General features: G+C 70.3%; 40 protein-coding genes, 2 pseudogenes and 1 riboswitch (1 of these 43 running past the window's edge). Of the genes and pseudogenes, 18 read left to right on the top strand and 24 right to left on the bottom strand.

Going from position 1 to position 57,671, the window contains the following annotated elements:
* Nucleotides 1-82 precede the first annotated feature (82 nt).
* The 6 genes from MAA44156_RS06235 (at nucleotide 83) to MAA44156_RS06210 (ending at nucleotide 7,608) form a co-directional block, all read left to right on the top strand.
* Nucleotides 83-274 (top strand): hypothetical protein, encoded by a 192-nt coding sequence (locus MAA44156_RS06235; RefSeq protein ID WP_009977403.1) that lies wholly within the window; start codon nucleotides 83-85, stop codon nucleotides 272-274.
* A 112-nt stretch (nucleotides 275-386) separates the two neighbouring features.
* Nucleotides 387-2,219 carry a hypothetical protein gene (locus MAA44156_RS06230; protein ID WP_029248511.1) on the top strand — a complete coding sequence of 611 codons (1,833 nt, stop codon included), beginning with the start codon at nucleotides 387-389 and terminating at the stop codon, nucleotides 2,217-2,219.
* Between the two features lie 3 nt (nucleotides 2,220-2,222).
* Nucleotides 2,223-2,585, top strand: a complete 363-nt coding sequence (locus MAA44156_RS06225; RefSeq protein WP_003876192.1) for a hypothetical protein — start codon at nucleotides 2,223-2,225, stop codon at nucleotides 2,583-2,585.
* A complete protein-coding gene (locus tag MAA44156_RS06220; RefSeq protein WP_009977407.1) occupies nucleotides 2,582-3,946 on the top strand; it encodes a hypothetical protein in 1,365 nt (454 codons plus the stop codon). Before MAA44156_RS06225 ends, MAA44156_RS06220 begins: the two co-directional genes overlap by 4 nt.
* 51 nt (nucleotides 3,947-3,997) lie before the next feature.
* Complete coding sequence (locus MAA44156_RS06215) at nucleotides 3,998-6,190, top strand: adenylate/guanylate cyclase domain-containing protein (protein WP_009977409.1); 2,193 nt, start codon at nucleotides 3,998-4,000, stop codon at nucleotides 6,188-6,190.
* On the top strand, nucleotides 6,187-7,608 hold the full coding sequence (locus MAA44156_RS06210; protein WP_009977410.1) for a mechanosensitive ion channel domain-containing protein: 1,422 nt from the start codon (nucleotides 6,187-6,189) through the stop codon (nucleotides 7,606-7,608). Before MAA44156_RS06215 ends, MAA44156_RS06210 begins: the two co-directional genes overlap by 4 nt.
* A 77-nt stretch (nucleotides 7,609-7,685) precedes the next feature.
* Here MAA44156_RS06210 and MAA44156_RS06205 read toward each other — a convergent pair whose 3' ends face one another.
* Genes MAA44156_RS06205 through MAA44156_RS06190 form a run of 4 tightly spaced genes read right to left on the bottom strand, consistent with a single transcriptional unit; the run spans nucleotide 7,686 to nucleotide 11,346 of the window.
* Nucleotides 7,686-8,195, bottom strand: coding sequence for a 2'-5' RNA ligase family protein (locus MAA44156_RS06205; RefSeq protein ID WP_009977411.1), 510 nt, complete (start codon nucleotides 8,193-8,195; stop codon nucleotides 7,686-7,688).
* Entirely contained in the window at nucleotides 8,195-8,875 is a 681-nt protein-coding gene (gene bioD / locus MAA44156_RS06200) for a dethiobiotin synthase (RefSeq protein ID WP_009977412.1), read from the bottom strand. Before bioD ends, MAA44156_RS06205 begins: the two co-directional genes overlap by 1 nt.
* A 4-nt stretch (nucleotides 8,876-8,879) precedes the next feature.
* Nucleotides 8,880-10,025, bottom strand: coding sequence for an 8-amino-7-oxononanoate synthase (locus tag MAA44156_RS06195; protein WP_065371078.1), 1,146 nt, complete (start codon nucleotides 10,023-10,025; stop codon nucleotides 8,880-8,882).
* A 4-nt stretch (nucleotides 10,026-10,029) separates the two neighbouring features.
* Nucleotides 10,030-11,346 (bottom strand): adenosylmethionine--8-amino-7-oxononanoate transaminase, encoded by a 1,317-nt coding sequence (locus MAA44156_RS06190; RefSeq protein WP_009977417.1) that lies wholly within the window; start codon nucleotides 11,344-11,346, stop codon nucleotides 10,030-10,032.
* 62 nt (nucleotides 11,347-11,408) lie between these two features.
* Here MAA44156_RS06190 and MAA44156_RS06185 point away from each other — a divergent pair, with 62 nt between their 5' ends.
* From MAA44156_RS06185 to MAA44156_RS23255, 7 genes and pseudogenes are all read left to right on the top strand, one after another.
* On the top strand, nucleotides 11,409-11,876 hold the full coding sequence (locus tag MAA44156_RS06185; protein WP_009977418.1) for a hypothetical protein: 468 nt from the start codon (nucleotides 11,409-11,411) through the stop codon (nucleotides 11,874-11,876).
* Between the two features lie 331 nt (nucleotides 11,877-12,207).
* Nucleotides 12,208-12,882: pseudogene (gene ripD / locus MAA44156_RS06180) on the top strand (NlpC/P60 family peptidoglycan-binding protein RipD); the annotation flags it as partial.
* A gap of 263 nt (nucleotides 12,883-13,145) precedes the next feature.
* Complete coding sequence (locus MAA44156_RS06175; protein ID WP_065371077.1) at nucleotides 13,146-15,311, top strand: acetyltransferase SucT; 2,166 nt, start codon at nucleotides 13,146-13,148, stop codon at nucleotides 15,309-15,311.
* A gap of 127 nt (nucleotides 15,312-15,438) precedes the next feature.
* Nucleotides 15,439-17,637 (top strand): glycogen debranching protein GlgX, encoded by a 2,199-nt coding sequence (glgX, locus tag MAA44156_RS06170; protein WP_011725328.1) that lies wholly within the window; start codon nucleotides 15,439-15,441, stop codon nucleotides 17,635-17,637.
* A gap of 3 nt (nucleotides 17,638-17,640) precedes the next feature.
* On the top strand, nucleotides 17,641-19,941 hold the full coding sequence (gene treY / locus MAA44156_RS06165; RefSeq protein WP_009977427.1) for a malto-oligosyltrehalose synthase: 2,301 nt from the start codon (nucleotides 17,641-17,643) through the stop codon (nucleotides 19,939-19,941).
* Nucleotides 19,934-21,706: a malto-oligosyltrehalose trehalohydrolase gene (treZ, locus tag MAA44156_RS06160; protein WP_009977429.1), complete on the top strand. Its 1,773-nt coding sequence runs from the start codon at nucleotides 19,934-19,936 to the stop codon at nucleotides 21,704-21,706. Before treY ends, treZ begins: the two co-directional genes overlap by 8 nt.
* Before the next feature lie 36 nt (nucleotides 21,707-21,742).
* The gene (locus MAA44156_RS23255) at nucleotides 21,743-21,904 is read left to right on the top strand and encodes a hypothetical protein (RefSeq protein ID WP_009977430.1); all 162 of its coding nucleotides are present in this window, start codon (nucleotides 21,743-21,745) and stop codon (nucleotides 21,902-21,904) included.
* Nucleotides 21,905-21,911: 7 nt separating this feature from the next.
* On the opposite strand, the gene MAA44156_RS06155 is transcribed toward MAA44156_RS23255, so the two are convergent.
* A complete protein-coding gene (locus MAA44156_RS06155) occupies nucleotides 21,912-23,240 on the bottom strand; it encodes an aminotransferase class I/II-fold pyridoxal phosphate-dependent enzyme (RefSeq protein ID WP_121035603.1) in 1,329 nt (442 codons plus the stop codon).
* A gap of 29 nt (nucleotides 23,241-23,269) precedes the next feature.
* Between MAA44156_RS06155 and MAA44156_RS06150 the strand changes: the two genes are divergently transcribed.
* Nucleotides 23,270-23,935 (top strand): pyridoxamine 5'-phosphate oxidase family protein, encoded by a 666-nt coding sequence (locus MAA44156_RS06150; RefSeq protein WP_009977434.1) that lies wholly within the window; start codon nucleotides 23,270-23,272, stop codon nucleotides 23,933-23,935.
* 7 nt (nucleotides 23,936-23,942) lie between these two features.
* On the opposite strand, the gene MAA44156_RS06145 is transcribed toward MAA44156_RS06150, so the two are convergent.
* The 7 genes and pseudogenes from MAA44156_RS06145 to MAA44156_RS06115 all read right to left on the bottom strand — a co-directional run bounded on the left by MAA44156_RS06145 (nucleotide 23,943) and on the right by MAA44156_RS06115 (nucleotide 31,724).
* A complete protein-coding gene (locus MAA44156_RS06145; protein WP_009977435.1) occupies nucleotides 23,943-24,848 on the bottom strand; it encodes a phosphatase PAP2 family protein in 906 nt (301 codons plus the stop codon).
* A gap of 9 nt (nucleotides 24,849-24,857) precedes the next feature.
* Nucleotides 24,858-26,141, bottom strand: coding sequence for a threonine ammonia-lyase (ilvA, locus tag MAA44156_RS06140; RefSeq protein WP_003876174.1), 1,284 nt, complete (start codon nucleotides 26,139-26,141; stop codon nucleotides 24,858-24,860).
* Nucleotides 26,142-26,179: 38 nt separating this feature from the next.
* Nucleotides 26,180-26,617 (bottom strand): nitroreductase family deazaflavin-dependent oxidoreductase, encoded by a 438-nt coding sequence (locus tag MAA44156_RS06135; RefSeq protein WP_009977437.1) that lies wholly within the window; start codon nucleotides 26,615-26,617, stop codon nucleotides 26,180-26,182.
* A 9-nt stretch (nucleotides 26,618-26,626) separates the two neighbouring features.
* Nucleotides 26,627-27,415: a DUF6065 family protein gene (locus MAA44156_RS06130; protein WP_009977439.1), complete on the bottom strand. Its 789-nt coding sequence runs from the start codon at nucleotides 27,413-27,415 to the stop codon at nucleotides 26,627-26,629.
* 152 nt (nucleotides 27,416-27,567) lie between these two features.
* A pseudogene (locus MAA44156_RS06125) lies at nucleotides 27,568-29,469 on the bottom strand (lysophospholipid acyltransferase).
* On the bottom strand, nucleotides 29,466-31,286 hold the full coding sequence (gene fadD11 / locus MAA44156_RS06120; protein WP_009977440.1) for a fatty acid--CoA ligase FadD11: 1,821 nt from the start codon (nucleotides 31,284-31,286) through the stop codon (nucleotides 29,466-29,468). The pseudogene MAA44156_RS06125 and the gene fadD11 overlap by 4 nt, the downstream one beginning before the upstream one ends.
* Nucleotides 31,287-31,307: 21 nt before the next feature.
* Nucleotides 31,308-31,724: a helix-turn-helix domain-containing protein gene (locus MAA44156_RS06115; RefSeq protein ID WP_009977441.1), complete on the bottom strand. Its 417-nt coding sequence runs from the start codon at nucleotides 31,722-31,724 to the stop codon at nucleotides 31,308-31,310.
* Between the two features lie 58 nt (nucleotides 31,725-31,782).
* Between MAA44156_RS06115 and MAA44156_RS06110 the strand changes: the two genes are divergently transcribed.
* Nucleotides 31,783-32,229 (top strand): PPOX class F420-dependent oxidoreductase, encoded by a 447-nt coding sequence (locus MAA44156_RS06110; RefSeq protein ID WP_023885629.1) that lies wholly within the window; start codon nucleotides 31,783-31,785, stop codon nucleotides 32,227-32,229.
* Nucleotides 32,230-32,387: 158 nt separating this feature from the next.
* On the opposite strand, the gene dnaE is transcribed toward MAA44156_RS06110, so the two are convergent.
* The 4 genes from dnaE to MAA44156_RS06090 all read right to left on the bottom strand — a co-directional run bounded on the left by dnaE (nucleotide 32,388) and on the right by MAA44156_RS06090 (nucleotide 38,330).
* On the bottom strand, nucleotides 32,388-35,921 hold the full coding sequence (dnaE, locus tag MAA44156_RS06105) for a DNA polymerase III subunit alpha (RefSeq protein WP_023885630.1): 3,534 nt from the start codon (nucleotides 35,919-35,921) through the stop codon (nucleotides 32,388-32,390).
* Nucleotides 35,922-35,985: 64 nt separating this feature from the next.
* Nucleotides 35,986-36,417: a type II toxin-antitoxin system Rv0910 family toxin gene (locus MAA44156_RS06100; protein ID WP_009977444.1), complete on the bottom strand. Its 432-nt coding sequence runs from the start codon at nucleotides 36,415-36,417 to the stop codon at nucleotides 35,986-35,988.
* A gap of 88 nt (nucleotides 36,418-36,505) precedes the next feature.
* Nucleotides 36,506-37,309, bottom strand: coding sequence for an SDR family NAD(P)-dependent oxidoreductase (locus MAA44156_RS06095; protein WP_009977445.1), 804 nt, complete (start codon nucleotides 37,307-37,309; stop codon nucleotides 36,506-36,508).
* Between the two features lie 4 nt (nucleotides 37,310-37,313).
* On the bottom strand, nucleotides 37,314-38,330 hold the full coding sequence (locus MAA44156_RS06090; protein ID WP_009977446.1) for an SDR family NAD(P)-dependent oxidoreductase: 1,017 nt from the start codon (nucleotides 38,328-38,330) through the stop codon (nucleotides 37,314-37,316).
* 230 nt (nucleotides 38,331-38,560) lie between these two features.
* Between MAA44156_RS06090 and MAA44156_RS06085 the strand changes: the two genes are divergently transcribed.
* Both MAA44156_RS06085 and MAA44156_RS06080 read left to right on the top strand, forming a co-directional pair.
* Nucleotides 38,561-38,968, top strand: coding sequence for a group I truncated hemoglobin (locus MAA44156_RS06085; protein WP_009977448.1), 408 nt, complete (start codon nucleotides 38,561-38,563; stop codon nucleotides 38,966-38,968).
* A 23-nt stretch (nucleotides 38,969-38,991) separates the two neighbouring features.
* Nucleotides 38,992-39,750 carry a methyltransferase domain-containing protein gene (locus MAA44156_RS06080; protein ID WP_009977450.1) on the top strand — a complete coding sequence of 253 codons (759 nt, stop codon included), beginning with the start codon at nucleotides 38,992-38,994 and terminating at the stop codon, nucleotides 39,748-39,750.
* Here the strand turns inward: MAA44156_RS06080 and MAA44156_RS06075 are convergent, their stop codons facing one another.
* Both MAA44156_RS06075 and lspA read right to left on the bottom strand, forming a co-directional pair.
* On the bottom strand, nucleotides 39,751-40,677 hold the full coding sequence (locus tag MAA44156_RS06075; protein ID WP_003877698.1) for an RluA family pseudouridine synthase: 927 nt from the start codon (nucleotides 40,675-40,677) through the stop codon (nucleotides 39,751-39,753). It lies immediately after the preceding gene.
* A complete protein-coding gene (gene lspA, locus MAA44156_RS06070; RefSeq protein ID WP_370445535.1) occupies nucleotides 40,670-41,218 on the bottom strand; it encodes a signal peptidase II in 549 nt (182 codons plus the stop codon). The genes MAA44156_RS06075 and lspA overlap by 8 nt, the downstream gene beginning before the upstream one ends.
* Before the next feature lie 53 nt (nucleotides 41,219-41,271).
* On the opposite strand from lspA, the gene MAA44156_RS06065 reads away from it, so the two are divergent.
* Complete coding sequence (locus MAA44156_RS06065; protein WP_029248515.1) at nucleotides 41,272-42,228, top strand: asparaginase; 957 nt, start codon at nucleotides 41,272-41,274, stop codon at nucleotides 42,226-42,228.
* Here the strand turns inward: MAA44156_RS06065 and MAA44156_RS23505 are convergent.
* The 6 genes from MAA44156_RS23505 to MAA44156_RS06035 all read right to left on the bottom strand — a co-directional run.
* Nucleotides 42,193-43,584, bottom strand: coding sequence for a DNA polymerase IV (locus tag MAA44156_RS23505; protein ID WP_009977452.1), 1,392 nt, complete (start codon nucleotides 43,582-43,584; stop codon nucleotides 42,193-42,195). The genes MAA44156_RS06065 and MAA44156_RS23505 overlap by 36 nt on opposite strands.
* 1,051 nt (nucleotides 43,585-44,635) lie before the next feature.
* Complete coding sequence (ileS, locus tag MAA44156_RS06055) at nucleotides 44,636-47,797, bottom strand: isoleucine--tRNA ligase (RefSeq protein WP_050427680.1); 3,162 nt, start codon at nucleotides 47,795-47,797, stop codon at nucleotides 44,636-44,638.
* Between the two features lie 323 nt (nucleotides 47,798-48,120).
* Nucleotides 48,121-48,357, bottom strand: coding sequence for an Rv1535 family protein (locus tag MAA44156_RS06050; protein WP_009977455.1), 237 nt, complete (start codon nucleotides 48,355-48,357; stop codon nucleotides 48,121-48,123).
* Nucleotides 48,358-48,649: 292 nt separating this feature from the next.
* Nucleotides 48,650-48,834: riboswitch (M-box (ykoK) riboswitch) on the bottom strand.
* 138 nt (nucleotides 48,835-48,972) lie between these two features.
* Complete coding sequence (locus MAA44156_RS06045) at nucleotides 48,973-50,091, bottom strand: NAD(P)H-dependent flavin oxidoreductase (protein WP_009977456.1); 1,119 nt, start codon at nucleotides 50,089-50,091, stop codon at nucleotides 48,973-48,975.
* 62 nt (nucleotides 50,092-50,153) lie between these two features.
* Nucleotides 50,154-50,723: a carboxymuconolactone decarboxylase family protein gene (locus MAA44156_RS06040; protein WP_009977457.1), complete on the bottom strand. Its 570-nt coding sequence runs from the start codon at nucleotides 50,721-50,723 to the stop codon at nucleotides 50,154-50,156.
* A 120-nt stretch (nucleotides 50,724-50,843) separates the two neighbouring features.
* On the bottom strand, nucleotides 50,844-57,671 hold the 3' end of the coding sequence (locus MAA44156_RS06035; RefSeq protein ID WP_156649242.1) for a non-ribosomal peptide synthetase. 11,490 nt of this gene lie beyond the right edge of the window; only the last 6,828 of its 18,318 coding nucleotides appear in the window; its start codon lies beyond the right edge, outside the window — the gene reads right to left on this strand; it ends in the stop codon at nucleotides 50,844-50,846.

Genomic DNA, 57,671 nt, shown 5'->3' with positions numbered 1-57,671 from the left:
GCCATCGATGGCAGCCTGAACGAAAAGGTGTTCAAAGTAGGGTAACGGCCGAGCAACTCCAACCACCCCTGGGTATACGACCATGGTGACCGCGCACGCCCATTTCCTGGCGCACCACTATCTGCTGCTGGCGGTGCCGGCGTTCCTGCCTGCGGTGATCGTGGTGGCCGTGGTGCTGTACGTGGCGCTGCGCGACCGGCGGGCCGACCGGACCAGCACGTCGGCAGGAGCGGAGCCGGCCGGCCCCGACACACCGGACGAAAACCGTGATTGACGCGCCGTGGATCTGGGCATTAAACAATCAATCACGAACCTACTTGGCAGTAATGAGCGGTTGACTTAATCGGATCCTCCGGGGTGGCCCGGCGCGGTTGGGAGGCACGACGATGCGGTCGGACGAATTGACGATTGTTGCTGAGGCACCGGCGCGCGGTGCGGGGTTGAACCAGGTGATCGGGCTCTCGCTCGCCGCGGTGGTGATCACGCTGCTGATGCTGTGGGTCGGCCACGCGCACCGCACCCACCGCATCCAATGGCTGACCCGCATCGCCGACAAGATGGGCGAGAAGTTCCACCGGCCCAACTGGGTCGCCCTGCCGGTGCTGATCTTCACCACGTCGATCATCTGCGCGCTGTTCGGCTTCATCTGGGACGTCAGCTGGCACATCGGCAACGGCCGCGACCCCGGCCCGCTGGCCAACCCGGCGCACTACTTCATCATCATCGGCCTGTTCGGAGTGTTTTTGGGCGGCATGGTGTCGGTGGTGCTGCCGTTCGACAAGCCCGGCCCGGCGGCGGTGCGCATCACCCGCAACTGGTACGCACCGGTCGGGGGTGTGCTGATGGCCGGCTGCGGGCTGTACGCGATGATCGGCTTCCCCCTCGACGACATCTGGCACCGCATCTTCGGGCAAGACGTAACACTGTGGGGCCCAACGCATTTGATGATGATCGGCGGCGCCGGCTTTTCGCTGTTCGCGGTGTTGATGCTGGAGCGCGAAGGCGAGGCCGCCGAGGGTGAGGACGTCTACCACAGCGTCTTCATCAGGTTCTTGCGCTACCTGTCCTTCGGCGGCATGTTCATCGGCCTGTCGGTCTTTCAGATCGAATACGACTTCGGCGTCGAGCAATTCCGGCTGGTGCTGCAGCCGATGATGATCGCCGGCGCGGCGGCGCTGGCCGCGGTCGCCGCCCGCATCACGATGGGCCGCGGCGCGGCGCTGATCGCGGCCGTCTTCGCCATCGCGCTGCGCGGCGCCGTCGCGGTGCTGGTCGGGCCGGTGCTGGGCGCCCCGCTCAACTGGTTCCCGTTGTATCTCGGGCCCGCGCTGGCCGTCGAGTTGGTCGCATTGACGCCAATCTTCAAGCGCCCCATCGTCTTCGGCGCGGTGTCCGGCCTGGGGGTGGGCACCCTCGGGCTGTGGCTGGAGTCGCTGTGGATCTCGGCGGTGTACCACTACCCGTGGCCGGTCAGCATGTGGGCCGAGGCGCTGGCCATGGCGGTGCCGGTCGCCGTGCTGATGGGCATGTGCGGCGCCATGTTCGGCATGGTGCTGACCGGGCAGCGGCTGCCGGGCCGGGCCATCGGCATCTCGGTGGTGGTGGCCACGGTGTTGGTGATCGGCGGCGCGGTGGCCAACGGCCTGCACATCGTGGTGCCGCGGCAGAACAACGCCACCATCCTGCTGACCGACCTGCCCAGCCCACCCGGGCAGCGGATGGTCTCCGCCGACATCCAGCTGATGCCGGCCGACATGGTCAGCCCGGATCCGGAGTGGGTGACGGTGCTGTCCTGGCAGGGCCGGATGCAGAACCACCGCGGCCTGCAGATCGACCACCTGGCCAGGGTCGGCCCCGGCCACTACCGGTCGACGCAGCCGCTGCCGGTGTGGGGCACCTGGAAGACGCTGCTGCGAGTGCAGGACGGTTACACCATGACCGCGGTGCCGATCTACGAGCCGGCCGACGACGCGATTCCGGCGGCCGAGGTTCCGGCGCTGTCGGCGATGAACCGCCCGTTCGTCCAGGAGATCACCATCCTGCAGCGGGAACGCGACCAGAACGCGCCGGTGTGGTTGTTCACCGCCGGCTCGATCGTGGTGCTGTGTTTGACCCTGATGGTGATCACCAGCCTCACCTGGGGCGCCGGCCGGCTCAACAACGCCGTCGGCGAGCCGGAACCCGTCGAGGACAAGCAGCCGATCCCCCGGGCGGCGTAACCGATGACGCTTCGAGGCACCCTCATCGCGGCGTGGGTGGCGGCGCTGACGTGCGGCCTGGTCGGCTGCGGCGGCTCCCCCGATAAGACCGCGGCCGCGCCGCTGGTCATCGACGTGACCATCGCCCAGGGACAGGTGACGCCGACCAACGCCACCCTGCAGGCCAAGGTGCACCAGCAGATCACCCTGCACGTCACCAGCGACGCCACCGACGAACTGCACGTGCATTCGACGCCGGATCACAAGTTCGCCGTCGCCGCGGCGCCCCACCAGACCTTCCAGTTCGCCGTCGACGTGCCCGGCAACGTCGCCGTGGAGCTGCACCACCTGGACCGCACGATCGCGACCATCCAAATACAGCCGTGAGCCCCGCCCCCGCGGCGGTGGTGCTCGCGCACGGGCTGGGCGGGTCCGGCGACCTGCCGGTGCCCTACGCCTATGCGATGGTCGGCGCGGCGTGGGCGCTGACCTTCACCTTCGCCCTGGTGGCCTTCGCCTGGCGGCGGCCGCGGTTCGATCCGCTCAAGCCGGGCCGGGCACTGCCGGCGGCGCTGACCGCGTTCGTCGACGCCCGGGCCACCCGATACACCGCGGCCGGGCTGGCCCTGGCCGTGGCGGCGTGGGCGGTGGCCGCCGGTGTCTGGGGGCCCGAGTCCGACGCCAACGCGCTGCTCGGTGCCTTCTACGTGCTGCTGTGGGTGGGGCTGGTGGCGGTGTCGCTGGCGATCGGGCCGGTGTGGCGGGTGATCTCGCCGATCCGCACGCTGTATCTGCTGGCGCGCCGGGTCGTCCCGGAGCGGCTCGCCCGGCCGCGGCTGTCCTACCCAAAGCGCTGGGGGTACCGGCCCGCCGCGCTGGGCCTGTTCGCGTTCGTGTGGATGGAGCTGGCCAGCCCGAACCCGGCGGCCCCGTCCTGGGTGACGGGCTGGCTGCTGGTCTACGCCGTGCTGATGGCCGCCGGGGCGTGGCTGTGCGGGCAGCGCTGGCTGGCCCGGGCCGACCCGTTCGGGGTGTACAGCATGGCCGTCTCCCGGCTGTCGCCGTTTCGCCGCAATCCGCGGACCGGCCGGATCGTCGTCGGCAACCCGCTCGACCACCTGCCGTCGCTGCCGGTGCGGCCCGGCGTCGTGGTGCTGCTGGCGGTGCTGCTCGGCTCCACCGCGTTCGACAGCTTCTCGTCGTCGCCGACCTGGCGGGGCTTCTCCGATCGGCTGACCCGCGAATTCGCGGCCCCGCCCGCGCTGGCGTCGTCGGTGCTGCGCACCCTCGGCCTGATCGTGTTCATTTGCGTTGTGGCCCTGACCTTTTCACTGGCGGCACGGGCCACCGGCGGGGTCGACGCGCAGCAGCGCCGGGCGTTGCCCGGCCAGATGGCGCATTCGCTGATCCCGATCGTGGTGGGCTACATCTTCGCGCACTACCTGTCCTATCTGGTGGAGCGGGGACAGCAGGCGGTGTTCGCGCTGGCGGACCCGTTCGGCCGGGGCTGGAACCCGCTCGGCCTGGCGCATCTGCAGGTCGCCTACGTGCTGTCCATGCATCCGCCGGTGCTGGCCGCGATCAAGGTGACCTGCGTGGTCACCGGCCACATCGTCGCGGTGATCGCCGCGCACGACAAAGCGCTGCGGCTGCTGCCGGCCGGTCACCAGCTCACCGGGCAGCTGGCGATGATGCTGGTGATGGTCGGCTACACGTTCACCGGTTTGTATCTGCTCTTCGGGGGGTAGGCGTTGCGGCGTGCGCCGCTATCCCCCACCCGACCCGGCCCCCAGCGATTGATGGCGCGGCGCTCGAGGGAGCAGCCCGCACCGGACCCGCAGCAGCCGGCTCGGCAGGCCGGACGCCGACGGCCGGGGCTGTCGTGGATCAGCATCCAGTCCAAGGTGATGGTGATGCTGTTGGTGTCCAGCCTGGCGTCGCTCGGGGTGATCGGGACGGTCGAGTACGTCGCGGCGCGCAATGCGCTGCAGCCGGCCGCGTCCGAGCGGATGGTGCAGCTTCGCGAGGCACAGAAGCGGGCCATCGAGACGCTGTTCTCGGACCTGTCGGACTCGCTGGTGGTCTACAGCCGCGGATCCACCGCGCTGGAGGCGGTGCAGGCGTTCACCGCCGGCTTCGACCAGTTGGCCAACGCGCCCGTGGATCCCGCGCAGCAACGGGCGCTGGTGGACTTCTACACCGAGCGGCTGATCAAACCGTTCGAGCGTGATACCGGCAAGAAGTTGGCCTTGGACGCGGTGCTGCCCGCCGACAATGCGCAGCGGTACCTGCAGGCGCACTACACCGTGGCGGCGGGCGGACCCTTCGAGGGAACGGGGTCCGCGCCCGACGACGCCGGCGACGGCAGCGCCTGGTCGGCCGCCAACGCCCGCTTCAACGATTACTTCCGCGAGATCGCGACCCGCTTCGAGTACCGCGACGCGTTGCTCCTGGACACCCGCGGCAACGTCGTCTACAGCGTGCGCAAGAGCGCCTCGCTGGGGACCAACATCCTCACCGGCCCCTACCGGCAGTCCAACCTGCGCGGCGCCTACGAGAAGGCGATGGCCGCCAACTCGGTGAACTTCGTGTGGATCACCGACTTTCAGCCCTACCAGCCGCAGCTCGGCCAGCCCACCGCGTGGTTGGTCGCGCCGATCGGCGCGCCGGGCAGGGCGGCGGGCGTGCTGGCGCTACCGCTGCCGATCGCGAAGGTGAACCGAATCATGACCGCCGACAAGCAGTGGAGAGCCGCCGGCATGGGCCGCACCGCCGAAACCTACCTGGCCGGACCGGACAACCTGATGCGGTCGGATTCACGGTTGATCCTCGAAGACCCCGAGCGCTACGCGCGCGACGCGGTCGCCGCCGGCACGCCGCGCAACACCGTCGACACCGCGATCCGCTGGGGCGGCACCACCCTGGTCCAGCCCGTCGCCACCGCGGCCGTGCGCGCCGCGCAACGCGGCGAGACCGGAACCGTCACCGACACCGGCTACCTGGGCCGGCGCGAACTGGCGGCGTATGCCCCGCTGTCCCTGCCGAATTCCGACCTGCACTGGTCGATCCTGGCTACCCGGGAAACCGCCGAGGCCAACGCCCGTGTGGTGTCCCTGACCCAGACCCTGGTATTGACCACTACCGCAATGGTTTTCGTCATCTGCGTGGCCGCCCTGCTGGTCGCCCAGATGTTCGTGCGGCCCATCCGCAGGTTGCAGGCCGGCGCCCGGGAGATCAGCGCGGGCAACTACGACGTCACCATCCCGGTCACCTCGCGCGACGAGATCGGTGAGCTCACCGCCGCTTTCAACGACATGAGCCGCAACCTGCAGATCAAACAGGAGCTGCTGGGCGAGCAATGCAAGGAGAACGACCGGCTGCTGGCCTCGTTGATGCCCGAGCCGGTCGCGCGCCGCTACCGCGAGGGCGAACAGACCATCGCCCAGGAACACCAGGACGTCACCGTGATCTTCGCCGACATCGTCGGGCTGGACGAGATCTCCGCCAAGCTCTCCGGCCGCGAGCTGGTGGGCGTCGTCGACGAGCTGGTCCGCGAGATCGACTCCGCGGCGGAAACCCTTGGCGTGGAACCGATTCGCACGCTACACAACGGATACCTGGCCAGCTGCGGCCTGAACGTTCCCCGCCTGGACAGCGTGCAGCGCACCGTCGAGTTCGCGGTCGAGGTGCAGGGCATCATCGCCCGGTTCAACGGCAGGACCGGCTACCACCTGGGACTGCGGGCCGGGATCAACACCGGCAACGTGGTCAGCGGGCTGGTCGGGCGCTCCAGCCTGGTCTACGACATGTGGGGCGCGGCGGTCAACCTTGCGCACCAAACACGAAGCAGCACAACGCAAACCGGGATCTACGTCACCTCGAAGGTGTATGAGGTGATGCGCGACATCCGCCACTTCACGCCGGCCGGCACGGTCACCGTCGGCGGGGTCGAGCAGCAGATCTGGCAGTTGTCGGAAAGGACCGGGCCGTGAGCACCTTTGACTCGTCGTCGCTGTACTGGGCGGCCGCGGTGGTCTTCGGCCTGCCGCTGCTGCTGATCGTCCTCACCGAATGGCACCAGAGCCTGGTCCGCAAGCACAGCCCGCTGGCCCGGCCCGTCTTCCTGCTGCGCAGCTACCTGATCCCGCTGGGCGCGCTGCTGGTGCTGCTGGTGAATGTGGCCAGGATGCCCGCCCAGTTCACCTCGGTGCGGGTGCTGGCAACGGCGTTCGGCTTCGTGGTGGTGGTGCTGCTGCTGTCCGGGCTCAACGCCACCATCTTCGAGGGCGCACCGGAAGGCTCCTGGCGTCAGCGGGTTCCGGGCATCTTCCTGGACGTGACCCGCTTCGTGCTGATCGGTGTCGGGCTGGCGGTCATCTTCTCCTACGTGTGGGGCGTTCGGGTGGGTGGCCTCTTCACCGCGCTGGGCGTGACATCGGTGGTGATCGGCCTGATGCTGCAGAACTCCGTCGGCCAGATCGTGTCCGGGCTGTTCATGTTGTTCGAGCAGCCGTTCCGTATCGGCGACTGGCTGGACACCCCGGCGGCGCGCGGCCGCATCGTGGAGGCCAACTGGCGGTCGGTGCACATCCAGACCGGGCACGGGCTGCAGATCACGCCCAACTCGGTGCTGGCCACCACCTCGTTCACCAACCTCAGCCGCCCGCCCGGTGGGCACCAATTGACGCTCACCGCAACGTTTTCCGAGACGGATCCGCCCGACCGGGTGTGCGCGCTGCTGCGCCGCGTCGCCGACGCGCTGCCGCAACGCCGGCCCGACGCGGTCGCGGCGGCGGTGCCCGCCGGAGGGGCCGAGTATCACGTCACGATCGGATTGACCTCGCCCGCCGACGATTCCGCCGCGCAGGCGACGCTGCTGCGCTGGCTCTGGTACGGCGCGCGCCGCGAGGGTCTGCGCCTCGACGGCGCCGAGGACGACATCTCCACCCCCGAGCGCATCGAGCGGGCGCTGCGCATGGTGGTCGCCCCGGCGCTGCGGCTGGGCCCGCCGGATCAGCAGGCGTTGGTGTCGCACGCGCGAATCGTCCGGTACGGGGCCGACGAGATCGTCGAGCACGCCGGCCGCGTCCCGGAGAAGATGACGTTCCTGCTCGCGGGCGGGGTGCGGTTGACCGCCGCCGCCCCGGACGGATCGGTGGTCGCGGTCGGCGGCCTGGACGAGGGCTCGTTTCTGGGAGTGACCGCGCTGACCCGCCAGCCCAACCTGGCCGACGCGCAGGCCGTCGCGGAGGTGACCGCGCTGGAGATCGACCGCGAACACCTCGTCGAGTTGGTGACCGGCAAGCCGTTGCTGCTGCAGGACCTGGGTCGCACCATCGACGAGCGGCGCGCCCTGGTGCACCGGGCCGTGACCGCCGAGCCGATGCCGTCCCGGGAGCCGGTGTCGTAAGCCATCGCTGTCGTCCCGGGCGACAAGGAACGGGTCAACGCCGATCTGCTCGACTTCCTGCGCCGCTGAATCCCCGCCTAACCGATCGGGTGCTCGACCTTCTTGTTGCCGTCCCAGCGGCGCAAACCCACGAAGCTGCACTCGATCTGGGTGGGCCGGCCGGCGATGCGCAGCGCCCGGCCGAGTTGGGCGCCGCCGACCCGGCGGGCCATGGTGACGTGCCCGGTCCACTGGCCGGGCAGGCTGTTGGGCATCGGTGCGGGCCGCAGGTGCGGGGCACACAGCCGGTGCACCTGGGCGTGCAGGTCCAGCAGTTCGCCGGTGGGCACCACCAGTCGGGCGAAGACCACGCTGCCCCGGCCGAACAGCACCGGCGCGCCGATCAGGCACGGCAGCGGTAGCCGGGCACGCAGCGGGGCCAGCAGAGCGTCCACGTCGGCGGCGATCGCCTCGGCGACCGCCAGCGTCACGTGCGGCCGGCTCGCCGGCGCCTGGCTGGGAATTCCGGCCGCCGCCAACGCTTTCCAGGTCTGCCGGATGGCCGCCTCGGTGTCCGGGTCGAAGACCAGCTCGATCGAGTGGACCATCAGACGGCCAGCGCGGTGACCCAGTCGCGGTCGAATGCGCCGGCGCTCACGGCCTCGAACTCGGCGGCGGCCAGCGCCGCCGCCCCCGCGGGCAGCACGGCGCGCACCGGGGCAAGCGCTTCGAGCGCGGGCCGATTCGACGTCTCGACCGGGCCGGGATGTTCGGGCCAGGCGCCGATCACCAGCCCGGCACACGAAAGGCCCTGCGCGGCAAGCGCTTCCAGGGTCAGCGCGGTGTGGTTGAGGGTGCCCAGCGCCGGCCGGACCACCACCAGCACCGCCGCGCCCAGCGCGACGGCGAGATCGCGTGCGGTGACACCGTTTTCGCCGAGCTCGACCAGCAGTCCCCCGGCGCCCTCGACCAGCGTCAGCCGCCCCGGCCGGTCCAGCTCGCCGATGAACCCCAGCAGCTGCTCGCGGCTGGGCAAGGCCATCCCCGCCGCGGCGGCGGCGGCCACCGGCGCCAGCGGCCGCGGGTAGCGGGCCAGCCCGGCCAGCTCGGTCACCCCGGACAGCCGGGCCACCTCGGCGAGGTCGTCGTCGCCGTCGTCGGTGCCGGTCTGCACCGGTTTGCACACCGCCACGTCGATGCCGGCGCGGCGGGCATGACACGCCAGCGCCGCCGTGGCGACCGTCTTTCCGACCCCGGTGTCGGTGCCGGTGACGACCAGAACCGTCACGGCCTCAGCCGAGCCCGGCGAGCACATCGGTGAGCACCCGGCGCGCGACCTCCAGTTCGGCGTCGTCCAGCGACGCGCGGGCGGTCAGCCGCAGCCGCGACGTCCCGGCGGGCACCGTCGGGGGACGAAAGCAGCCCACCCGCACACCAGCGTCCAGGCAGGCGGTCGCGGCGGCCACCGCCACGTCCGGGTCGCCCAGGATCACCGACACCACCGCCGACTGCGGCGCCTCGCGAACCCGGCAGACCTCGGCCAGCACGCCGGCGTGGCGCAGCACCGCGCCGGCCCGCCAGGGTTCGGCGCGCAGCACGCCCAGCGCGGCGCGCGCGGCGCCCACCGCCGCCGGGGCCAGGCCGGTGTCGAAGATGAACGTGCGCGCCGCGTCGATCAGATGGGCCCGCACCGCCGCCGGCCCCAACACCGCGCCGCCCTGGCTGCCCAGCGCCTTGGACAGCGTGGTGGTCATGACCACGTCGGGCGCGCCGGCCAGGCCGGCCTCGAACACCAGCCCGCGCCCGCCGCCGCGCACCCCCAGGCCGTGCGCCTCGTCGACGATCAGCAGGGCCCGGTGCCGGCGGCACACCTCGTGCAGCTCGCGCAGCGGCGCCAGGGCGCCGTCGGTGGAGAACACCGACTCGGTGATGACGACGGCGCGTTCCTCGTCGCGAGCCGCCAACGCCGCCCGCACCGCGTCGACGTCGCGATGCGGCGTCACCACCACCCGCGCCCGCGACAGCCGGCAGGCATCCACCAGCGAGGCGTGCGAGTACGCATCGGAGACCACCAGCGCCCCGCGGCCCGACAGGCCCACGACGGCGCCCAGGTTGGCCGCGTAGCCCGACGAGAACAGCAGCCCGCTGGCGGCGCCGACGTAGCCGGCGAGCTCGGACTCGAACTGCTGGTGCAGCTCGGTATCGCCGGTGACCAGCCGCGACCCGGTCGCCCCGGCGCCCCACATGCGCAGCGCGGCGACCCCGCCGTCGATCACGTCGGGGTGCTGGGACAGCCCGAGGTAGTCGTTGGAGGCCAGGTCCAGCTCGGTGGCCACGGGCGGCCGCGGCCGCAGCGAGCGGCGCAGCCCGGCCGCGCGGCGCTGCTGTTCGACCGCGTCCAGCCAGGCCAGCGGGGAAACCTCGATGGGTGCTTTCATCGACCTAGAGCCTACGAGAGCCGAGGCGCGCGGCGACCTGCACCATCGCCGAGGCGATCCGGGCGATCTCGTCGGGCGGGCAGATGTAGGGCGGCATGGCGTAGATCAGGTTGCGGAACGGGCGCAGCCAGACGCCGTGGTCCAGCGCCGCCGGGGTGGCGACGGCCAGGTCGACAGGCCGGTCGCATTCGATGACGCCGATGGCGCCGCGCACCCGGACGTCGGTCACGCCGGGTAGCTCCCGGGCAGGTTCCAGCCCGGCCGCCAGGCCGGCGGAGATCTCGGCGACCCGCGACCGCCAGTCCTGCCCGAGCAGCACCTCGACGCTGGCCACCGACACGGCGCAGGCCAGCGCGTTGGCCATGAAGGTGGGCCCGTGCATCAGCGCCCCGGCCTCGCCGGCGCTGATGGCCTGCGCGATCTCGGTGCTGCACAGGGTGGCGGCCAGGCTGAGGTATCCGCCGGTCAGCGCCTTGCCGACGCACATGATGTCGGGGCTGACCCGGGCGTGGTCGGCGGCGAAGAGCTCGCCGGTGCGGCCGAACCCGGTGGCGATCTCGTCGAAGATCAACAGCACGTCGTGCCGGGTGCAGGCCTCGCGCAGGTCGCCCAGATACCGCGGGTCGTGGAACCGCATGCCGCCGGCACCCTGCACGACGGGCTCGACGATCACCGCGGCCAGCTCGTCGGCGTGCCGGGCCAGCTGCGCCTCGAACGCCGCGCTGTAGGCCCGGTCGTAGTCACGGGGCACCTGCGGGGCGAACACCTGCCGGGCCAGGATGTCGGTCCACAGCGAATGCATGCCGCCCTCGGGGTCGCAGACACTCATCGGGGTGAAGGTGTCGCCGTGGTAGCCGCCCCGCCAGGTCATCAGCCGGTGCTTGGCCGGCCGGTGGCGGCTGCGCCAGTACTGCAGCGCCATCTTCACCGCCACCTCGACCGACACCGACCCCGAGTCGCTGAAGAACACGGTGTCCAGCCCGGCCGGGGTGATGCTCACCAGCAGCTGGGCCAGCCGCGCCGCGGGTTCGTGGGTGAGCCCGCCGAACATGACGTGGTTCATGGCGGCGAGCTGGTCGGACAGCGCCGCGTCCAGCACCGGGTGGCCGTGGCCGTGGATCGCGGTCCACCAGGAGCTCATGGCGTCGAGCGCCCGGACCTCGGCGCCGTCGCGGATCAGGGTCAGCCAGGCGCCGCGGGCGCCGACCGCCACCACCGGGGCGACGGATTCGGCGCCGATGGTGCTGTAGGGGTGCCACAGGTGCGCGGCGTCGATCGCGCTGATCTGCTCGGGCGTCAGCCCGGCCTTCGCCGCGGGCATAGTGATCGAGGGTAGAGCAGCCGATTCGCGCAAAACCGGGCCGTCGGGAAGCATGGGACAGCATGGCCACCCCGCAGCCGCCCGACGGGTCGGGCCCCGACGCAGGGCCCGCCGGCCCGGGCTGGTCCGGCGACGCCCGCGGCCCGGTGGCCGAATACGACGAGGAAGCGCCCCGAGTGCTGCGCCTGCGGCTGGCGGCGTGGGACGTCGTCTGCACCGTCGCCCTGCTGGTCCTGCTCGCGCTGCTGGCCACGGCGACGTCCTGGCCGGAGCGGCTGTTCGGGTTTCTGGCCAATGTCTGCGAGGACGAGACCTGCGGGCCCGTTCCCTACGGGCTGGATCTGTACATCCATCCGGTGGTGTGGGGCGGCATCGGTGCGGCCCTGACCGCCGCCGTGGTGGGCCCGGTGGTGTCCCTCCTGAAGGGCTGGTACATGTCCTTCTGGCCGGTGCTGTCGCTGGCGCTGGTGATGGCCAGCTCGGTGGCCGGATCGATGCTGACGATGTTCAGTGAACGCTACTGGCTGTGATCGGGCCGCCCGGCGGCGCCGCCGTTCGCTAGCCGACTGAGACCGAAATCACAACTGCGCATACGGGATTCGCCGCGGCAGTCACCGTCGGGTCACGGTACGACAAAAAATCCCCCGCGACCCTGGCGGCTAACACCTTCTGTTGTCAAAGTGGCTCTTGTGACTGGTGTGAATACAGCGGTTCGGCCGGCTGGTTCACGTCGCAAGTGGCATGGACGGCGTGCGATCCCAGCGTGGGGATCCTCGCCCGGTCCATGAACCGGGGCGGACGCGCGAGGTCACCGCGCCGAGGCCCGACGAGTGCCGGAGAGGCCAGGAAAGGCCAGGAAAAATGAAACGCATCTACGCCTTCGCGATCGGTTTGGCCCTGCTCGGGGCGCCGGCGGCGCCGATGGTGGTTCCCGCCGTCGCGACCGCCGACCCGGGCGTCAGGGCGATGGACTATCAGCAGGCCACCGACGTGGTGATCGCGCGCGGTCTGTCGCAGCGCGGTGTGCCGTTCTCCTGGGCCGGCGGCGGCATCAACGGCCCCACCCGCGGCACCGGGACCGGCGCCAACACCGTCGGTTTCGACGCGTCCGGGCTGATGCAGTACGCGTACGCCGGCGCCGGCATCAAGCTGCCGCGCTCGTCCGGCGCGATGTACCGCGTCGGCCAGAAGATCCTGCCGCAGCAGGCCCGCAAGGGTGACCTGATCTTCTACGGCCCCGAGGGCACCCAGAGCGTCGCGATGTACCTGGGCAACAACCAGATGCTCGAGGTCGGCGACGTGGTGCAGGTGTCGCCGGTGCGTACCGCCGGCATGGCGCCCTACATGGTCCGGGTGCTGGGAACCACGGCGCCCACCCAGCAGGTTCCGCAGCAGGCGCCGCTGCAGCAGACCCCGGCGCAGCAGGCGCCCTTGCAACAGACCCCGGGCCAGCAGGCGCCCTTGCAACAGACCCCGGGCCAGCAGGCGCCCACCCAGCAGGCCCCGCTGCAACAGGTTCCGACGCAACAGGTTCCGGGGCAGCAGCTGCCCACCCAGCAAGCGCCCCAGCAGGCACCCCTGCAGCTGGCGCCGACCCAGCAGTCACCGCTGCAACAGCTGCCGACCCAGCAGTCACCGCTGCAGCAGCTGCCGGTCCAGCAGTCGCCGCTGCAGCCGGCGGGCGCCGGGCTCACCCGGTAGTCCCGGACCCTGCGCGCCCGTCCGACACCCGCCACCTGCTCCCCCGCCGCGCGCGGTCAGGAGTCGGTGGCGGGTTTTCGGTAAATTAGCGGTCGATCATGCAGACCCCGTCCCCGTCCCCAGCACCGGTCGCCGCCGCCGATCCGGGCACCTCGGGAGCGCGCACGCCGGGGTCTCGCGGGTTCTACCGCTACGACCTCGACGGCTTGCGCGGCATCGCCATCGCCCTGGTCGCGGTGTTCCACATCTGGTTCGGCCGGGTTTCGGGCGGCGTCGACGTGTTCCTGGCGCTGTCCGGATTCTTCTTCGGCGGCAAGGTCATTCGCGCCGCGCTGAACCCCGCGGTGGCGCTCTCGCCGGTGGCCGAGGTGATCCGGCTGGTCCGTCGTTTGGTTCCGGCTCTGGTGGTGGTGCTGGCCGGCTGCGCGGTGCTGACCATCCTGGTGCAGCCCGAGACGCGCTGGGAGACCTTCGCCGACCAGAGCCTGGCCAGTCTCGGCTACTACCAGAACTGGGAGCTGGCCAACACCGCGTCGGACTACCTGCGGGCCGGTGAGGCCGTCAGCCCGCTGCAGCACATCTGGTCGATGTCGGTGCAGGGCCAGTTCTACGTCAGCTTCCTGGTGCTGATCGCCGGCCTGGCCTACCTGTTCGGCCGCCCCCTGGGCGCCCGGCTGCGCACCCTGGTCCTGGTGGTGCTGGCCGCGCTGACGGTGGCCTCGTTCGGCTACGCGATCGTCGCGCATCAGCAGAACCAGGCGGCCGCCTACTACGACAGCTTCGCGCGGGGCTGGGAATTGCTGCTCGGCGCCCTGGTCGGGGCGCTGGTGCCGCGGATCCGCTGGCCGATGTGGTTGCGCACGCTGTTGGCGACGGTGGCGCTGGGCGCGGTGCTGTCCTGCGGGGCGCTGATCGACGGGGTGCAGGAATTCCCGGGGCCCTGGGCGCTGGTGCCGGTCGGCGCCGCCATGCTGATGATCCTGGTCGGCGCCAACCTGGGCGCCGACGGCCGCCTGCCGCTGCCGAACCGGCTGCTGGCCACCCGCCCGCTGGTCGAGCTGGGCGCCATCGCCTACTCGCTGTACCTGTGGCACTGGCCGCTGCTGATCTTCTGGCTGTCCTACAGCGGCCACAAGCACGCAAACTTCGTCGAGGGCACGGTATTGCTGCTGGTGTCCGGCGTGCTGGCGTACCTGACCAACCGCCTGGTCGAGGACCCGCTGCGGCACCGGGGCTCCGCGCGGCCGGCGCCCCGGCCCGCCGCGCCGACGGTGCCGTGGCTGGCGCGGGTGCCGCGGCCGACGATGGCGCTGGGGTCGGCGATCGTGCTGCTGGGTGTGACGCTGACGGCGACCTCGTTCACCTGGCGCCAGCACGTCACCGTGCTGCGCTCGGCCGGCAAGGAACTCAGCGTCCTCAACCCGCAGGACTATCCCGGCGCCCGGGCCCTCACCGAACACGTGCGGGTGCCCACGCTGCCGATGCGGCCCACCGTCCTGGAGGTCAAGCAGGACCTGCCCGCCTCCACCCGAGACGGCTGCATCAGCGACTTCGTCAACCCGGCCGTGGTCAACTGCACCTACGGCGACGTGACCGCCGACCGGACCATCGCGCTGGCGGGCGGATCGCACGCCGAGCACTGGCTGCCGGCCCTGGACATGCTCGGCAAGCTGCACCACTTCAAGGTGGTGACCTACCTGAAGATGGGCTGCCCGCTGTCGACCGAACAGGTCCCGCTGATCATGGGCAACAACGCCCCCTACCCGCAGTGCCGCGAGTGGGTGCAGCGCACCATGACCAAACTGGTCACCGATCGGCCCGACTACGTCTTCACCACCACCACCCGGCCGTGGAACATCAAGACCGGTGACGTGATGCCGGCGACCTACATCGGGATCTGGCAAACGTTGTCCGACAACAACATTCCCATCCTCGGGATGCGCGACACCCCGTGGCTGGTGAAAAACGGCCAGCCCTTCGACCCGGCGGACTGCCTGGCCAAACGCGGCAGCACCGCCCAATCGTGCGCCATCAAGCGATCCGACGTGCTCTCCGAGCGCAACCAGACCCTCGACTTCGTCGGGCAATTCCCGCAACTCAAGGTGCTCGACATGTCGGATGCGATCTGCCGGGCCGACATGTGCCGGCCGGTGGAGGGAAACGTGCTGATCTACCATGGGGCCCATCACATGTCGCCCACCTATGTGCGGACCATGGCGCCCGAATTGGGCCGGCAGATCGCCGAGAGCACCGGTTGGTGGTAATCGGCCCCGTAATCGGCTCTGCCGCCTCGAAATACCCCGAAATATGTCCACGCGGCCCGCGCGTGCTTCCCACCGCAGCACGGCCGCAACCTTCGTGAGCGCCGCGCGGCGCGGATAAGGTCAAGAGGTGTCAAGCAACGAACCCGCTTCAGCAGCAGGCGGCGGTACTCACCAACCCGAGGTGCCTACCGTCTGGCCGGGCAGCCCCTACCCGCTGGGGGCGTCCTACGACGGCGCCGGGACGAACTTCTCCCTGTTCTCCGAGATCGCCGAGAAGGTCGAGTTGTGTCTGATCGACAGCCGCGGCGCCGAGACCCGGATTCCGTTGGACGAGGTCGACGGCTACGTCTGGCACGCCTATCTGCCCAACATCAACCCCGGTCAGCGCTACGGGTTTCGCGTCTACGGACCGTTCGAACCGTCGGCCGGTCACCGCTGCGACCCCAGCAAGCTGTTGCTCGACCCGTACGGCAAGGCTTTTCACGGCGACTTCACCTACGGCCAGGCGTTGTTCTCCTATGACCTCAAGGCCGTCGCGGCCGGCGGCGACGACGCCGACCCCGGGATCCCGCCCATGGTCGACTCGCTGGGCCACACCATGACCAGCGTGGTGAGCAACCCGTTCTTCGACTGGGGATCGGACCGGGCCCCGCTGACGCCCTACCACGAAACCGTCATCTACGAGGCGCACGTCAAGGGCATGACCCAGACCCACCCCAGCGTCCCCGAGCAGCTGCGGGGCACCTACGCCGGGCTGGCGCACCCGGCGATCATCGACCACCTCAAGTCGCTCAACGTCACCGCGATCGAGCTCATGCCGGTGCACCAATTCATGCACGACTCGCGTCTGCTCGATCTGGGACTTCGAAACTACTGGGGCTACAACACATTCGGCTTCTTCGCCCCGCACAACCAGTACGCCGCCAACCGCAACTCCAGCGTCGCGGAGTTCAAGTCCATGGTGCGCAGCTTCCACGAGGCCGGCATCGAGGTCATCCTCGACGTGGTCTACAACCACACCGCCGAAGGCAACCACCTGGGCCCGACCATCAACTTCCGCGGCATCGACAACGCCGCCTACTACCGGCTGGTCGACACCGACCTGCGGCGCTACAAGGACTACACCGGCACCGGCAACAGCCTCAACCCGCGCCACCCGCACGTGCTGCAGCTGATCATGGACTCGCTGCGCTACTGGGTCACCGAGATGCACGTGGACGGATTCCGCTTCGACCTGGCCGCCACCCTTGCCCGCGAGCTGCACGACGTCGACCGGCTGAGCGCGTTCTTCGATCTGGTGCAGCAGGATCCGATCGTCAGCCAGGTCAAACTGATCGCCGAGCCGTGGGATGTCGGCGAGGGTGGCTACCAGGTCGGGAATTTTCCGGGTTTGTGGACCGAATGGAACGGGAAGTATCGCGATACTGTGCGCGATTACTGGCGGGGTGAGCCCGCAACCCTGGGCGAGTTCGCGTCCCGGCTGACCGGGTCGTCGGACCTCTACGAGGCGACCGGCCGCCGTCCCAGCGCCAGCATCAACTTCGTCACCGCGCACGACGGGTTCACGCTGAACGACCTGGTGTCCTACAACGAGAAGCACAACATGGCCAACGGGGAGGACAACCGGGACGGGGAAAGCCACAACCGATCCTGGAACTGCGGTGTAGAAGGCCCCACCGACGACCCCGACATCACCGAGCTGCGCTACCGCCAGATGCGCAACTTCTGGGCCACCCTGATGGTCAGCCAGGGCACGCCGATGATCGCGCACGGCGACGAGTTCGGCCGCACCCAGAACGGCAACAACAATGTCTACTGCCAGGACTCCGAATTGTCTTGGATGGACTGGTCTTTGGTCGACAAGAATTCCGACCTGCTGGCGTTCGCGCGCCGGGCCACCACGTTGCGCACCAAGCATCCGGTGTTCCGCCGGCGCCGGTTCTTCGAGGGCGAACCGATCCGCAGCGGCGACGAGGTGCGCGACATCGCCTGGCTGACACCCGGCGGCCGGGAGATGACGCACGAGGACTGGGGGCAGAGCTTCCACAAATGCGTGGCGGTCTTCCTCAACGGCGACGCCATCACCGCGCCCAACGCCCGCGGCGAGCGGGTGGTCGACGACTCGTTTCTGTTGTGCTTCAACGCCGGTGAGCAACCGGTGCAGTTCGTGATGCCGGGCGGCGACTACGCGAAAGAGTGGACGGTGGAACTGGACACCAACGAACCGACCGGCCGCAAAGAAGGCGCCGAGCCGCTGGTGGTGCACGCCGAAGAGGAGCTGACGCTGCCCTCGCGTTCGCTGCTGATATTGCGTAAGACGTTGTGACGCATGGGTTTACCCGTTCTATCCAGCTACCGGCTGCAGCTGCGCGGTGAGTCCAGCGGGTTCGCGTTCACCTTTGCCGACGCGGAACACCTGCTGGACTATCTGGACGACCTCGGGGTGACGCATCTGTATCTGTCCCCGATCATGACCGCGACCGCGGGGTCCAGCCATGGCTATGACGTCACCGATCCCACCACGGTGTCGGCCGAGCTCGGCGGCCGCGACGGGCTGGCCCGGCTGTCGGTGGCGGCCCGGGCCCGCGGCATGGGTCTGGTCGTCGACATCGTGCCCAACCACGTCGGGATCGACGCGCCCCGGCAGAACCCGTGGTGGTGGGATGTGCTGCGAAACGGCCATTCTTCGCCGTACGCAACGTTTTTCGACGTCGACTGGGATCTCGACGAGGACGGCCGGATCGTGCTGCCGGTGCTGGGCTCCGACGACGACGCCGCCGACCTCACGGTGGACGGGGAGCTGTTGCGGCTGGGCGATCTGGCGTTCCCGATCGCGCCGGGCACCGCCGGCGGCACCGGGCCCGAGGTGCACGACCGCCAGCACTACCGGCTGGTCGGCTGGCGCAACGGCGTCTGCGGCTACCGCCGGTTCTTCTCGATCACCTCGCTGGCGGGGTTGCGGCAGGAGGACCCCGCGGTGTTCGACGCCACCCACGCCGAGGTCGGGCGCTGGTTCGCCGAGGGGCTCGTCGACGGCGTGCGCATCGACCACCCCGACGGCCTGTCCGATCCGTGCGGCTATCTGGCCCGGTTGCGCGAACTCGTCGGCCCGGACGCCTGGATCGTGATCGAGAAGATCCTGGCCGTCGACGAGGCGCTCGAGCCCACCCTGCCGGTCGCCGGCACCACCGGCTACGACGTGCTGCGCGAAATCGGCGGCGTACTGCTGGATCCCAACGGCGCCCCGGCGCTGACCGCGCTGGTGGACTCCTCCGGCGTCGACTACCAAGCGATGCCAAAGATGCTGGCCGAGCTCAAGATCCATGCCGCCACGGTCACGCTGGCCAGCGAACTGGGCCGGTTGCGCCGCAGCATCGCGGCCGCCGCCGGCGTCGATCACCCGCTGCTGCCCGAGGCGATCGCCGCGCTGCTCACCAACATCGGGGTGTACCGCTGCGACTACCCCGGCCTGGTCGCACTGCTGCCCACCGCCCTGGCCGAAACTCAGTCCGCGGCACCGCACTTGGGCCCGGCGCTGCAGGTGCTGGCCGCCGCGCTGGCCCGCGGCGGTGAGCCGGCCACCCGGCTGCAGCAACTCTGCGGGGCCGTCACCGCCAAGGCCGTCGAGGACTGCCTGTTCTACCGCGACGCCCGGCTGGTGTCGCTGAACGAGGTGGGCGGCGAGCCGCACCGCTTCGGCGTCGGCGCGGCCGAGTTCCATCACAGCGCCGCCACCCGCGCCCGGCTGTGGCCGCACACCATGACGACGCTGACCACCCATGACACCAAACGCGGCGAGGATGTCCGGGCCCGCATCGGGGTGCTGTCCCAGGTGCCGTCGCTGTGGACCGAGTTCGTCGCCCGCTGGGAGGTCGCCGCCCCCTCCCCCGACCCGGCGACCGGACAATTCCTGTGGCAGAACATCTTCGGCGTCTGGCCGGTCACCGGCGAGGTCACCGCCGCGCTGCGCGAGCGGCTGCACGGCTACGCCGAGAAGGCCATCCGGGAAGCGGCCTGGCACACCTCGTGGAACGACCCGGACGCCGCCTTCGAGGAGGCGGTGCACCGGTGGCTGGACACCGTGCTGGACGGTCCGGTCGCCGGGCAGCTGACCGAGCTTGTCGCCCAACTCAATCCCCATGCCTCCAGCGACGCGCTGGCCCAGAAGCTGCTGGCGCTGACGGTCCCCGGGATACCGGACGTGTACCAGGGCACCGAGCTGTGGGACGACAGCCTGGTCGACCCGGACAATCGCCGCCCGGTCGACTACCGGGCGCGGCGCGCCGCGCTGCAGGCGTTGGAGCATCCGAAGATCCGGGTGGTCACCACCGCCCTGCGGGTGCGGCGGGCCCATCCGGATACCTTCCTGCACGGCGACTACGCCCCCCTGCTCGCCGACGGGGACGCCTGCGACCACGTGCTGGCCTTTACCCGCGGCGCCGACATCGTGGTGGCGGTCACCCGCTGGACCGTCCGGCTGGCCGAAAAAGGTTGGGGCAACACGGTGTTGCCGCTGCCCGACGGCACCTGGAAGGACGCCCTCACCGGCAGCGTCGTGGACGGGCCGACGTCGGCCGCGCAGTTGTTCGCCGAACTGCCCGTCGTGCTGCTGGAGCGACACCATGACTGAGCAGAAGACCGAATTCCGGGTCTGGGCACCCAAACCCGCGCGGCTTCGACTGGACGTCGAGGGCCGGCCGCACGCCATGTCACGCACCGACGACGGGTGGTGGCACGCCGCGGTGGCCTGCGCGCCGGATGCCCGCTACGGCTTCCTGCTCGACGACGACCCCACCGTGCTGCCCGACCCGCGTTCGCCGCGCCAACCCAACGGGGTGCACGCCCGCTCGCAGCTGTGGGATCCGGCCGCCGCGACCTGGACGGACTCCGCCTGGCCGGGCCGCTCGACCCACGGCGCGGTGATCTACGAGCTGCACCTGGGCACGTTCACCGCGGCCGGCACCTTCGACTCGGCCATCGAGAAGCTGGACTATCTGGTCGACCTGGGCGTCGACTTCGTCGAACTGATGCCGGTGAACTCGTTCGCCGGTACCCGCGGCTGGGGCTACGACGGGGTGCTGTGGTACAGCGTGCACGAACCCTACGGCGGCCCGGACGGGCTGGTGCGCTTCGTCGATGCCTGCCACGCAAGGGGTTTGGGCGTACTCATCGACGCGGTGTTCAACCACCTCGGCCCGTCCGGCAATTACCTGCCGCGGTTCGGCCCCTACCTGTCGTCGGCGAGCAACCCGTGGGGCGAGGGCATCAACATCGCCGACGCCGACTCCGACGAGGTGCGCCGCTACATCATCGGATGCGCGCTGCGCTGGATGCGCGATTTCCACGCCGACGGTCTTCGATTGGACGCCGTCCACGCGCTGGTGGACACCACCGCCATCCACATCCTCGAGGAGCTCGCCACCGAAACAGACTGGCTGGCAACACAATTAGGGCGTCCGCTGTCGCTGATCGCCGAGAGCGACCTCAATGACCCGCGGCTGATCACCCCGCGCGAACGCGGCGGCTACGGCCTGACCGCGCAATGGGCCGACGACATTCATCACGCCATCCACACCGCGGTGTCCGGCGAACGCCAGGGCTACTACGCCGATTTCGGCAGCATCGCCACGCTGGCGCACACGCTGCGGCACGGCTACTTCCACGCGGCGACGTACTCGTCGTTCCGGCGCCGCCGGCACGGGCGGCCGCTGGACACCTCCGCGCAGACCGGCATCCCGGCCACCCGGCTGCTGGCCTACACCTGCACCCACGACCAGGTCGGCAATCGCGCCCTGGGCGATCGGCCGTCGCAGAACCTGACCGCCGGGCAACTGGCCGTCAAAGCGGTCCTGGCGCTCCTATCGCCGTATACCGCAATGCTTTTCATGGGTGAGGAGTATGGGGCCTCGACCCCGTTCCAGTTTTTCAGCTCGCATCCCGAACCGGAGCTGGCCCGGGCCACCGCCGAGGGACGCAAGACCGAGTTCGCCGAACACGGATGGGACGCCTCAAAGAAGGGGGAGATCCCCGACCCGCAGGACCCGCAGACCTTCGCCCGGTCCAAGCTGAACTGGGACGAGGTCGGCACGGGCGAGCACGCCCGCCTGCACCGGCTGTACCGAGACTTGATCGCGTTGCGGCACAACGATCCCGACCTCGCCGATCCGTGGCTGGAGCACCTCACCGTCGACTACGACGAGGATCAGCGCTGGATCGTGCTGGCCCGGGGCCGGCTGCGCATCGTGTGCAATCTGGGTGCCGAGCCGGTGACGGTCCCGGTCGGCGGCGAGCTGATGCTGGCCTGGGACGAGCCGACGGTCGACGCTGACACCACGGTATTGCAAGGCCATTCGTTCGCGATTCTGTCGACGCCGGGGCAGCCTGTGGATAACTGATGGCGGGCGGGCGGCATCGCGCCGCATGATGCGGCCATGAGTCATTCTGAATTCGGCCACCGACTGCGACGAATCTGCTCGTGCAAACCGGACCGCCGCGGCGCCCGGCGCCCGGTGCGCCACGACGTACCCCCGCACGCCAGCATCGAGATGCTGTGGAAGGGCCCCGGCATCGACATGCCCGGCGACGGCGCCTGATCCGCGGTCAGACGATGGGCCGCCCGCTGGGGCGCACCGCCTGTGCGACGGCGTCGGCGAGCGGTTCGATCTCGTCGGGTGTCAGGTCGGCGATGGTGATGCGGATGCCCGCCGGCGTCTGCATCCGGAACCGGGCACCCGGCGCGGCCGCCCAGCCCGCGCCGAGCAACCGGGATACCGCGACCGCCTCGTCGGGAACGCGAACCCACACGTTGAGCCCGGACCGGCCGTGCGCGTCGACACCCCGCTCGGCCAGCGCGACGCACAGCCGGCGGCGGCGGTCGGCATAGCGCCGCTCGGCCGTCGCGACGAGCTCGGATGCCGCTGTGTCGGACCATAATTCGACGGCCAGCTGCTGCAGGACGTGGCTGACCCAGCCCGGGCCGAGCCGCAACCGGCCGTGCACCCGATCCACGGTGCGCTGGTCGCCGGCCAGCACCGCCACCCGCAGGTCGGGGCCGTAGGCCTTGGACGCCGAGCGGACGAACGCCCAATGCGTGGTGCAGCCGGCCACGGGGTGCAGGGCCGCACCGGAAATGCCCGCGCAGTGGTCGTCTTCGACGAGCAGGACGTCGTCGGCCCGCCCGGACAACAGATCTCGCAGCGCCGCGGCGCGTTCCGCCGACAGCGCGGCACCGGTCGGGTTCTGCGCGCGCGTGGTCAACACCAGCGCCCGCGCACCGCGGCCCAACGCGCGGGCCAGGTCCTCGGGCAGCGGCCCGTCGTCGTCGACCCGCACCGGCTCGGCCGAAAACCCGAGTGCGGCAAGCAGATCGAGGAGATTCGCCCAGCCCGGATCCTCGACGGCGACGCGATCACCGGGACGCAGATGTGCGGTCAGCGCGCGCTCGATGCCGTCCAGCGCGCCGCTGGTCAGCGCCAGGTGATCGGCGGGCACGCCGTCGGCGGACAGCGCGGCCCGGGCGTACTCCCCCAGCGCCGGCGAGATGGCCGGCTCGCCGTAGAGGACCGCGCGGCCGGAGGCCGGGCGGGCCGGCGCGGCGGCGGCGAGGGGTAACAGGGCGGGGTGCGGGTTGCCGGTCGACAGGTCGCGCACGCCGGCGGGGACGTCGAGCCCGAGCAGCGATCGCGGGGTGGTCGCCGGCCGGTGCCGCACCCGGGTGCCGCGCCGGCCCGCGGTCTCGACCGCGCCCCGATGCCGCAGCAGGCGGTAGGCCGCCGCGGCCGTGTTGGCGTTCACGCCGAGCCGCGCAGCCAGCTCGCGGACCGGCGGCAGCGCATCGCCGGGCGCCAGCGAGCCGGCCGAGATGGCCGCTTCGATGCTGGCGGCTATGGATTCCGCGCCCGTCCCGGTTATGCTCTTTTGCACCGCCACACGATAGATTATGTACTAGGACAATATCCATGTCTACCGAAGCCGACTACCAGCCGACGCCGCGCAGCACGCCGACCCGCTACCGGGAACGGGCGCGCTACGACCGCCGCACCGTCCACCGCATCCTGGACGAGGCGCTGATCTGCCATCTGGGCTACCTGAGCGGCGGACGCCCGGTGGTGTTGCCGACGACGCACGCGCGCCGCGGCGAGACGCTGTACCTGCACGGTTCGACGGGCGGCGGGCCGGTGCTGGCGGCCAGGGCGGCCGCGGCCGCGGGGGCGGGACTGCCGATCTGCGTCACCGTCACGCTGGTCGACGCCCTGGTGCTGGCGCGCGCCGCGATGCACCACTCGGTGAACTTCCGCTCGGTCGTGGTGCTGGGGGACGCGCGGGTGGTCGACGATCCGGCGGAGAAGTCGCGGGCGCTGAGCAGCCTGCTCGATCACATCGCGCCCGGGCGCGCCGCCGACTGCCGGGCCCCCGACGCCCGGGAACTGGCCGCCACCGGGGTGCTCGCGCTCGACCTGGCCGAGGTGTCGGCCAAGGTGCGCAGCGGCCCGCCGGTCGACGATCCGCAGGACCTCCTGTTGCCGCACTGGGCCGGGGTGGTGCCGCTGCAGCTGAGCGCCGGCCCGCCGGTGCCGGCGCCGGACCTCGACCCGGCCGTTCCGCTGCCCGGCTACCTCGGGTAGCGGCGACTCACACCTGTCGTTGCCGCTCGCGGGCCGGGCGGGTGTTGTCCCACCAGGTTCCGACGAGCATGACGGCGAACGCCCAGGCCGTGCCCAGCATCCAGCCGGAGAGCACGTCGCTGAGGTAGTGGACGCCGAGGTAGATCCGCGAGAACCCGATCAGCAGGACCGCGCCGATGGCGAGCGCCCACACCAGCACCCGCCCGGTCCACCCGGGAATCAGCCAGCGGGTGAGCAGCCACGCGGAGATGGCCATCATCGCCGCGGTGCCGGTGGCGTGCCCGGAGGGAAACGAGTACCCGTCGGCGTCGACGAGGGCGAACGGCAGCGGGGGGCGATGGCGACCCACCAGCGCCTTGGCGGTGAACAGCATGACCGGGACCCCGGCGCCGGCCACCACCGCGAGCAGCACGGGTCGCCACGACCGGGACCGCCACGCGGCGACCACGGAGATCGGGAGGGCCAGCGCGGCCAGGAACAGCGGGCCGCCCGCGACGGTGATCGCCTGCAGGACGGTGGTCAGCCACAGATCGCGGTGGTCCGCGAGCCATCGGGTCACCGGGTGGTCGATGACGGCGATGCCGTCGCCCTCGAGCACGTCGTCGAGCACTTCGGTGAAGCCGACCGCCAGCAACGCGACCGCCGCGAGCCCGAGAAGCAATGCCACACCGGCGATCTCGCTCACCGGAAAGCGGCGCGTCAGCGCCCGCCCCCGATCGCCGATCCGGTCGCGCAGCCAGGCCAGCGCCTCATCGACCACGGCGTTGTGGGTCGTCCGCTGCCAGAGCCGCTGCAACGGGCCGGCGCGCCGGGCGATCCACACGGCCGCCCACCCCAGCAGCACCAGCGACGCGAGGACGGCGGCGCTGACCAGCCCGAAACCGGCATGACCGGGTCCATACGGTGGGGGCATGTATCGGATTTAGAGCAGCAGGTAGCGGTAGGCCGGCGAGCCCGGCTTCAGGGTCTCGACGTGCAGCTCGGTCGCCCGCATCCGGGCCAGCAGGCCGTCCAGGTCGGCCGAGGACCCCAACTGGATGCCCACCAGCGCCTCGCCGGTCTCCCGGTTGTTGCGCTTGACGTACTCGAACAGCGTGATGTCGTCGTTGGGGCCGAGCACCTCGTCGAGGAACCGGCGCAGCGCGCCCGGCTCCTGCGGGAAGTCGACCAGGAAGTAGTGCTTGAGGCCCAGGTGCACCAGGGACCGCTCCAGCACCTCGCCGTAGCGCGACACGTCGTTGTTGCCGCCGGAGATCAGGCAGACCACCGTCGAACCGGGCTCGATGTCGGCCTCCAGCAACCCGGTGACCGACAGCGCGCCCGCGGGCTCGGCGATGATGCCCTCGTTCTGGTAGAGGTCGAGCATCGCGGTGCACACCGCGCCCTCGTCGACCGTGGTGATCGACACCATGTCGCCGGCGGCCGCCAGCGCGGCATAGGTCAGGTCACCGGCCCGCCGCACCGCGGCACCGTCGACGAACTGGTCGACGTGGTCCAGCGTCACCGGCTCGCCGGCCGCCAGGGCGGCCATCATCGCCGCGGCCCCGGCCGGCTCGACACCGAGCACCGCGGTGGTGTCGGTGCGCTCGGCGAGGTAGGTGGTGATGCCGGCGATGCAGCCGCCGCCGCCCACCGGGACCACCACCAGGTCCGGCTCGGTGTCGAGCTGGTCGAGCAGCTCGACGGCGATGGTGCCCTGGCCGGCGATGGTGCGCAGATCGTCATAGGGCGGGACGAGGGTGGCGCCGGTGCTCGCCACGTCGGCCAGCGCCGCCTCGGCGGCCTGGTCGTAGGTGGTTCCGCCGACGATCAGCTCGATGAACTCCCCGCCGTGGTAGCGGATCCGGTCCCGCTTCTGCAGCGGCGTCTTGGCCGGCACGTAGACGCGGCCGTGCACCTGCAACATCCGGCACGCGTAGGCGAACCCCTGGGCGTGATTGCCCGCCGACGAGCACACCACGCCCGCGGCCAGCTCCGTCTCGGACAGCTGCACCAGCAGGTTGTAGGCGCCGCGCAGCTTGTAGGAGCGCACGATCTGCAGGTCCTCGCGCTTGAGGTAGACCTGTGCGCCGGTGATCGCCGACAGCCGGTCGCTGAACTGCAACGGGGTCGGCGTGACCACCGCGGCGATCCGCTTGGCCGCGTCGTCGATGTCAGCCGCTGAAAGCGGCGCGACGCTCGGGGACTGGCTTAATTCGGCGGACACGGACTAATGGTGCCATGCGGGCTGGTCAACTACGGAATTCAGGCGACCGGGGTCAGCACGAACACCGGGATCTGGCGGTCGGTTTTGGTCTGGTATTCGGCGTAGTCGGGCCAGGCTTCGACGGCCCGCTGCCACCAGACGGCCTTCTCCTCGCCGAACACCTCCCGGGCGTCGTACTCCCGGGTGACCGGGCCGTCCTGCAGTTCGACCCGGGGGTTCTTCTTGATGTTGTGGTACCACACCGGGTTCTTCGGCGCCCCGCCGAGCGAGGCGACGACGGCGTACTGCCCGTCGTGCTCGACCCGCATCAGCGGCGTCCTGCGCAGCTTGCCGGTCTTGGCGCCGACCGTGGTCAGCACGATGATGGGCTTGCCCTTCATGTCGGCGGCCTCGGCCCCGCCCGATGCGACGTACTTGTCGGCTTGCTCGCGGGACCAATCCCACGGGCTGGGTGCGTATTCACCTGAAAGCGGCATGACCCAACCTTAAGCGCGGTCGGGGTGTGGCGGCCCGACGGCCGGGCGTGCGACGAACGAACGCAGACGGCGCCGGGTCTGGTGGTCGGGCGCCCCGGGTTCGCCGTCGCTGTGCCGGCCGCGGGTGTAGTCGCCCTGCCACGGCACGCGCTCGTCGGCCACTTCCTGCTCGCGCCCCAGCGCGCCGCGCGAGCTCAGGAAGAACTCGTGCTTGCGGTGCAGTTCTTCGTCGGACTCGATCGGCCGCAGTTCCGGGGCGAACTCCTCCAGCTCGGCCCGCCGCTGCGGCACGATCATGCAGATCGGCTCGTCCACCTCGAACCGCACCGGCATGAATTCCCGGGTGAATTTCCAGTTCATGCTGAAACTCGAACTGGACCAATCGGTTTCGACGATGCCCTCCAACGGCGATATCCCGTCCTTGGGATGGTTGGCCGGTCCGCGGACCAACAGGTTGTAGCCCGGCGGGGTGCGGAACAGGATCGGCAGATGCCAGGTCAGGATGCCGAAGCCGAAGTGACTGTCCGGCAAAAACTGACCGCTGGCACGGGTGTCGGGCACGATCGTCAGGCTGGTGCGATCATCACCGCCCATCCACGTCGCGGTGAAGGCGCTGCGGTTGCGCACCTCCCAGCCGCTCTGGTTTGCGATCAACATCGGCAGGCATCGGTGCGGCCAGCCCTGGCGCATCTGCGACATCCAGGCGCGCCCGATCGGCGCGGGGGCGATCGGCGGCGCGATGTCATGGGTGATGTACCCGATCAACGGGCGCTGCGGCCCCTCGGACTGCTCCGTCATCAGATCCTCGCTTCACCGGCTCGCTGGTCCCCTACAGGCATAGCGCACGCCGGGCGTCGGCGCGCGCGGCACAGTATCGGGACCGGACGTGAACGTTTCGTGTCGAGTGCTTGCGTGCTATACCCCGGGGCGGCGCGGCGAGCCGAACGGGTTCAGCGCGTCCGCGCCAGCTCCGCGATGGTGTTGACCCGCCGGATGGCGGTGGCGATCTCGTCGGCGAACTGCCGGCGCCGTCGCGCGATATCCGGATCCTCGAACCCGTCGACCAGCTCACGGTGCCGGGCCAGGCGCAGTGCCGTCTTGAACAGTTCCATCGACCGCGACTCGGCATTGGCGATTCGGCGCTGCAGCTCCCACTGCTTGCCGACCTGCAGGCACTCCGCCAGAAACGCCTGCTCGTCGAACGAATCGTCCTCGTAGCAGGCCAGCCGGTCGGCGACGATGTGATAGGCGTCCAGGAACGGGCGCAGCACCAGGTGCGCCAGCAGCAGGTCGGCCTGCTCCAGCAGCCCGCGCACCACGGCGGCATTGGCGGCCTTGCCGGTGTCCACCGGATCCTCGGCGGGCCCGATCAGCCGCACCTCGTCGGCGAGCTCCTTCTCGAACTGGGCGCGGGCGGAGAACAGGAACTCGAACTTGAGCAGCTCGCGCAGTTTCAGCGCCTCGTCGCGCACCGTCGCCGGCAGCACCGATCCGTCCCCGGACGTCTCGGAGACTTCGACGGCGGCCAGCAGCGCCGTCTCGGCGATGGCCCGGTCGACCAGGATGTGGATGGCGGTGTTGCGGTAGAAGGCGGCGACCAGGTGCTGGTCGGTGCCGATCCCCCACACCGCCTCGGTGCCGGCGTCGTAGACGCTGACCACGCCGGAGGCCACCAGTTGGTGCAGGGTCCAGCGGATGGTGGAGCGGTTGGTCAGATCGGCCGCCCCGGCCACCACCCAGTTGCGGGCGGCGATGTAGCTGGCCAACGGTCGCACGGTGGCCAGCACCTCGCTGAGGGTCAGCGACCGGTCGGCGCCCAGCAGCGCCAGGCTGACCACCGCGGTCGGGGTGACCGGCGTGGCGCGGTTGATGCGGTGCTCGACGTCCAGGGCGATGCGTTCGATCTCGGTTTGGCTGCCCGACTCCTCGGCCCGCAGCTCCTCGAGCCGCTTGCGCAGCGGCAGCGGCTCGCCGAAGTCCAGATACGCCCGGCCCAACCGGGTGCCCTGCTGGCGGGCGAGCCGGATCAGGAAGCGGAAATCCTCGGGCCGTTTCGCCGCGCCGTAGGCCTCGGTGGTCATGGCCTCCACCTCGTGCAGCTGGTCGTACACGATCGAGGTCGGCACCAAATACACTTCCGGGCCGTCGATTTCGTCGACCGCGTCGGCGAGGTAGCGCAGGATCCCGAACACCGGGGGCCGCAGCTTGCCGGTCCTGGTGCGGCCGCCTTCGATGGACCAGCTCAGGTTGGCGTGGTTTTGCACCAGCTGGGCGGCGTAGGCGCGCAACACGAAGCGGTAGACGGGAAGGTCCTTGGTTTGGCGCCGGATGAAGATCGCCCCGGTGCGCTTGGCCTAGGCGCCCATCGGGAAGAAGTTCAGGTTCGACCCGCCGAAGGTGAGCGCGGGGAACAGCCGGTTGGCCAGGATCACCTCGGGCAGCAGCATGCCGTCCAGGTACGAGCGATGCGAAAAGGCAAATGCCAGTGTGGCTTTGCGATCCAGCTTGCGCAGCGCCGCGATCTGGTCCTCGTCGATCAGCACGTCGTAGGCCCGCATCAGCCAGCGACTGAACCCGCGCCAGGCCGCCACCGCCGACTCGTCGAGCGAGGCCGCCATCTCGCGCAGGTAGCCCGCGGCCTCGGCGCGCACATCGGCCGGGTCGCGGCCGAGCTCGCCGGCCAGGCTGCGCAGCCGCTCGTCGTACCAGGGCGCGCCCAGCAACTGCACGACCTCGGCCGGGTCGGTGGCCAGCGGCGACGTCGCTTCGTCCAGAATGCCGGTGCGCTGCAACAGCTTTCGCATTCCGACGCGACCGATCTCGCGGGCGCTGCCGGCCGGCCCGCCGGTCATACGGGCTGCACCGCGGCGGCGGCGGGCTCGTGCACCTCGGGCGGAGGTGGATCGGCGTAGAGCTGCTCGATCTCCTCGGCGTATTTCGCCATGATCGGCTTGCGCTTGAGCTTCATCGTCAGCGTGATCTCGTCGCCGCCGGGCTCCCACAGCGTGGGCAGGATGCGGAACCGTTTGATCTGTTCCACCCGCGACAGTTTGGCGTTGCCCGCCGCCACCCCGGCGGCGATCTGGGCGATGACGTCCGGGTCGGCGGCCAGCGCGGCCGGCGACGCGTCGGACAACCCGTGCCGGGCGGCGTACGGGCCCACCGAGTCGGCGTCGAAAACCAGCAGCGCGGTGTTGTACGGACGCCCGTCGCCGATGGTGATCATCACGCCGATCATCGGGCAGGCGGCCAGGATGGCGTTCTCGATGTTGGCCGGCGACATGTTCTTTCCGGCCGCGTTGATGATCAGCTCCTTCTTGCGGTCCACCACTCGCAGGTAGCCCTGCGCGTCGGCCTCCAGGATGTCGCCGGTGTGCAACCAGCCGTCGGCGTCGATGGCCTCGGCCGTCTTCGCCGGTTCCTTGCGGTAGCCCTTCATCACCAGCGGGCCGCGCACCAGGAACTCGCCGTCGTCGGCGATCTTGCCCTCCAGCCCGGGCAGCAACTTGCCGACCGAGCCCAGGCGCGCGTCGCGGGGATGGCTGACGGCCGCCACACAGCTCAGCTCCGACATCCCCCACACCTCGGCGATCGGGATGCCGATGCCGGCGAAGAACGCCAGCGTCTCCTTGGGAATCGGGGCCGCCCCCGACACCGCCCAGCGCAGTTCGCCGAAGCCCAGCCGCTCACGCAGTTTCGAGAGCACCAACTTGTCGGCCCGCGCCCATTCGGTGGCCAGCTCGTCGGGTATCTGCTCGCCGGCGACCAAGGCCGCGGCGCGTTGGGCGGCCACCGACATCGCCCACTGCAGCGCCGCCCGGGTGGCCTCGTCCTGCTCGTTGGCGACGGTGAATTCGATTCCCGCCTTGAGCTTTTCCCATATCCGCGGCACCGCCGCCCACACCGTGGGTCGCACGTCGGGCAGCGCCGCGGCGATGGCGCGCGGGTCGTCGACCACGGTCACCTGCGCGCCGAAAACCTCCAGGCCGTAGAGCCCCATCGCGCGGTCGGCGATGTGCGCCGACGGCAGATACGACGTGACCCGGTCGCCGAATTTCGACGGCAGCACCGCGTTGAGCGCGTGGCACTCGAACAGCAGGTTGGCGTGGGTCATCTCCACGCCCTTGGGGTTTCCGGTGGTTCCCGAGGTGTAGATGAGCGTGACGACGTCGTCGGGCCGGACCGACCGCCAGGTCGACTCGAAGTCGAAATCCCTTGGGGCGGCGGCATACAGCTGCTCGACGGAGATGGTGCCCGGCGGGGCGCCGTCGATGCAGACGATGTGTTCGACGGGCGCGCCACTGGCCCGGATGCGGTCGACGTACTGCTGTTCGCAGATCGCCACTTTGGTGCCGGCGTTGTCGAACAGGTAGGTCAGTTGCTCGGCCGGCAGCGTGTTGTACACCGAAAACGACGTGGCGCCAAGGTGTTGCGCGCCGATCGCCAGTGGGTAGAACTCGATCCGGTTGGCCATCATCAGCGACACCGTGTCGCCGCGCCGCACGCCCAGCCCCGCCAGCCCGGCGGCGACCTTGCGGACCTGCTCGGCGAGCTCTCGCCAGGTCAACGTCTGGTTGGCCCCGGGGGTGCGCAGCACGACCGCGTCCGGGTCGATCGCGGCGTTGCGCTGGAATGCCTCGCACAAGGTGGCCGGACGTTCCGCCGTCATTTCCGCTCTCCTTGCCCCGGATCAGAACCTTCTGGCTGAGCGTACGTCCGGGCCGACGGGTGCGGGCCGGGTTGGGTGAATGCCGCAGGTGCAGGCGTCGATCGACGGGCAGGTGCACCGCATCCCCCACTCGATGACGGCGCGGGCCCGGCCCAGCGACTCCAGCTGGGCGTCGATCTGGGCGAGTTTGGCCCGGGCCAGCGCGCGGCTGGCCGGGCGTCCCGGCGCGTCGTCGGCGAACAGGCGCTGGATCTCGTCCAGCGCAAAGCCGGCGGTCTTGCACAGCGCGATCACCTCGAGCCGGGACAGCACGGCCTCGTCGTAGCGGCGCTGCCCGCCCAGCCGGATTGGGGCGGGCAGCAGGCCGATCTGCTCGTAGTAGCGCAGGGTGGTCGCGGCGACCCCGCTGCGGCGCGCGACCTCGCCGATGGTCAGCATGGGCGGCTCCCGGGTTCGTGCTTGACTTAGAGTTAACTCTAAGTCGTTGACTGGGTCCATGCCGCATCGATCCTTCGCCGAGTTGCACACCGACCGCTACGCGCTGCTGCGGTCTTTCCGCCGCGACGGCACTCCCGTCGACACCCCGATCTGGTTCGCCGTCGACGACGACGGCGTGTTGTTTCGCACCAAGGTCGGGCCCAAGACCCGCCGGCTCGCCGCGCATGCCGGCGTGGAGCTGGCGGCCTGCGACTACCGCGGCCGGGTCCGCCCGGGCGCGACGACCCTGGCGGGGCGCGCCACGATCCTTTCCGGCGCCGACGCCGAGCGCGCCAACCGCCTGCTGCACCGGCGGTACGGCTGGCAGTGGAACATCGTGCCGCTGCTCAAGATTCCCGGCGTGACGAACGTGCACCGGGATCTGTGCCTGCGTGAGAAGCTGCGCCGGGCCCGCGATCGCGGGGTGTGGCCGGACAGCGTCATAGTGCGGGTGCAGCCCACGTAGGCGCCGGGGGCGCGGCGCGGCGGCCCCGCGCCTGGCCCCGCGCCTGCCCCGCGCCTGCCCCGCGGCGGCCCCGCGCCTGCCCCCGGCGAGCGTGAAGTTAGTTTCACGGTCGCGGCCGAGCGTGAAACTAACTTCACGCTCGGCGCGCCGAAGACCCGCTACCCGCCGAGGCAGCCGGGGCCGAGCAGCTCTTTGAGGTCGCCCATCAACGCCGGCGACGGCGTCACCCGCAGCGACGCGTCCAGCTCCAACGTGGTGATCCGGTCGCCGCTGATCAGCCGCAGATGCACCTGCGAGGTTCCCGGATGACGGGCCAGCACCTGCTTGAGCGCGGTGACCTTGTCGATGGTGCACTGCCGCGTCGGCAGGCTGACCGCCAGCGGCCGGTCCACCTGGGCAGTGGAAAAGTCCGGCACCACAAGCTCATTGGCGATCAGCGCGATCCGGTCGTCACGGATCGCCACCTTGGCGTTGATCAGCACCACGGCGTCGTCGGCGATGTCGGCGCCGTAGGTGGAGTAGGCGTGCGGGAAGAACATCACCTCGATGCCACCGGTGAGGTCCTCCAATTGCGCTGACGCCCAAGGCATCCCGTTCTTGTTGACCCGCCGGTTGACCGACGCCAGGATGCCGCCGACCCGCACCTGGGTCTCGTTGGGCACGTCGCCGTCCAGGATGGCCGGGATCTGGGTGTCCACCTGCGCGGCCAGCAGATGCGCCACCCCGTTGAGCGGATGCCCGGACACGTAGAGCCCCAGCATCTCCCGCTCCAGCGCGAGCTTGTGCTTGTCCTCCCACTCGTCGTCGGGCACCTTGATGGTGAACACCGACTCGGTGCAGCCGCCGTCGCCGCCGAACAGGTCGAACTGGCCCATCGCCTCGGCCTTCTTGGTGCCCAGCACCGAATCGACCGCATCGGTGTGTACCAGGAACAGGCCCTTGCGCGCGTGCTTGAGCGAGTCGAACGCGCCGGCCTTGATCAGCGACTCGGTCACCTTCTTGTTGCAGGCCGAGATGTCGATCTTGTTCAGGTAGTCGGAGAAGTCGGTGAACTTGCCCTTCTCGTTGCGGGTCTTGATCAGCGAACCGACCACGTTGGCGCCGACGTTGCGCACCGCGCCCAACCCGAAGCGGATGTCCTGGCCGACCGAGGCGAAGTTGACCAGCGACTCGTTGACGTCCGGCGGCAACACCGTGATGCCCAGCTTGCGGCAGTCGGCCAGATAGACCGCGGCCTTGTCCTTGTCGTCGCCCACCGAGGTCAGCAGCCCGGCCATGTATTCGGCCGGATAGTTGGCCTTCAGATACGCGGTCCAGTACGACACCAGCCCGTAGCCAGCGGCGTGCGACTTGTTGAACGCATACCCGGCGAACGGAAGAATGGTGTCCCACAAGGCTTTTACCGCCTTCTCGGAGAACCCGTTGGCGGTCATGCCCTCGTAGAAGCCCTTGTACTCGGCCTCGAGCACCTCGAGCTTCTTCTTGCCCATCGCCTTGCGCAGCGCGTCGGCCTTGCCCATGGTGTAAGAGGCCACCTTCTGGGCGATGAACATGATCTGCTCTTGGTAGACGATCAAACCGTAAGTCTCGGAGAGGATTTCACGCAGCGGCTCCTCGAGCTCGGGGTGGATCGGCTTGATCGGCTGGCGGCCGTTCTTGCGGTCGGCGTAGTCGTTGTGGGCGTTCATACCCATCGGCCCGGGGCGATACAGCGCCAGCACCGCCACGATGTCGTTGAACTCCGTGGGCTGCATGCGGCGCAGCAGGTCGCGCATCGGCCCGCCGTCGAGCTGGAACACGCCCAGGGTGTCGCCGCGCCCCAGCAGCTCGTAGGTCGCCTTGTCGTCCAGCGGCACCGATTCCAGGTCGAGGTCGATTCCCCGGTTGGCCTTGATGTTGTCCAGGGCGTCGCCGATGATCGTCAGGTTGCGCAGGCCCAGGAAGTCCATCTTCAGCAGGCCGATGGCCTCACACGACGGGTAGTCCCAGCCGGTGATGATGGCGCCGTCCTGCGGCCGCTTCCACAGCGGGATGGCCTCGGTCAGCGGCTCGCTGCTCATGATCACCGCGCACGCGTGTACGCCGGCGTTGCGGATCAAACCCTCCAGACCGCGGGCGGTCTGGTAGATGGTGCGCACGTCGGGGTCGGTCTCGATCAGGCCGCGCACCTCGGCGGCTTCCTTGTACCGCTCGTGGCTGGGGTCGGTGATGCCGGACAGCGGGATGTCCTTGGCCATGATCGGCGGCGGCAGCGCCTTGGTGATCCGGTCGGCGATCGCGAAGCCCGGTTGACCGTAGTGGATCCGCGCCGAATCCTTCAGCGCCGCTTTGGTTTTGATGGTGCCGAAGGTGATGACCTGGGCGACCCGGTCGGAGCCCCACTTGTCGGCGGCGTAGCGCACCATCTCGCCGCGGCGACGGTCGTCGAAGTCGATGTCGATGTCGGGCGCCGACGGCCGCTCCGGGTTGAGGAACCGCTCGAACAGCAGGCCGTGCGGAATCGGGTCGATGTTGGTGATGCCCAGCGCGTAGGCCACCAGGGAGCCGGCCGCCGAGCCACGCCCGGGCCCCACCCGGATGTCGACCGAGCGGGCGTAGTTGATCAGGTCGGCGACGATCAGGAAGTAGGACGGAAAACCCTTGTCGCAGATGACCTTGATCTCGTATTCGGCCCGGTCGATGTAGTCCTGGCCGACCCCGTCCGGGAACCGCCGCCGCAGCCCGGCCATCACCTCGTGGTGCAGCCAGCTGGCCTGGTCGTGACCCTCGGGCACCGGGAAGACCGGCATCCGGTCGCGCGGCGTCCACACCTCCGCGTAGGACTGCACCCGTTCGGCGATCAACAGGGTGGAGTCGCACGCGCCGGGCACCTCGGCGTCCCAGATCTGGCGCATCTCGGCGGCCGACTTGAGGTAGTAGCCGTCGCCGTCGAACTTGAACCGGTTCGGGTCCGAGAGCGTCTTGCCGGTCTGCACGCACAGCAGCGCCTCGTGGTTGTGCGCGGCGTCGCGGGTAACGTAGTGGCAGTCGTTGGTGGCCAGCGGCGGGATGTTCAGCTTGCGGCCGATCTCCAGCAGGCCGTCGCGGACCCGCTGCTCGATGGACAGGCCGTGGTCCATCAGCTCGAGGAAGAAGTTGTCGGCGCCGAAGATCTCGCGCCACTTGGCCGCCGACTCGAGCGCCTCGCGGTCCTGGCCCAGCCGCAGCCGGGTCTGCACCTCCCCGGAGGGGCAGCCGGTGGTGGCGATGATGCCGTCGGCATGTTCGGCGATCAGCTCGGCGTCCATCCGCGACCGCTTGCCCAGCTGGCCCTCGAACGAGGCCAGCGAGGACAGCTTGAACAGGTTACGCAGGCCGGCCGCGTTCTCGGCCACCATGGTCAGGTGGGTGTAGGAGCCGCTGCCGGACACGTCGTCGGCCTTCTGGCTGGGATCCCCCCACAGGATCCGCCGGGTGTCGAACCGGGAGCCCGGCGCGATGTAGGCCTCCACGCCGATGATCGGCTTGATCCCGGCCTTGGTGGCGGCGTTGTAGAACTCGCTGGCGCCGAACATGTTTCCGTGGTCGGTCATCCCGACCGCGGGCATGCCCAGCCGCTCCACCTCGGCGAGCATCGGGGTGATCTTCGCGGCACCGTCCAGCATCGAATACTCGGTGTGGTTGTGCAGGTGCACGAAGGACGAGTGGTTCATAGGGACGCCAGTCTATGACCGAGGACCGACGGGTTTCGGGCGTGTCGGGTCCGTGTGTTGGGTTTTATCCGTAGAGCTCGACGAAGTTACGCAGCGACCTCTGCACGTCGCCCTTGACGGCGCGCGCGGCGGCCGATCCGACCGGCCCGAACAGCGCCCGACCGCCCAGCTCGAGCCGCACGCCGAGGGTGGAGCCGTCGCCGGTGGGCCGCACGGTCAGCGAGACGGCGTACTTGGTGCCGCCCTTGCCCGAGCCCGTCATCGCCACCCGGTGCGGCGGTTCCCAGGTGGTCACCGTCCAGGTCACCCGGTTGCGAAAGCCCTTGGCGCGGGCCACCCCGACAACCTGGGTGCCCTCGCCCAGCTCGTCGGGCAGTTCACCGCGCCAGGCCTCGTGCAGCACCAGCCAGTCGCCCAGCTCCGACAGGTCGGACACCCGGTCCCACATCTGCTGCGGGCTCATCGGCACCTCGGCGGTCATCTCCACGGCGGCCATGAGTTTCCTCCTCGCTCCCCCCGCGTCAACCCCACGCTGGCGTGACGCTCGGCACCGAACACCACGCTGGCGTGGCGCTCGGCGACACTCAGCGCTTGGGCCCGCCGCGGAACCGGTTGCCGATCCGGATGCCCGGCAGCAGCAGGCTGCGCGGGGCGAAACGGCCGCCCGTGCTGACCACCTTGGGCACCACGCCCGGCACCACGGTGCGACGGCCGGTGAGCATGCCGCCGATCGCCGCCTCGGCCACGTCCCGCGGCGAGACCTGCGCGATCGGGATGCTGAACCGCTCGGCGTTGGCGATCTCGGCCCACTCAGTGGGCACCGGCCCCGGACACAGACAGGTGACCGACACCCCGCTGCCGTGCAGCTCCTCGTGCACGGCCTCGGAGAACGTCTGCACGAACGCCTTGGTCGCCGAGTAGACGGCCATGTAGGGAACCGGCTGAAAACCCGCGATCGACGCGATGTTCAGCACCGCGCCCGCCCCCCGCGACACCATGCCGGGCAGCGTCGCGTGCGTCAGCTCCATCAGCGCCAGCGCGTTGAGGGTGACCTCTTCGCTCTCGCGCTCCATCGGCAGCTCGTGGAAGACCCCGCTGGTGCCGAAGCCCGCGCTGTTGCACAACCCGGCGATCGATTCGCTGCGCAGCCGGCCGGCCAACCGGGCACGGGCCTTCGAGTCGCCGAGGTCCAGCGGCAGCACCTCGACGCCGACCGAGTACTGCCCGCCCACCTCGTTGGCGAGATCGTCGAGCCGCTCACGGCGCCGGGCGACCAGCAGCAGCGGGAAGCCACGGCGGGCCAGGCCGCGCGCCAGTTCGGCGCCGATGCCGGACGAGGCGCCGGTGATGACGACGGTGGTCGTGATGTCGGGTTCGGGAAGGCTCATCGTCTCACCAATGTATCCCTCGGGTCGCCCGCACGAACGTTTCGCTGCGCGCGTCGAATTCGGTTGCGTCGGTTGCGGATTCATCGCCCTTGGCGGCGCTGGAGTCGCCGAACATGGCGAACGCCCGGTTGCGCACCCGGTCCATCACGGCCGGGTTGACCGCGTCGGCGACGGCGGCGAACTGCCCGAACGGCGAGCTGGCCCGCCGCGGCCGGTGCACGATCGCGTCGGCGATCACCCCGGCCGCCTGCTCGGGCGTCAGCGCCGGGAACTTGTCGTACAACGTGGTCGGGCTGATCATCGGGGTGCGCACCAGCGCCATGTGCACGGTGGTGAATTTGACGTTGTCGTTGACGACTTCGGCCTGCAGCGCGTCGCACAGGCTGTCCAGCGCGGCCTTGCTGGCGATGTACGCCCCGAACCGCGGCGCGCGGGTCTGCACCCCGACCGACGACACGTTGATGATCTGGCCGAAGCCGCGCTCGCGCATGCCGGGGATGAACTTGAGGATGAGCTGCACCGCGCCCAGGTAGTTCAACTGCATGGTGCGCTGGTAGTCGTGGATGCGGTCGTAGGACAGCTCCAGCGAGCGCCGGATCGAGCGGCCCGCGTTGTTGATCAGGATGTCGACGCCGCCCAGATCGTCGAGCACCCGATCGGCCATCGCGGCGATGGCGTCCATGTCGGACAGGTCGCACGGGTACACGTGGGCGCTGCCACCGTTCTCCCGGATTTCGGAGGCGACCTTCTCCAGGTTCTCCCGGGTGCGGGCCACCAGCGCCACGACACCGCCCGCCTCGGCGATCTTCTTGGCGGCGGCCTCACCGATGCCCGAGGAGGCGCCGGTGATCAGGACGGTCTTGGCGTCAACGGCCTCCTCGAGGGTGCGGCCCTGCACCGCGTCCAGCAGGTTCCGCAGATAGAACGGCCGGTATCGCCCGGCCGAGTTCGGGGTGTTGATGATGTTGGAGACCGCCGCGAGGGGCTTTTCCACCAGGTTCGTCAGGTCACCAAGGTTCATTGGCTTCGGCTCCCCCGCCCTCGCGCAACTGATGTGACGTGCGTCATGACGCCAACCTAGGACAAAAGCGCCCCGCGTCGATGCGGATTGCGGTCATGCGCCCCGACGCGGTCTCTCACCGTTCCCTTAGGCCGACCGCCAGATATGGGCAATCCGCTTGTTACACAGAGCAATCCGGGTGTGACCGCGCCCTAACTGACGGGCAACGCCGCGATGTTCCAATCGTGGTCATGAAAATTCTGGCGCGCTTCCGCAAGGCCGAGCCGGCCAGCATCTACGACCGGATCGGCGGGCACGAGGCGCTCGAGGTGGTGGTCGAGGACTTCTACGTTCGGGTGCTCGCCGACGAGCAACTGTCCGGATTTTTCACCGGCACCAACATGAACCGGCTCAAGGGCAAACAGGTGGAGTTCTTCGCTGCCGCGCTGGGCGGGCCGCACCCCTACACCGGGGCGCCGATGAAGCAGGTGCACCAGGGCCGCGGCATCACCATGCACCACTTCGGTTTGGTGGCAGGGCATTTGGCCGACGCGCTGACCGCCGCCGGCGTGCCGTCGGAGACGGTGAGCGAGATCCTGGGGGCGATCGCGCCGCTGGCGCCGGAGATCGCGACCGGCGAGGCGAAGGCGACGGTCTGAGCGTTGCGCCTAGCATGCCTGGCATGCGGCGCACGTTCGAGGATCTGCTCGCCGAAGCCGAGGCCGCCCCGGTCGACGGCTGGGATTTCTCCTGGCTGGACGGCCGTGCCACCGAGGAGCGGCCGTCGTGGGGCTACCAGCGCCTGCTGCGCGACCGGTTGTCGACGGTGTCGGCGGCGCTGGACATTCACACCGGCGGCGGCGAGGTGCTGGCCGGGGCGGGCCCCTTCCCGCCCACCATGGCGGCCATCGAGACCTGGCCGCCCAACGCCGCGCTGGCGACCGCGCGGCTGCATCCGCTCGGCGCGGTGGTGGTGGCGGTGCGCGACGAGCCGCCGCTGCCGTTCGCCGACCACGCCTTCGACCTGGTGACCAGCCGGCACCCGGTCTCGGTGTGGTGGTCCGAGATCGCGCGGGTGCTGCGGCCCGGCGGCAGTTACTTCGCCCAGCACATCGGGCCCGCCACCATGGGCGAGCTGGTCGAGTACTTCATCGGGCCGCAGCCGCAGAAGTGGGCCGAGTTTCACCCCGACGCGCTGCGCGCGCAGGTGGCGGCCGCGGGCCTGCGGGTCATCGACGTGCGCATGGAGCGGTTGCGGGCCGAATTCTTCGACATCGGCGCCGTCGTGTACTTCCTGCGCAAGGTGATCTGGACGGTGCCGGACTTCTCCGTGGCGCGCTACCGCGACCGGCTGGCCGAACTGCACGAGCGCATCGAGTCGCAAGGCCCGTTCGTCGCGCACCCGACTCGGGTGCTCGTCGAGGCCCGCAAACCGGAGTGATCAGCCTTCGTCGCGCAGCACGTCGAGCGCGTGCTGCAGATCCGGCGGGTAGGGGCTGACGATCTCCATCCGCCGGCCGTCGGCCGGGTGCGCGAACGACAGCGACCGCGCGTGCAGCCATTGGCGTTGCAGCCCAAGCTTTTTCGCGAGCTTGGGGTCGGCGCCGTAGACCAGGTCGCCGCAGCACGGGTGATGCAGCGCGGAGAAGTGCACCCGGATCTGGTGGGTGCGGCCGGTTTCCAGGTGCACGTCGAGCAGGCTGGCGGCGACGAAGGCCTCGACGGTGTCGTAGTGGGTGAGGCTGTGCCGGCCGTCCTTGGTGACCGCGAACTTCCACTCGCCGCCGCGGTGCCGCCCGATCGGGGCGTCGATGGTGCCGCTGGACGGGTCCGGATGTCCTTGCACCAGCGCGTGATAGCGCTTGTCGACGGTGCGTTGTTTGAACGCCCGCTTGAGCAGGGTGTAGGCGCGCTCGGACAGCGCCACCACCATCACCCCGGAGGTGCCGACGTCGAGGCGGTGCACGATGCCCTGCCGTTCGGGCACCCCCGAGGTGGTGATCCGGTAACCGGCGGCGGCCAGGCCGCCGAGCACCGTGGGTCCGGTCCAGCCCACCGACGCGTGCGCGGCCACCGCGGCGGGCTTGTCGACGGCGACGATGTCGTCGTCGGAGTACAGGATGGTCATGCCCTCGATGTCGACCGGGGTGTTCTGCGGCGGCGCCGGCGCCTCGGGCAGGCGCACGTGCAGCCACGCCCCGCCGGTCAGCCGATCGGATTTGCCGGCCGGCACCCCGTCCAGTTCGACACCGCCGTCCTCGGCCAGGGCCGCCGCCGCGCTGCGGGACAGTCCCAGCAGGCGGGCCAGCCCGGCGTCGACGCGCATGCCCGCCAGTCCCTCCGGGACCGGCATCGAGCGCTCAGTCACGGCTCTGGTCGGCCTTTTTCCGTCGACCGACGGTGTCGAAGTCGTAGCCGAAGATCGACAGCACGACCAGCAGGATGGCCCCGCCGACCACCGAGGGGTCGGCGACGTTGAACACCGGCCACCAGCCGACCGACAGGAAGTCCACCACGTGGCCGCGCAGCGGCCCGGGGGCCCGGAAGAAGCGGTCGACCAGGTTGCCCATCGCGCCGCCCAGGATCATGCCCAGGCCCACCGCCCACCAGGGCGACACCAGCCGTCGTCCCATCCAGAAGATGCCGACCACCACGCCGGTCGCGATCAGGGTCAGCACCCAGGTGTAGCCGGTCGCCATCGAGAAGGCGGCCCCGGAGTTGCGAACCAGGGTCCAGGTCACCGTGTCACCGATGATCGGCACCGGCTGGCCGGGCGGCAACAGCTTGACGGCCAGCACCTTGGTGACGATGTCCAGGGCCAGGACTGTCGCGGCGACCGACAGCAGCAGACGCAGCCGTCGCGGCGGCCGGTCCTGCGGCGCGGTCGATCCCGTTGGTTGTTCAGGCACGCTCATATCATCCCCTACCGCGTCCGCGGACCGGCGACGTGCGGGCGGCGGCGATGCGCGATGATTCCCCCATGGCCCGCCTCACCGTGATCGCCACCGGGGGCACCATATCGACCGGCACCGGCGCCGACGGGGTGCACCGGCCCTGCTACAGCGGGGCGGATCTGACGGCCCCGTTCCGCGCCGATCACGACGTCGAGGTGGTCGACCTGCTGGCGGTGGACAGCTCGGAGCTGACCCTGGCCGACTGGGACCGGATGCGCGAAGCGGTGACGGCGGCGCTGGACGGCGGCGCCGACGGCGTGGTGATCCTGCACGGCACCGACACCATGGAGGAGACCGCGCTGTGGCTCGATCTGACCTACGACGGGCCGGCCCCGGTGGTGTTGACCGGCGCGATGCGCAGCGCCGACGCGCCGGACGCGGACGGTCCGGGCAACGTGCGCGACGCCCTGGCGGTGGCCGCGCATCCGGCCGCCCGCGGGCTGGGCGTGCTGCTGTGTTTCGCCGGCCGGGTGCTACAGCCGCTGGGCCTGTCCAAGGTGGCCACCGAGGACTTGAGCGGCTTCGCCGGCCGGCTGGTGGGCACGGTCGCCGGCGATGTCGCGCTGACCGGCCCGAAAACCCGGCCCTACCTCGGTGACCTGGGTGCCGCCGCGGCGCCGCGGGTGGACATCGTCGCGGCGTATCTGGGCAGCGACGCGGTGGCCCTGGACGCCTGCGTGGCCGCCGGGGCGCGGGCCGTGGTGCTCGAGGCGCTGGGTTCGGGTAACGCAGGGCCGGCGGTGGTCGACGCGGTGCGCCGGCACTGCGGCACCGGGGTGGTGATCGCGGTGTCCACCCGGGTGCCCGGCGGGCGGGTCGGCGCGAGCTACGGGCCCGGGCACGAGATGGCCGCCGCGGGGGCGGTGCCGGTGTCCACGCTGCGGCCGCCGCAGGCCCGGGTGCTGCTGATCGCCGCGCTGGCCGCCGGGCTACCGGCCGCCGACGTCCTCGGCCGGTGGGGCTGACGACTCCTGCAGGCCCTCGACGTAGTCCGGCCAGTCCAGCGAATCGACCGGGTTGGCGCGCACCAGCTCGGCGCTGTCGGCGGGGAAGGTGCGGGCCGGGCCCGGGCCGGAGGTGCGGGTCTCGAACCGGGCGGTGACCACGCCGTGCCCGGCGCCCTGCACCCAGCCGTGCCCCAGGTCGGGGTGGGCGACGTCGTCGCCCACCCGCCAACCCGCGTCGTGTCCGGGCCCGAACATCGCCTCGGCCGCGGTCTCGACCGACTGCGAATCCGATTGCGGCGCAGGCATTTCCAGGTCCGGGAACAGCGACTCCTGACGCACCTCGCTCAGCCCGGAAAACCCCACCCCGAGCAGGCGGATCGACCCGATCTCGCGCGGGTCGAGCAGCAGCCGCCGGGCCACGCCGACCAGCGCGGCGGCCTCGGTGGTCGCGTAGGGCAGGGTCGCGGAGCGGGTCAGCGTGCTCATGTCGGACTTCTTCAGCTTGACCGTGACGGTGCGCGCGCCCCGGCCGTCGCGCAGCAGGCGGTGATGGGCGTGCTCGGCGATCGGTTCGATCGCCTCGCGCAGCTGCTCGAGGGTGGTCAGGTCGGCGGCGAAGGTCGACTCGGAGCTGATCTGTTTGGCTTCGGCGCGTTCGGTGACGGGCCGGTCGTCGATGCCGCGGGCCAGCCGGTGCAGGGCGGGGCCGATGGTGGCGCCCAGGATGTTGGCGGCCTCGGCGTCGGTCAGCGCGGCCAGCTCGCCGATGGTCTCGATGCCCAGCCGATGCAGCTTCTCCTCGGCGACCGGCCCGATCCCCCACAGCCGGCGCACCGGCAACCCGCCGAGCAGCTCGCGTTCCTCGGCGCGGCGCACCACCCGGACCCCGTCCGGTTTGGCCAGGCCGGAGGCGATCTTGGCGATCTGCTTGCCCGAGCCGGCACCCACCGAGGCGATCAGCCCGGTCTGCTCACGAACCCGTCGGCGCAACTGTTCGCAGAACGCCTCGACGTCCTGAGCCGGAGCGCCGGCGAGTTGGGCCGGCTCGCCGAACCCCTCGTCGAAGGACAGTTGCTCGACGACGGGCACCACGGCGCGGATGGTGTCGAAGACCCTTCTGCTGGCCACGCCATAGACCACGCCGCGCGGCGGCAACACCACCGCGGAGACGCCGACCAGCCTCTTGGCCTGATGCATGGGCATGGCCGAGCGGGCGCCGAACACGCGCGCCTCGTAGCTGGCGCCGGCCACCACGCCGCGGCCACCCAAACCACCCACCAGCACCGGACGCCCGCGCAGCGTCGGGCGGGTGAGCTGCTCGACGGACGCGAAGAACGCGTCCATGTCCAGGTGCAGCACCCATCGGGACTCCACCCGATCGATGCTATTGCCCGGGCCTGCTGCGGCCCGGGCTGACCGCGAGAGTGCATCTACCGACGCTGCCTCTCGGGAAACACGTCGCTGGTTGCACTTTCGCGGCTCACAGCGGGCAGCCCGCCGCGCGCAGCGCCTCCCGGATAAGACGTCCGGCCGATTACGCAACAGGTCCGCGCTCACCCGGATGATCCGCCAACCCCGGCGCTCCAATTCTGCGACGCGGTCGATGTCCTTGGCGCGGATGCGCGGATCGGTCCAGTGTTGGGCGCCGTCGTATTCGACGCCCACGCGCCACTGCTCCCACCCCAGATCGATGCGAGCCAGCACGAAACCCCAGTCGTTGTGCACCGTGATCTGGGTGCTGGGTTTGGGCAATCCGGCGCCGACGATCGCCAGCCTCGTCCGGGTCTCTTGCGGCGACTCGGCCCCTGCATCGATGAGAGGCAGCACCCGTCGCAACTGACGCACGCCTCTGGCGCCGCGGTGGGCCCGCATGAGCGGTTCGACACACTCGGTTGTCAGCCCCGTAGCCCTCGCCAACGAATCAATCGCTATGACCGCGGCCACCAAGCCGGGTCGCCGTCCCAGGTCGTACGCGGTGCGCGCAGGCGTCGTCACCGGCACACCGCGGACTTCGGTGATCTCGTCAGGCAGCAACGTCTCATTGCGGGCGACGATCAATGGCGGCGGCCGCTTGCGATCAGTGATCAGTTCGGCGGGTGCGCGCGGATCGACCCATTGCGCGCCCAGCAACGCGGCCGCCGAGTTGCCGGCGACCACCGCGCGCCTGCCTGACCACAGCCAGGCAGCTATCGCCCGATCGCTGGCGGTGAAGTCGGCACCGCGCTGGTAGACGTTGCGATAGATCCGCGTGCACGAGCGCCGCAGGTCGCGCTCCGTCAGCGCGCCTGCGCTCAGCGCCTCGGTGCCCACAAACAGCTGCCCCTCGCCCATGGGCGGAGGCTGCCACACAGCTCCGACAACCGACGAGAGTGCATCTACCGACACCGTTACTCGGCAAATGCGTCGCCAGTTGCACTTTCGCGGCTCAGACTTTGGAAATGCTCACCCGCACGCCGTCGCCGATCGCGACGGGGTCGGCCGGCTCCCCGAATTCGAAACGGGTGGCCAGGATTTCACCCGCGATCAGGTCGCGGTGGGTGCGCGCCCACTCCGCCCGCCCGGCGGGCACCGACATCACCACGCTGATCCGGTCGGAGACGTCCAGCCCGGTCGACTTGCGCAGCTCCTGCAACTCGCGGATCCGGTCCTTCGCCCACCCCTCGGCCTCGAGCTCCGGGGTGACGGTGCCGTCGAGGACCACCAGGCCGGCCCCATTCGGCAGGGCCGCGGTGAATTCCGGGTCGGCGGCCACCAGCCGCGAGCTGTACTCCTCGGGCCGCAGCACGGCCGGGCCTGCGGTCAGGGTGCCGTCGTCGTTGACGACGCCCTCCCCCGCCTTGACGGCCTTGATCGCCGCCTGCACGTCCTTGCCCAGCCGCGGGCCGGCCACCCGGGCGTTGACGGTCAGCTCGAAGGTGCCGTAGGTGTCGATCGCGTCGGTCAACTCGACGCTCTTGACGTTGAGCTCGTCGGCGATCAGGTCGACGAACGGCGCCAGGTGTTGCGGATTCTCCACCGCGACAGTCAGTTTCGGCAGCGGTAGGCGCACCCGCAGCTTCTTTGCCTTGCGCAGCGAGGAGGCGGCCGAGCACACCTCGCGAACCTGGTCCATCGCCGCGACCAGGCCGGCGTCGGCGGGCAGCTCGCCGCTGCGCGGCCAGTCGGTCAGATGCACCGAGCGTCCGCCGGTCAGGCCGCGCCAGACCAGCTCGGTGACCGAGGGCAGCAGCGGCGCGGCCAGCCGCGCGGTCACCTCCAGCACGGTGTGCAGCGTGTCGATGGCGTCGGCGTCCTCGCTCCAGAACCGCGAACGCGACCGTCGCACATACCAATTCGTCAGCGCCTCGGTGAACTGGCGCAGCTGCTCGCAGGCCCGCGAAATGTCGCAGGCGTCCATCTCCCGGGTCAGGTCGTCGCGCAGTTCGGCGAGCTTGGCCAGGATGTAGCGGTCCAGCACCTGGGTCGAATCCGTGCGCCAGGTACCGACTTTCGGCGCGTAGAGGGCCAGGAAGCTGTAGGCGTTCCAGAACGGCAGCAGCACCTGGCGCACGCCGTCGCGGATGCCCTGTTCGGTGACGATGAGATTGCCCCCGCGCAGGATCGGCGAGGCCATCAAGAACCAGCGCATGGCGTCGGAGCCGTCGCGGTCGAACACCTCCGACACGTCGGGATAGTTGCGCAGCGACTTGCTCATCTTCTGTCCGTCGGAGCCCAGCACGATGCCATGGGCCACACAGGTTTTGAACGCCGGCCGGTCGAACAGCGCGGTGGCCAGCACGTGCAGGGTGTAGAACCAGCCGCGGGTCTGCCCGATGTATTCGACGATGAAGTCGCCGGGGTAATGCGTCTCGAACCAGTCGCGGTTCTCGAACGGGTAGTGGACCTGCGCGTACGGCATGGACCCCGAGTCGAACCAGACGTCGAGCACGTCGGGGATGCGGCGCATGGTGCTGCGACCGCTAGGGTCGTCGGGGTTGGGCCGGGTCAGCTCGTCGATGTAGGGCCGGTGCAGGTTGTCCGGCCGCACCCCGAAGTCGCGCTCGAGTTCGTCGAGGCTGCCGTACACGTCGATCCGCGGGTAGGCCGGGTCGTCGGACTTCCACACCGGAATCGGGGTGCCCCAGTAGCGGTTTCGTGAGATCGACCAGTCGCGGGCGCCGGCCAGCCACTTGCCGAACTGGCCGTCCTTGACGTGTTCGGGATACCACGTGATCTGCTGGTTGAGTTCGACCATGCGGTCCCGGAATCGGGTGACCGCCACGAACCAGGACGACACCGCCCGATAGATCAGCGGGTTGCGGCAGCGCCAGCAGTGCGGGTAAGGGTGCTCGTAGGTTTCGTGGCGCAGCAGCACCGGCGCGTTGGCCGCGGCGGCGCCGCTGCCGTTCTTCAGGTCCCGGATGATCTGCGGGTTGGCGTCGAAGACGTTGAGACCCTGGTAATCCGGGACGGCGGCGTCGAAGCGTCCGTTGGAGTCGACCGGCGTGACCGGGGCGATGCCCGCGGCGTCGGCGACGGCCATGTCGTCTTCGCCGTAGGCCGGTGCCAGGTGCACGATCCCGGTGCCGTCCTCGGTGGTGACGAACTCGCCGGCCAGCACCCGAAATGCGTTGGGGCTGTCCATGAAATACGGGAACGGCGGCAGGTACCGGGTGCCCAGCAGCTCGGCGCCCCGGTAGCTGCCCAGGATCTCGGGCTCGGGGCCCAGCTCGCGGGCGTAGGCGGCCAGCCGCGGCTGGGCCAGCACGAAACGACGGTCGCCGGAGCGCACCTGCACATAGGTCACCTCCGGGTGGACGGCGACGGCCAGGTTGGACGGCAGCGTCCACGGCGTCGTCGTCCAGATCAACAGGTGCGCGCCGTCCAGCTCGCCGCCCACCACCTTGAACCCGACCGTCAGCGCCGGGTCCTGCCGGCTCTGGTACACGTCGTCGTCCATCCGCAATTCGTGGTTGGACAGCGGGGTTTCGTCGCGCCAGCAGTACGGCAGCACCCGGTAGCCCTCGTAGGCCAGCCCTTTGTCCCAGAGCTGCTTGAACGCCCAGATCACCGACTCCATGTAGGGCAGGTCGAGCGTCTTGTAGTCGTGGTCGAAATCGACCCAGCGAGCCTGGCGGGTCACATAGGCCCGCCACTCGTCGGTGTAGCGCAACACCGATTCGCGGCAGGCGTCGTTGAACGCGGCGATGCCCATGTCGTCGATCTGCGATTTGTCGGTGATGCCCAGCTGGCGTTCCACTTCCAGTTCGGCCGGCAGCCCGTGGGTGTCCCAGCCGAAGCGGCGCTCCACCTTGTTGCCGCGCATGGTGCGGTAGCGCGGGACGATGTCCTTGACGTAGCCGGTGAGCAGGTGGCCGTAGTGCGGCAGCCCGTTGGCGAACGGCGGCCCGTCGTAGAACACGTATTCCTCGGCGCCGTCGCGGCGGGCGATGCTGGCCCGGAAGGTGTCGTCGCGGGCCCAGTAGTCGAGCACCTCGAGCTCGAGCGCCGGGAAGTCGGGCGCGCCGCCGGCCGGCTTCGGGTAGGTCTGGACGGAATCCGCCGGCTGAGCCTCGCGGTCAGCCTGGAACCCGAGATTGTCGGTCACGATGCGCGTTGTCTCCTGTGCCACGGTGCAAACCGGGGACGACGACGCGCTGGCTGCGCGAGCGCCGCGGTACCACCCCGCTTGCCGCGCTTTCGCGTGGCCACTCGGTTGCGGCTGTGACGGGCCTACCCGTTCGGTTCTACTGAGCCGCCCCGCCGGGCCGGCCGTTCTTCCGAAGGCTCCCCGGTGATGGCCGGATCGACGCCAGTACGACGATTCTACGAAACCCCGCAACCGCGGGTCCGCTCCAAGGGGCTACCTGGTCTCAGGGGTCGCCTGCGACCGGGAAGCCCCTTGGAGCGGTGTAGGTTCGCTGTCCATTTTCAGGCCTGGACTTCCAGCACACCCACCCGCCACAGCGCCGCGTACACGTGGCGCAGCGGGATGCTCAACAGGCGGGCGGCGCCGTCGACCAGTGGGTCGCCGCCGGCACCGAACGGCGCGCCGCTGCCCCGGCGGGTCTTGGGCGCGGGGGCCGCGATGGTGTCGGTGTCGCGCACCACCCGCAGGGTCGGGGCGGGCGCCACGGTGGCCACTTCGTCGTAGAAAGCTGCGGTCATGATCGCCTCCTGGCGGAGAAATTCCAACGGGGACTACGGGGACTGACGTGTCCCGTCCCGGGGTTGGTTCCGATCTTCGGAGAACGCTTGGCCGGCAAGGGTTTTCGCGTTGGCGACGGCTCAGCCGAGCGGGTCGCGCCGGAGACCGGGTCGGGACGAAACACGGTTCGGACTTCGGTCCGGACTGTCACTGGAACTCATGTGTCCCTCACCTCCTCGCGGTCCCGGCGCATGCGGGGTCGCATGCGATCTACGCGCAGCATGAGGAGCAGAACCCGACGATCGTCGGCAATCCGCACCCCTCTCGTCAGAGCTTTGACACCACACGACGTGTCCTGGCCCGAACGACAATCCGAGCCGGAAGCCACCTGGGCTCAACCCTTAAGCCGGGAGGAGCTGTCCTGACCCGGGGCGTCTTTCGACGTTCGGGGTCAGTGGCCTGTATTCGTGTAGACGCCTCACCTAACGAGGTGCTTACCCGACCGATAATGCACGAGCGCTCCGACACGGTCAAATCCCCCGCCAGCGTGTCCGCGATTCTTTACGCGTTCCGTGGGGGCGCCCACAGCATTCGGTCAGCTACCGGCGCTGACCTGGCCGGATGGCGATGGCCGATCAGTTCTCGATCAGGCCGTCGAGCCGTCCGACGGTGTCGATGAACTCCTCGACCATGTCCAGCACCACCGCGCGGGTGGGGCGGATCCGGTCCAGCGAGCCCACCACCTGCCCGACGAAGTAGGTGGCCAGCTCGCGGGCCTTGGCGCCCGGCTGGGTGGCGGCGGCGTTGATCCGCAGCTGCGGCTCGGTGATCAGCGCGGTCTGCAGCGGCATGCCCAGCGGGTCGGGGTTTTCCGGGCGGTCCCACTCGTCGGTCCACGCGGTGCGCAGCATCCGGGCCGGCTTGCCCGTCATCGAGCGCGACCGCACGGTGTCGGAGGAAGTGGCGGCCAGGAACTTCTCCTTGACCACCGGCACCGTCTCGGCCTCCTCGGTGGTCAGCCACACCGACCCGCACCACACGCCCTCGGCGCCCAGCGCCAGGGCCGCCGCGATCTGGCGGCCGCGGGCGATGCCGCCCGCGGCCAGCACCGGCACCGGCGCGACGGCGTCGACCACTTCGGGCACCAGGACCATGGTCGCCACCTCGCCGGTGTGCCCGCCCGCCTCGGTGCCCTGCGCGACGATCAGGTCCACCCCGGCGGCGGCGTGCCGTTGGGCGTGCGCGGTGGTGCCGGCCAGCGCGGCCACCAGCACGTCGCGGTCGTGCGCGCGTTCGACGAGGTCGGGCGGGGGCGGGCCGAGCGCGGAGGCGATGAGCCGGATGTCGTGGGCGAAGGCCACGTCGAGCAGCGGCTGGTAGGTCTTGGGCGAGATGTTCAGGCCGCCGGCACGGATGTCCGCGGCGGGCGCGGTCACCCCGTAGCGGGCCAGCAGGTCGTCGACGAACGCGCGGTGCTCGTCGGGCAGCAGGGTGCGGGCCTGGCCGGCGTCGATGCCGCCCTGCTCGGCGCCGACGTATTTGGGTGGCAGCAACAGGTCGACGCCGTAGGGCTTGCCGCCGGTCTGCTGCTCGATCCAGTTCAGTTCGTTGTCCAGCCGTTGCGGGCTGTGCGCGGTGGCGCCCAGGATGCCGAATCCACCCGCATTGGTCACCGCGGCCACCACGTCGCGGCAGTGGCTGAACGCGCAGATCGGGAATTCCACGCCGAGCAACTCGGCGACCCTGGTTCTCATTGCCCGACGCTAAGAGCTCTTGACAGAGAAGTCAATCGGTTACGGCCGTGGGTGATTCGGCGTCAGCTCGCGGGCTCCCGGCCGTCCGGAGGCCAGCTCGCCACCCCGTCCTCCAACGGCACCTCGAGGCTCTGCAGGATCGAGGCGACCATCCGCCACGCGCCGATGACCGTGACCAGCTCGACGAGAACCGTTGTGTCCCGGTTGAATTCGTGCTCGCACTGCGCCCAGCTGGCGGCGCTGACCGAACCGTGGCGCACCACGTCGTCGGTGGCGGCCAGCACGGCCCGCTCGGTGGGCCCAAACCCCGGGTAGTTCCGCCAATCTCGCACCCCGAGCAGATCGTCGCCGGGCACGCCGAGCCGGGACGCGACCCGCCAGTGCTGCGTCCACTCGTAGTCGCAGCCGGTGAGCCAGCCGATGCGCATGATGATCAATTCGCGCAACCGGGAATCCAGCGCGCCGTGCCAGAGCATGGTGGCGAGCAGGTCGTTGATGGCACGGGCCAGCGGCGGATGGTTGAGCAGCACCTGGAAGATGCTGAGCTCGGCCATGTAGTTGGGCACGGCAGCTTCGTCGGCGGCGGCCTTGGCTTCGTCCAGGGGCAGTTTGGGCAGGCGCGCTGTGGGCATCGGGTGAGCACTCCTCGGTACTGGCGGGACCGTCGCGTTCTACGGTCATGGTAGCCAGCGCCGGGCGCGGCGACGACGGCCTGCGCGCCTATCACCAGAGCCTTTGCGGCCCAATATCTTTCAGAGCAAGCCCAGCAACTGGAGGTCGGTCACGTATTTGACGATGACCGGGGCGGTGATGTGCGGGATGTCGTTGTCGGCGCCGATTTTGGCTTCTTGCACCGCGGCGCGGAACCGCTCGGTGGGCCCCAGGCAGCCGCGGGCCGGGTCGGCCGGCGGCACGTGCCGGGCGTTGCGCAGCGCCAGCAGCTGCAGCACCGACTGGTGGCGCTGCCGTTCGGGCAGGGCGTGCAGCGCGGTCTCCATCCGGTGCAGCCACTGGTCGAAGTCGTCGACCCGCTCGATCGGGTAGCCCGCCTCGATCAGCCAGTCGACGTACTCGTCGAGCCCGATCCCGTCGTCGTGCGGGTTCATCACGTGGTAGGTCGCGAACGCTGTGCCGGCGTCCCGGCCCACCTGAGCGCCCAGCGTGGCGATCGCCTCGGCGACGAACTCGACCGGCAGCGCGTCGAAGTGCGCGCGCTGCCGGTTGCCGTGCGCGTCGAGCCGGTAGAACGAGCGCGGCGCCACGCCGCTGGCCACCACGCTGAACAGCAGCCGGGTGAACATGTCCGACAGGTTGAGCTGGCCCGCGTAGCTGGTGTCGGCCAGGATCATGTCGCAGCGGAACACCGAGACCGGCAGCCCGCACAGGTCGTGCGCCTCGCGCAGCAACACCTCACCGGCCCACTTGCTGTTGCCGTAGCCGTTGCCGTAGCCGCCGTCGATGGTGCGGATCGGCCCGGCGACCCGGATGTCGGCGTCCTCGGTGAACGCCGACGGCTCGATCTGGTCGCCGACGTTGGCGGTCGACACGTAGCTGTACGGCTTGAGTCTGGTGGACAGCGCCAGCCGGATCAGTTCGGCGGTGCCGGCGACGTTGGGGCCGAACAGTTCCTGGTAGGGCAGGACGCCGTTGACGACGGCCGCCGCGTCGACGATCAGGTCGACGGTGTCGGCCAGCCGCTGCCAGGTCCGATCGTCCAGGCCCAGGTTGGCGCGGCCCTTGTCGCCGGCGATGACTTCGAGGTGGTCGGCGGCCAGTTCGTGGAAGTACCGCAGCAGGGCGGGATCGCCGCTGTCGAAAGTGCGCTCGAGGCGGCGCCGCGCGTCGTCGTCCGAGGCGGCCCGCACCAGACAGATGAGTTTCCCGTCGGCCAGTTCCAGGCGTTCCAGCCATTGCAGCACCAGGTAGCGGCCCACGAAGCCGGTGGCGCCGGTCAGCAGCACGGTGCGCACCTCGGCGCCGGGGCCGGGCAGCGCGGGTGCGGCGGACAGCGTCGCGGCGTCGATGAACTTGTCCAGGGTCAGGTCGCTGGCGTACACCTCGGTGGCGTCGCGGCCGTGCACCGATGCGAAGTCGGCCCGAAGGCCTTGCGCCACAGCGGGATCGGCGTTCAGCCGCTGGCTCAGGCTGCGCACCGAGGGCGCCTCGAAGACGGCCCGCACCGGCAGGTGGATGTCCAGCGCGTTGTAGATGGCCGCGACCAGCCGCATGGCCGACAGCGAGTCGCCGCCCAGGTCGAAGAAGGATTCCTGCACCCCGACCCGCCGCGGCAGCCCCAGCACCTGGGCGTAGAGCCAGGCCAGGATCTCCTCCACCGCGCCGGCCGGGGCCAGGTAGCCCTCGGGGCCCTGGTAGTCGGGGGCGGGCAGGGCGCCGGTGTCGAGTTTGCCGCTGGGTGTCAATGGCAGCGCGTCCAGCATCAGCACCGCGGCGGGCACCATGTAGCCGGGCAGCCGTTCGGCCAGCGCGGTGCGGAGCTGCGCCAGGTCGGCGGTCCCGGTGACGTAGCCGACCAGCCGCTTGTCGCCGGGCCGGTCCTCGCGGGCGATGACGGCGGCCTGGTCCACGCCGTCGAGCGCGGCCAGGGCGGACTGGATTTCGCCGAGTTCGATGCGGTAGCCGCGGATCTTGACCTGCTCGTCGGCCCGGCCGAGGTATTGCAGTTGCCCGTCGGCGCCCCACCGGACCAGGTCCCCGGTGCGGTACATCCGCTCGCCGGCGCCGCCGAACGGGCAGGCTACGAACCTGGACGCGGTCAGGCCGGGCCGGCCCAGATAGCCGGTCGATACCCCGGCGCCGGCCACGTACAACTCGCCGACCACACCGGGGGGCACCGGCCGCAGGTGTGCGTCGAGCACTCTCAGCGCGGTCCCCGGCACGGGCGCACCGATCGGCGGCGCCTCGGGGCCGGGGGTCAGCGGTGCGCTGACGGCGGCGACGATGGTGGTCTCCGTGGGCCCGTAGACGTTGATCATCACCCGGCCGGGCGCCCAGCGGTCCACCACCTCGACCGGGCAGGCCTCGCCGGCGACCGCCAGCGTCGTCGACTCCAGACCGTCGGGTGAGAGCACGCCCACCTCGGACGGCGTCTGGGTCAACATGTCGACGCGTTCCGCAACGAGCAAGGCGTGCAGGTCTTTTGGCGAGCGGACCACGTCGTCGGGCACCACCAGCACGCGCCCGCCGTTCAGGAGCGCGCCGAAGATCTCCCACACTGAGAAGTCGAAGGCCAGCGAATGGCACTGGCCCCACACCTTTCCGGGTGCGGCGGGCAGGCCGGCGGCTCCCAGCGACGCGAACAGCTGGGTGGCGTTGCGGTGGGTGACCGCGACGCCTGTGGGGACGCCGGTGGTGCCCGAGGTGTAGATGAGGTAGGCGATATTGTCCGGGGCGGGTGCGGGTGGTGCGGTGACGGGTTGTTCCCGGATCGACGGGTCGTCGACGTCGATGACGGTCTGGTCGTACTCCTGTAGGCGGCAATGGAATTCGGTGCTGGTGAGCACGGCCGCGGGTGCGGCGTCGGTGAGCATGAACTCGATCCGTGCGCTGGGCAGGCTGGGGTCGATGGGCAGGTAGGCGGCCCCGGCCTTGAGCACCCCCAGGATGGCCGCGACGGCCTCGGCGGAACGCTCGAGCAGCAGTGCCACGCAATCGCCCGGCCCTGCGCCGTGGTGGATGAGCAAGTGCGCCAACCGGTTTGCCGAGGAGTCCAGTTCACGGTAGGTCCACGAACGCCGCCCGCAAGTGACGGCCACCGCGTGCGGGGTGCGGGCGACGTGCGCGGCGAATACCTCCGGGATGGAGGTGGGCGGGTGTTGTGGTCGGGTCAGTGCTGCGCGGTTGCCGAGGGCATCGAGGCGGGCGTGCTCGTCGGGGTCGAGCAGGTCGATCGAGGACAACCGGCGGCCGGGGTCGGCGGTCATGGCCGCCAGCACCCGCCGCAGTCGCTGGGTCAACGCCTCGACCGTGGCGGTGTCGAACACGTCGGTGCGGAATTCGACCGCTCCCCCGATACCGGCGGGTGAGCCGTCGGATGTCCAGCGTTCGGCCAGCGACCAGGCCAGATCCATCCGGGCGGTGCGGGTATCCACCGGCAGCGGAGTCACCCGCACCTGCCCCAGGCTCAGCTCGGTGGGCTCGATGTTCTGCCAGGCCAACATCACCTGCACCAGCGGATGGTGCGCCAGGCTGCGGGCCGGGTTGAGCCGCTCCACCAGCACCTCGAACGGCACATCCTGATGCTCATAGGCAGCCAGGCTGCGTTGCCGCACCCGCGCCACCAGCTCGCCCACCGTCGGATCACCAGAGACGTCCACCCGCAGCACCAAGGTGTTGACGAAAAAACCCACCACGTCATCCAGCGCCGGGTCGCGCCGCCCAGCGATCGGAAAGCCCACCGCCACATCCGAACTCGCGCTCACCTTGGCCAGCAGCACCGCCAACGCGGCCTGCACCACCATGAAACTGGTGGCATTATGCGCGCCGGCCAACCGCGATATTTGCTGCTGCAACTGCGCCGGCCAATCAATGGTCACGCTGGCGCCGCGGAAATCGGCCACCACCGGATACGGCCGATCGGTGGGCAATTCCAACCGCTCGGGCATGCCCGCCAACGCGCTTTCCCAGTAGCGCAGCTGACCGGCGATCAGGCTGTGCGGGTCGTCGAGGTCACCGAACTGGGCGCGCTGCCACAACGTGTAATCGACATACTGCACCGGCAACGGCACCCAATCCGGGACCCGCCCCGCCGACCGACTCGCATACGCCCGCGCCAAGTCACGCACCAACGGCGTCAACGACCACCCGTCCGCGGCAATATGATGCACCACCGCCACCAACAAATGCTCCTCGTCACCACACCGCAAAAGCACTGCACGCAAAGGAATTTCAGCAGCAAGGTCAAAGGTATGCCGGGCGGTGTCGCGGATGGCGTCATCCACTCGGGCCGGCGACCAGCCACTGGCGTCGATGACCTGCCAGCCGATGTCGGCACGGTCGGGCGGCAGCACCACTTGGGCGGGCGTCCCGTCGGTCGCGGCGAACACCGTGCGCAGGCTCTCGTGCCGGGTCACGACATCATGCAGTGCGGCGCCCAGCGCGCCGATGTCCACCGGCCCGTGCAGCCGCAGCGCGGCCACCATGTTGTACACCGGGGACGGCCCGTGCAGCTGGCCGATGAACCACAGCCGCGACTGCGCGAACGACAACGGCACCACCGCCGGCCGCTCGGCGGCCACCACCGCGGCGAACCGGTGCCCGCCTTCGCCGAGGCGCGCCGCCAGTTGCGCAATGGTGGGCGCTTCGAACAACACTCGCACCGACAGCCGGGCGTCGAGGCCGGCGTTGACGGCGGCGATCACCCGCATCGCCGACAGCGAATCACCGCCCAGGTCGAAGAACGAGTCGTCGACACCAACCCTGTGCAGGCCAAGCACCTGGGTGTAGATGCCGGCGATGATCTCCTCGGTGGGAGTGGATGGCGCCCGGTATGCCCCGCCCGCGTATTCCGGCGCTGGCAGGGCCCGGGCGTCCAGTTTCCCGTTGGGAGTCAACGGCAGCGCCTCGATCGCCAGCACCGCGGCGGGAACCATGTAGGCCGGCAACCGCTCGGCCAGCCGGGCGCGGATCGCCGCCGGGTCGGCGGTGCCGGTGAGGTAGCCGACGATCCGTTTCTCGCCGGGGCGGTCCTCGCGGGCGATCACCGCCGCCTGCTCGACGCCGTCCAGTTCGGCCAGCGCAGAATGGATTTCGCCCAGCTCGATGCGGTGGCCGCGGATCTTGACCTGCTGATCGGCCCGGGCGAAGTAGTGCAGCCGGCCGTCGCGATCCCAGCGCACCAGATCGCCGGTGCGGTACATTCGCGCACCGGCGCCGCCGAACGGGCAGGCCACGAACCGCGCCGCCGTCAGACCGGCGCGGCCCAGATAGCCGGCGGCCACCCCGGCGCCGGCGATATAGAGCTCGCCGGTCACACCGGCAGGCACCGGCCGCAGCCATCCATCCAGCACGAACAGCGTCGCACCTGCTACCGGGGAGCCGAGTGGGGGTGCTCCGGCGCCGGCGGCCAGCGGTGTGCTGAGCACCGCGTCGACGGTGGTTTCCGTGGGGCCGTAGGCGTTGATCATCACCCGGCCGGGCGCCCACCGGTCGGCGAGCGCGGCCGGGCAGGGCTCGCCGCCGATCACCAACGCCACGTGCAGGTTTCGTGGTGACAGCGCCGCCAGCGCCGACGGTGTCTGGCTGAGCACGGTGACGTTCTCGGCGATCAGCAGCGCGTGCAGCTCGTCGGGTGAGCTGGTCACCGACTCGGGCACCACCACCAGCCCGCCCCCGCCGGCCAGGGCGCCCCAGATCTCCTGGACCGAGACGTCGAAGCCGTAGGAGTGGCACTGCGACCACACCCCGGTGCCGGGCAGCGACGCGTGCAGGGACTCGAGCAGCTGGGCGACGTTGCGGTGGGTGACCGCAACGCCTTTGGGGACGCCGGTGGTCCCGGACGTGTAGAGCAGATAGGCGATGTTGTCGGGCGCGGGCGGCGGCAACGGGCCGCCGGGCTGGGCGCCGGTGGCGGCGACGTCGACGACCGGCAGGCCGAAGGCCTCCAGCCGGGCGCGCAGGCCGGCGGTGCTGACCGCGACGACGGGTGCGGCGTCGCCGAGCATGAACTCGATGCGGGTCGCCGGCAGCGCCGGGTCGATCGGCAGGTAGGCCGCGCCGGTTTTCAGCACCGCCAGCATCGCGACGATCGCCTCGGCCGACCGGGAAAACAGCAGTGCCACAAAGCAACCCGGGGTGGCGCCGTGGCCGGCCAGCAGGTGGGCCAGCCGGGTCGACGCCTCGTCGAGTTCGCGATAGGTCATCGAGCGGCCGGCGCAGCGCAGCGCGACGGCGTGCGGAGCGTTGGCGACCTGTGCGGTGAACAACTCCGGCAGCGACGGCCCGGTTGCCGGCCGGCTCAGCGCCGGCCGGTTGCCCCACCGTTGCAGCCGGGTGTGCTCGGTGGAGTCGAGCAGGTCCAGTGATCGCAACGGGCGGTCCGGGTCGGCGGGCATGGCGGCCAGCAGCCTCCGCAACCGGTCGGCCAGGGTGTCGATGGCCGCCGGGTCGAACACGTCGGTGTCGAATTCGAGGCGAAGGCCCAGTTCGTCGCCGGGCACCACCTGCAGCGACAGCGGGTAGTGGTTGTAGTCGTGGCAGCTGAATTCGGTGGCGGTGAGGTCGTCGGCGGCCGACAGCGCGGCGGTGTCGATCGGATAGTTCTCGTAGACCAGCAGGGTGTCGAAGAGTTGGTCCTGTCCGGTGACGCGGTGGATTTCGTTGAGTCCCAAATGCTGATGCTCCACGGTGTCGTTGTGGGCGCACTGCAGCTGGTCGAGGAGATCCGCGATGGTGGTCGCCGCGGCGGCGCGGGCGCGCACCGGGACGGTGTTGATCAACAGCCCGACCATCGACTCGGCGCCGGGCAGCTCGGCCGGCCGGCCGGAGACGGCGGTGCCGAACGCGACGTCGTGCTGGCCGGTCAGCATCATCAGCAGCTGCGCCCAGGCGGCCTGCAACACGGT

Origin of the sequence: Mycobacterium avium subsp. avium (assembly GCF_009741445.1) — a bacterium.
Taxonomy (GTDB): domain Bacteria; phylum Actinomycetota; class Actinomycetes; order Mycobacteriales; family Mycobacteriaceae; genus Mycobacterium; species Mycobacterium avium.
This window is presented reverse-complemented; position numbering and strand designations above follow the sequence as displayed.

Bases quoted from the DNA above. Each gene is read 5' to 3' on its own strand.
- MAA44156_RS06150 (WP_009977434.1), top strand. From the start codon at position 23,270: ATGTCTACCGAAGCCGACTACCAGCCGACGCCGCGCAGCACGCCGACC.
- MAA44156_RS06080 (WP_009977450.1), top strand. From the start codon at position 38,992: ATGCGGCGCACGTTCGAGGATCTGCTCGCCGAAGCCGAGGCCGCCCCG.
- MAA44156_RS06110 (WP_023885629.1), top strand. From the start codon at position 31,783: ATGCCGCATCGATCCTTCGCCGAGTTGCACACCGACCGCTACGCGCTG.
- MAA44156_RS06135 (WP_009977437.1), bottom strand. From the start codon at position 26,617: ATGCCGCTTTCAGGTGAATACGCACCCAGCCCGTGGGATTGGTCCCGC.
- MAA44156_RS06045 (WP_009977456.1), bottom strand. From the start codon at position 50,091: ATGAGAACCAGGGTCGCCGAGTTGCTCGGCGTGGAATTCCCGATCTGC.
- dnaE (WP_023885630.1), bottom strand. From the start codon at position 35,921: ATGAACCACTCGTCCTTCGTGCACCTGCACAACCACACCGAGTATTCG.
- MAA44156_RS06090 (WP_009977446.1), bottom strand. From the start codon at position 38,330: ATGAACCTTGGTGACCTGACGAACCTGGTGGAAAAGCCCCTCGCGGCG.
- MAA44156_RS06145 (WP_009977435.1), bottom strand. From the start codon at position 24,848: ATGCCCCCACCGTATGGACCCGGTCATGCCGGTTTCGGGCTGGTCAGC.
- MAA44156_RS06225 (WP_003876192.1), top strand. From the start codon at position 2,223: ATGACGCTTCGAGGCACCCTCATCGCGGCGTGGGTGGCGGCGCTGACG.
- MAA44156_RS06195 (WP_065371078.1), bottom strand. From the start codon at position 10,025: ATGAAAGCACCCATCGAGGTTTCCCCGCTGGCCTGGCTGGACGCGGTC.
- treY (WP_009977427.1), top strand. From the start codon at position 17,641: ATGGGTTTACCCGTTCTATCCAGCTACCGGCTGCAGCTGCGCGGTGAG.
- MAA44156_RS06040 (WP_009977457.1), bottom strand. From the start codon at position 50,723: ATGCCCACAGCGCGCCTGCCCAAACTGCCCCTGGACGAAGCCAAGGCC.
- MAA44156_RS06095 (WP_009977445.1), bottom strand. From the start codon at position 37,309: ATGAGCCTTCCCGAACCCGACATCACGACCACCGTCGTCATCACCGGC.
- MAA44156_RS06215 (WP_009977409.1), top strand. From the start codon at position 3,998: ATGGCGCGGCGCTCGAGGGAGCAGCCCGCACCGGACCCGCAGCAGCCG.
- MAA44156_RS06085 (WP_009977448.1), top strand. From the start codon at position 38,561: ATGAAAATTCTGGCGCGCTTCCGCAAGGCCGAGCCGGCCAGCATCTAC.
- MAA44156_RS06185 (WP_009977418.1), top strand. From the start codon at position 11,409: ATGGCCACCCCGCAGCCGCCCGACGGGTCGGGCCCCGACGCAGGGCCC.
- treZ (WP_009977429.1), top strand. From the start codon at position 19,934: ATGACTGAGCAGAAGACCGAATTCCGGGTCTGGGCACCCAAACCCGCG.
- MAA44156_RS06050 (WP_009977455.1), bottom strand. From the start codon at position 48,357: ATGACCGCAGCTTTCTACGACGAAGTGGCCACCGTGGCGCCCGCCCCG.
- MAA44156_RS06175 (WP_065371077.1), top strand. From the start codon at position 13,146: ATGCAGACCCCGTCCCCGTCCCCAGCACCGGTCGCCGCCGCCGATCCG.
- MAA44156_RS06130 (WP_009977439.1), bottom strand. From the start codon at position 27,415: ATGACGGAGCAGTCCGAGGGGCCGCAGCGCCCGTTGATCGGGTACATC.
- MAA44156_RS06230 (WP_029248511.1), top strand. From the start codon at position 387: ATGCGGTCGGACGAATTGACGATTGTTGCTGAGGCACCGGCGCGCGGT.
- fadD11 (WP_009977440.1), bottom strand. From the start codon at position 31,286: ATGACGGCGGAACGTCCGGCCACCTTGTGCGAGGCATTCCAGCGCAAC.
- MAA44156_RS06235 (WP_009977403.1), top strand. From the start codon at position 83: ATGGTGACCGCGCACGCCCATTTCCTGGCGCACCACTATCTGCTGCTG.
- MAA44156_RS06115 (WP_009977441.1), bottom strand. From the start codon at position 31,724: ATGCTGACCATCGGCGAGGTCGCGCGCCGCAGCGGGGTCGCCGCGACC.
- MAA44156_RS06065 (WP_029248515.1), top strand. From the start codon at position 41,272: ATGCGCGATGATTCCCCCATGGCCCGCCTCACCGTGATCGCCACCGGG.
- MAA44156_RS23255 (WP_009977430.1), top strand. From the start codon at position 21,743: ATGAGTCATTCTGAATTCGGCCACCGACTGCGACGAATCTGCTCGTGC.
- MAA44156_RS06205 (WP_009977411.1), bottom strand. From the start codon at position 8,195: ATGGTCCACTCGATCGAGCTGGTCTTCGACCCGGACACCGAGGCGGCC.
- MAA44156_RS06190 (WP_009977417.1), bottom strand. From the start codon at position 11,346: ATGCCCGCGGCGAAGGCCGGGCTGACGCCCGAGCAGATCAGCGCGATC.
- MAA44156_RS06100 (WP_009977444.1), bottom strand. From the start codon at position 36,417: ATGGCCGCCGTGGAGATGACCGCCGAGGTGCCGATGAGCCCGCAGCAG.